Genomic DNA, 47,981 nt, shown 5'->3' on the forward strand with positions numbered 1-47,981 from the left:
AATATGCAGCAGATCGTCGCATCCCAGCACGCCATTCTTCTCTTCCCAGTATTCCCGGCCAAACTCGGCGACAAACGGGGCGTTGAGCGTCGTCGCCAGCGCGCGGGAAAGCGTGCTTTTTCCTGTCGATTCGCCCCCTAATAAACAAATCCGAAAGACAAAGCTACGGTAGACCTCCGGGGACATCATCGTGCGGTAGCGATGGACGTCAGAACGTATCAGGGTTCCCGAGGGCGCATCAGGCCCCTTCGGACGCTGGAGGCGGACATGCGTAACCTGCTTGCCAAAACGCTGGCTTAACACCGCCGCAAATCCGTCGCCGTAGTCTTCGGCGGTAAATACGGCCTGTGGCTGGCAGTGAAGTATTTTTTCACACAGCGTTGCCACGTAATGCCGGTGAAGATCGGCATCCGCATCATTATGCGGAAGTGGTTCAAGCGCATGGGTCGCGATGACCTCCGGCGTCAGCACAAGGTGATGACATTGCGGGAAGCGCGCGCTTAACCAGTGAAGGCGCTTGTCGGGGTCATAACCCGGGATTTCCGGACGCGAATAACTGATGATATAGACCGTCTCACACTGGGCCAGCGCAGCATTTATCAGCGCTTCATGCCCCACGTGTAATGGCGCGAATTTGCCCACAACAAGACCGTCGCGATAAGGCTTCACTGGGCGCGAATCTCCTTACGCCACTGATATAAACCGTGCCAGGCATTAAACCAAAACACCAGATATAAACCCGCGGTCAAATGCAGATCTCTCATCGCATATAACGGGACCGCCAGCGTGTTTACAGCCAGCCAGACGTACCAGTTCTCCAGGCGTCGCCCCATTAACATAAACTGTGCAAGCACGCTAAATGTCAAAATAACGGAGTCCACCCAGGGGGCCCAGGCGTTAGTGTAGCGATGCAAGATCAGGCCATAACCCGCGGCCACCAGCAGGGCGCAGGCGAGCAGGATGAAGAAATGTCTGGGCGGGGTACGCCGAACGGGCAATACCTCCCCGCGATGACCTTTGAGCCAGTGCACCCAGCCGGTGATGCTGGTGATGATGAAAAAGAGCTGCAGGGTAACGTCAGCGTAAAGCTGAACCGAATAAAAGACCCAGCCATAAAGCCCACTGCCGATGATGCCTATCCACCACGTGTGAATACTGTTTCTGGCAGCCAGCCAGACCGAGAGGGCATAAGCCAGACAAGCGGCCATTTCGGATGGTGACATTACCCCTCCCTGGAAAGGTCTGTTAGTCGATGTACTTCATCGCAACCCTTGATGTCAGGCGCGTGATAAGTTCGTAAGCACTCACTTTTGTGATTTCAGCGATGCGTTCAACAGGCAAACCCTCACCCCACATCACCACGTCATCACCCGGTTTATCCTGCGCATCTGGCCCGAGGTCAATACAGATCATGTCCATCGCCACGCGGCCCACGATGTTCGCTTCACGGCCATTGACCAGTACCGGCGTGCCGGACGGCGCCGCACGGGGATAACCGTCGCCATAGCCCATCGCCACCACGCCAAGGCGTGTGTCGCGCTCGCTGATCCAGGTTCCGCCGTAGCCCACGGGTTCACCCGCTTTGTGATCGCGCACGGCAATCAGGTTAGACACAAGGGACATTACCGGCTGGAAACCAAAATCCGGCCCCCAGGGTCTGTTCTCCAGCGGGGAGACGCCGTAAAGAATAATGCCTGGACGCGCCCAGTCGAAGTGCGACTGCGGCCACAGCAAAATACCGCCAGACGCGGCAATGGAGCGCATTCCTGGCTTGCCTTCGCAGAAAGTATTAAAAATATCCAGCTGCTGCTCGGTCGCGCCACACTCGGGTTCATCGGCACGGGCAAAGTGGCTCACGATATTCACCGGCTGACGGACGTTTTTGCACTGACAGAGACGCTGATAAAACGCGTCCGCCTTTTCCGGGCGCACGCCCAGACGGTGCATGCCGGTATCGAGCTTCATCCAGACGGTGACCGGCTCATTCAGCTCGGCGGTTTCCAGCGCCGCGAGTTGTTCTTCGTTATGTACCGCGGTGTGCAGATGCTGGTCAGCAATGGTCGGCAGATCTGCCGCTTCAAAAAAGCCTTCCAGCAGCAAAATCGGTTGAGTGATCCCACCCGCGCGCAGGCGGATGGCTTCTTCAAGACGGGCGACGCCAAAGGCGTCGGCATCGGGGAGCGTTCGCGCGGTCTCAATAAGACCGTGTCCGTAAGCGTTCGCTTTCACGACTGCAACGAGTTTACTGGCGGGAGCCAGTTCACGCAGACGTTGCAGGTTGTGTCGCAGAGCGCGGCGGTTAATGACTACAGTTGCCGCTTGCATTTGAATTCCTTAGAAATTACTCATCATCATATTGAGGACCGGCGTAGTTGTCGAAACGCGACCACTGTCCGTTAAAGGTCAGACGTACCGTACCGATAGGGCCGTTACGTTGTTTACCAATAATAATTTCGGCGATCCCTTTCAGGTCGCTGTTCTCGTGATAAACCTCATCACGGTAGATAAACATGATTAAGTCGGCATCCTGCTCGATGGAGCCCGATTCACGCAGGTCGGAGTTGACCGGGCGCTTATCAGCACGTTGTTCCAGGGAGCGGTTAAGCTGTGACAGCGCCACCACGGGCACATGCAACTCTTTGGCTAACGCCTTGAGCGAGCGGGAAATCTCCGCGATTTCCAGCGTACGGTTGTCGGACAGCGACGGCACGCGCATCAGCTGAAGGTAGTCAATCATGATAAGGCCAATGCCGCCATGTTCACGGGCGATACGGCGCGCACGGGAGCGCACTTCCGTCGGCGTCAGGCCGGAGGAGTCATCGATATAAATATTCCGTTTTTCCAGCAGGATACCCATGGTGCCGGAGATACGCGCCCAGTCCTCATCGTCGAGCTGGCCGGTACGGATACGGGTCTGATCCACGCGCGACAGCGACGCCAGAGAACGCATCATGATCTGTTCTGATGGCATCTCAAGACTGAAGATAAGAACCGGCTTGTCCTGCAACATCGCCGCATTTTCGACGAGGTTCATCGCAAATGTCGTTTTACCCATGGAGGGACGCGCCGCGACGATAATTAAATCCGACGGCTGTAAACCCGCGGTTTTCTTATTGAGATCGTCATAGCCGGTGTTCACGCCGGTGACACCGTCGTGCGGCTGCTGGAACAGTTGCTCAATACGCGCGACGGTGGCATCAAGCACATCAGCGATATTTTTCGGGCCTTCGTCTTTGTTTGCCCGGCTTTCCGCGATTTTAAAGACGCGGGACTCGGCCAGATCAAGCAGGTCTTCGCTGGTACGCCCCTGCGGATCAAAACCGGCTTCGGCGATCTCATTCGCCACCGAGATCATCTCACGAACAACAGCACGTTCGCGCACGATATCGGCGTAAGCGCTGATGTTCGCCGCACTTGGTGTGTTTTTTGACAGTTCCGCCAGGTAAGCAAACCCACCCACGCTGTCCAGTTGCCCCTGACGCTCCAGCGATTCCGCGAGCGTGATAAGGTCAATCGGGCTGCCCGACTCCTGCAGACGTGCCATTTCAGTAAAGATATGACGGTGCGGACGGGTATAGAAATCCTCGGACACCACGCGCTCGGCGACGTCGTCCCAGCGTTCGTTATCCAGCATTAAACCGCCCAACACCGACTGTTCCGCTTCAATCGAGTGCGGCGGGACTTTTAATCCTGCGACCTGAAAATCACGCTCGCGAGGTTCAGTCTGTTTGTTGAAGGGTTTGTTTCCTGCCATAGTGAATGGAGTTACCGAGATAAAGAGTGGGTCGAAAGATTACCATATTTTTCTGACGGAGGGAGCATGGCAACGCGCATTGAATTCCAGAAACATGGTGGGCCAGAAGTGTTAAACGCGGTGGAGTTTACCCCCGCAGCGCCTGGTGAAAACGAAGTACAGGTTGAAAACAAAGCCATCGGCATTAACTACATCGACACCTATATTCGCGGCGGTCTCTATCCGCCTCCCTCCATGCCAAGCGGACTGGGAACGGAAGCGGCAGGCGTCGTGCTCAAAGTGGGCAGCGCCGTTAAGCATATTAAAGAGGGCGATCGCGTGGTGTACGCGCAATCCGCGCTGGGTGCCTACAGCTCCGTGCACAACGTGCCGGCCGATAAAGCCGCCCTTCTGCCAAATGCCATCTCGTTTGAACAAGCGGCCGCCTCATTCCTGAAAGGGCTCACGGTCTATTATCTGCTGCGCAAAACCTATGAGATCAAACCTGACGAGCAGTTCCTGTTTCATGCCGCGGCGGGCGGCGTGGGGCTGATCGCCTGTCAGTGGGCCAAAGCGCTCGGTGCAAAACTTATCGGCACGGTGGGCAGTGCACAAAAAGCCCAGCGCGCGCTTCAGGCCGGCGCCTGGCAGGTGATTAACTACCGTGAAGAGAGCATTGCTGAGCGCCTCAAAGAGATAACCAACGGCAAAAAGGTGCGCGTGGTTTATGACTCGGTGGGTAAAGATACCTGGGAGGCGTCGCTGGATTGTCTGCAGCGTCGCGGGTTGATGGTGAGCTTCGGCAACGCCTCGGGCGCTGTGACCGGCATTAATCTTGGCATTCTCAACCAGAAAGGGTCGCTGTATGTGACTCGCCCTTCCCTGCAGGGGTATATCACTAACCGGGAAGAGCTGATCGAGGCCAGCAACGAGCTCTTTTCGCTGATCGCCAGCGGCGTGATTAAAGTGGATGTGGCGGAGGCGCAGAAATACGCGCTAACCGATGCCAGGCGTGCACATGAGGTGCTGGAGAGCAGAGCGACACAGGGTTCAAGTCTGTTAATTCCCTGACCCCTAAAAAGAAATTGGGCTTCCCGTAGGAAGCCCTTTCTTTTTTTAGTTCGGCTGTATGTAGGGTACAGCTCGATGAATTCTTTAGCGGCAGTCATAGTGACAGATTCGATAAGTAAATCCTATTCTGTTCTAAGCAATGCTGCCGGAAAAGTTGCAGGTATGTGACGAACACCTCAATACCTTAGTAACGAAAACGGTTATTGCGCTGATAAGTGGGCAGTTTTGGTGATTTAATCGCCCGTATTATCCACACCACGGCAATGGCCAGCAGCAGCCACGGCAGGAGCTTCAGCGTCAGGGCAAATAATCCCCCGATAAACATGACCACCGTCGCCACGACGATAGCCGCCAGAATCCCGAGCAGGGAAATCCCCGTCATCAACAGCATGACAAAAAAGCCAATCACAAAAAGTAGTTCTAACATGGTGCTCTCCCACGCGTTCCCGAATGATACCGCGATCATTACAAGAATCATGCCAACCATAACCCGCTGTTCTTAAAGCAAAACGCCCCGCACGGGTGTGCGAGGCGTGGTGAATTTGACGATCTTTTAGCGAAAATTATCGTTTATCAGCGACCAGACGTAGCGCGTGTTCCAGCACCTCGATATCTGCACCGGCTTTATGCGCGTTCTCGCTAAGGTAGCGACGCCACTGGCGTGCTCCCGGGATCCCCTGGAACAGGCCCAGCATATGACGGGTGATATGACCAAGGTACGTCCCGTTACTCAGCTCACGCTCAATGTAGGGATACATGGCGCGTACCACGGCCACCGGGTCGGTATCTGCGCCTTCAACGCCAAAGATTTCCCTGTCGACCGTCGCCAGAATGCCTGGATTTTGATACGCCTCGCGCCCGACCATTACGCCATCCATATGCTCCAGGTGTGTTTTGGCCTCTTCCAGCGATTTAATGCCGCCGTTGATCGACATCGTGAGCTGCGGGAAGTCACGTTTTAGCTGGTACACGCGCGGGTAGTCCAGCGGCGGGATTTCTCGGTTCTCTTTCGGGCTAAGTCCAGAGAGCCAGGCTTTACGCGCATGGATGATAAACATCTCGCACTCGCCTTTCCCGGAGACCGTATTGATAAAATCGCAGAGAAATTCGTAGCTGTCCTGGTCGTCAATGCCGATACGGGTCTTGACCGTCACCGGAATGGAAACCACATCGCGCATCGCCTTGATGCAGTCTGCCACCAGCGATGCATTACCCATCAGACACGCGCCGAACATGCCGTTCTGCACACGATCGGACGGACAGCCAACGTTAAGGTTAATCTCGTCATAGCCGCGCGCTTCTGCAAGCTTCGCACACTGCGCCAGCGCAGCGGGATCGCTACCGCCAAGCTGCAGCGCAACCGGATGCTCTTCTTCGCTGTAGGCCAGATAGTCGCCCTTTCCGTGAATAATTGCTCCGGTGGTCACCATTTCGGTGTACAGCAACGTATGGCGGGAGAGCTGACGCAGGAAGTAGCGACAGTGTCTGTCCGTCCAGTCGAGCATCGGCGCAATGGAGAAACGGTGTGCAGGGAAAGCAGTCTGTAATTCTGACGACATGGCGAAGTTTTAAGCATCTGGTGAAAAGGGGGCGCTACTATAGCACAAAGAAAAGCCGGAGGCGCAGCGCCTCCGGTGCACTTTAGAAGGTCATGCTCAGCTGGGCGCCTGCGCCCCAGGTCTCGTCTTCACCGTACAGGCCCATCAGGTCGACATGGACCGTGTTAAACGGTGCAAAACCGACACCGCCAGTAAAGACATTGCTGTCGTTACCTTTCATGTCAGCACGGAAACCCGCACGCACCGCCAGCCAGTTCAGCGGCGTCACTTCGGCGCCTACGCCAACATACTGAGAAGTGTCTTCGCTTTTGAAGCCTTTGGTTTCCGTCAGATCGCCATCGGCGGTTAACGTCACCAGATCGTTATGCCAGGCGGCACCCGCGGTAACCAGAGGGCGGATCTGGTAGGTGTCTTTATAGCTCACCACCTCACCCGTGCGCCCGTTGCGGATACGAATGTCTTTGGTGTCGATATCGCGTGACATCAGGTTTTGCCCGCTCACGCCGACCGTCCAGTGCTCACCAAAATCGGCCGCGATACCGGCATCAACGTTAAAACCGGTGTCGTCAGTACGGTAGCGGCTGTCGTTCCACTTGTTGCTGTCATAATCGTAAATGGAGGTGGTGTAGTTATAGACCCAGGTCTTTTGCAGTTTTGGAGTCACGCCAACAGACACCGGAACACCGCCAAGCTCGAACTGACGCGCCACCGCGATACCATAGTCGGAGACAATTGCCGCCCGGCCAGACGCCGTTGAGTTGAGGTTTTTCGTGATTTGATCGGTGCCGTTCAGCGCAGCGTCCAGTGCAACGCCGGCAGCCACCGCATCACTGCGTTGAATACCGCGCAGGTAATCAATATCTTGCTGATCAATAGAAGAACTGACGCGTCCGTGGGCATAGCCTTTAGCCATAAAGGCCACGGAAAGGACATCGTTAGGAATACTGACGGCTATCCCCGCACCCGCCGTGGCGCGTGCCGTTTTGCCCTTAAGATAATCCAGCTCATCGGCGAGATCTTTCGCCGCGCCCTGGAACTGGTTGATGGAACCTAACGGGTTGGTAATGATCTCAATCGGTGTAAGGTTATCAACCACGTCTTTGTAATGGTTGATTTTATCATTGATGGTATCAATCTCATCCTGAAGATTGTCTTCATCAGTCACCTGCACGCCAGCAGACGGTAAAATGACCGTCACATCGTCGTCCGGTTTCGCCTTCGCCAGTAGCGCAGGGTTGATTAACGCCCCGCTGCCATAGTTTCCGGCCGCGACACCCGTGCCCCCCATGGCGTCGCTACGTGATTCTGTCCAGGTATTGGCTGCTCCCGCCTGATTTGCCATAAACAAGGAGACAGCGATGCTAACCACCGAAAATTTAAAATGTTTTTTCACAGTATGCTCGTCTTATAGTCTGTTATTAAATAACCCCTGTCTGTTATCTCCCAAACAGGAACGAACTATTGCTGTGAATAAGTGCAAAAAGACCCGCTATTTCCTTAAGTTAAATTCCCGCCAGGCCTGTAGTTATTTGTGACGGCCCTCAATATTTATAGAAGAGGAAATTATTTTTTCCCAGGTTTTCCATCGTGCGGTCCAAAAAACTGAGGAGGGTGGTCTACCCAGCGATCGTCGCGCGTGGCGGCGTACTCCGGATTAAGCGGGTAATAGATACGGTTATGCTTCTTGTTGGCCTCACCCACCACCAGGAGCCGTACCTCCTCGTCGGTGTTGTTGATGAAGGTATGACAGACCCCGGTTCCGGCGGGAAAGCCCACGCTGTCGCCAGGTTCAAGTTTCCATAAATATCCGTTAATCCAGGCTTCAGGGTAGCCTTCAAGCACGTAGATAAACTCTTCTTCGTCGCTTTCAGCATGAGGATAAGAGGTCCGTCGGCCTGGCGGTAAGCGCTCATGGTGTATACCAATGCGTCCAAGGCCGAGCTTACGCGCCAGCGGTGCGCCAATGGAAAAACGTTCACTACTGTCGGGATAGGTTGAGTCATCTGCGCCTTCTACGTCGCGCCAGTGTCGAATACAGTCAGGTCTTTTCATCGTTTATTCCCCGGATTGCGTTGCGTCAGGTATAGCACAGCCTGGCGGATCTCGGTGTTTTTAGCAGAACATGATAAAGTGGGGGTTTTCCAGCCTATAACATCCGGGGTGCTAAATGGATAAGTCCACAAAAGAGCTGTTAGCGCAGGCAGAAAAGCTGTGCGTGCAACGCAATGTGCGCCTGACTCCGCAGCGCCTTGAAGTATTACGTTTGATGAGCCTGCAGCAGGGCGCGATCAGCGCGTACGATCTGCTTGATCTGCTGCGCGAAAGCGAGCCACAGGCTAAACCGCCAACGGTGTACCGTGCGCTGGATTTCCTGCTGGAACAGGGCTTTGTGCATAAGGTTGAATCGACAAATAGCTATGTGCTGTGCCATCTGTTCGATCAGCCAACCCATACGTCGGCCATGTTTATCTGCGATCGCTGCGGCAGCGTGAAGGAAGAAGGTGCGGAAGGTGTTGAAGATATTATGCATACGCTGGCAGCCAAAATGGGCTTTGCGTTGCGTCATAACGTGATTGAAGCGCACGGCCTGTGCTCAGCCTGCGTAGAGGTAGAAGCCTGTCGTCACCAGGATGAGTGCCAGCACGACCATTCGGTACTGGTGAAGAAAAAGCCGCGTTAACGGCAAAAGAAAAGGCGGCCCGAAGCCGCCCTCAGGGGGAGTAAAGGATTACCAGCGATAATCGTTACGGGTTTCCCAGTCTTTCACTTCGTTTTCAGCACGATCTTTCTCGTAGCCGTAACGTTCCTGAATTTTACCCACCAGCTGATCGCGTTTACCTTCGATGATGGTCATATCATCATCCGTCAGCTTACCCCACTGTTCTTTCGCTTTACCTTTGAACTGCTTCCAGTTGCCGCCGATTTCGTCTTTATTCATAATCGTGTCCTCGTGTTAAGCGTCTGTAAGTTTCGTCCGCTTCGTTCTTTTCTGCTGGACGTGATTATTATTGTAGTTAAGGATCCGGCAGTTGTTTTTATATTCGGAATCTTTAACCGTCACGATATATCGTGGCGGGAAGGCAGCCAGGTGTTATTTCGCCAGTGACGATGCCAGATAAAGGCCAGCGACAGACCACGTAACGCGAGGAAAACCGCCAGAGCCAGCCACAAACCGTGGTTGCCCAGATACGGCAGCGTCAGCAACGTCAGACCAAATCCCGCCGCAGCGACCGCCATGCTATTGCGCATCTCCGCACCTCGCGTCGCGCCAATAAACATGCCGTCCAGCAGATAACACCACACGCCCACCACCGGTAAGATTGCCTGCCAGAAGAGATAGTGACTCGCCAGTTCGCGCAGCGATGGGAGGGAGGTGAGTAAAGCAACGATCTGTTCACCCAGACAGGCGTAAATGAGTGCAAACGCCAGCGCCACCAGGCCTGACTGACGACAGGCGGCACGCCACACCTCGCGGAGCTGACCGCTTTCGCGTGCGCCATACGCTTGCCCGGAATGGGCTTCAACGGCATAGGCAAAGCCATCCAGCGCATACGCGGTAAAGGTCAGCAGCGTCATCAGGACCGCATTAACCGCGACGATCTCCGGCCCAAGTCGCGCCCCGAAGACCGTCAGCGCGCCAAAGCAGAGCTGAAGCAGTAACGAGCGCAGCATAATGTCGCGGTTAAGCGCCAGCAGCGTGCGGATATTACCGCGCCACGCGGTTTTGAGCATCGCAAGCGAGATACCGCGCAGGGCCAGCACGCGCCAGACCATCCACAGGCCGATGAAAAAGGTACCGTATTCTGCAATTGCCGTCGCCAGCGCGGCGCCCTGCACGTTCATATGCAGACCCATCACCAGCCAGACATCAAGCACGATGTTGAGAAGATTGCCTGCCACCAGCAGAATGACTGGCGCACGGGCATACTGCACGCCGAGTAACCAGCCAAGCAGGACCAGGTTCGCCAGTGATGCGGGTGCGCTGAGCCAGCGAATTTCAAGGAAGCGTCGCGCCTGCTCAAGTACCGCCTCGCTCCCGCCAACGACATGCAGCGCCAGATCAATCAGTGGCGTGCGCAACACCACGATCAGCGCACCCGCGCCCAGGGCAAGGATCAAGGGTTGTACCAGCGCACGCGCCAGACGCAACGGATCTTTTGCGCCATACGCCTGAGCCGTAAGCCCGGTGGTACTCATGCGCAAAAAGAGCAGCAGCATAAAAAGGAAGCTGGTTGCCGTCGCGCCGATCGCGACGCCGCCCAGATAAACGGGGGAATCCAGATGACCAATAACAGCCGTGTCTACCAGTCCCAGCAGAGGGACGGTGATATTGGAAAAAATCATTGGCAGTGCAAGACGCCACAATGCCTTATCTGATGTCGTCAGCAGTGACATGAAAAATACCGGCAGTGGAGATTGAATCAGGCTACGGCAGGTCCGTAGCCTGTTATGACATGATTACAGCCATTCACCGTTGCGGATAACCCCAACAGCCAGCCCTTCAATAGAGAAGTTATGTTCGCGGAGATCCACCACAATCGGGGAGAACTCGTTGTTTTCAGGCAGTAACTGGACGGTGTTACCCTGCTTTTTCAGACGCTTAACGGTAACTTCATCGTCAATACGCGCGACCACAACTTGCCCGTTGCGCACGTCCTGGGTTTTATGAACTGCGAGCAGATCGCCGTCCAGAATACCGATATCTTTCATCGACATGCCGCTGACGCGCAGCAGGAAATCTGCGCTCGGTTTAAACATGCCCGGGTCAACCTGGTAGTGACCTTCAATATGCTGTTGTGCCAGCAAAGGTTCACCTGCCGCGACACGGCCCACCAGCGGAATGCCTGTCTCTTCTTCCACCAGCAGACGGATGCCACGTGAAGCGCCCGATACAATCTCAATGACGCCTTTACGCGCCAGCGCTTTCAGGTGTTCTTCGGCAGCATTCGGAGAACGGAAACCCAGACGCTGAGCGATCTCCGCACGCGTGGGTGGCATACCCGTCTGGCCGATATGATCCCGGATGAGATCAAACACCTCTTGCTGCCTGGTCGTTAACGCTTTCATTCCGCCCCCTGGGTGTATATACAGTTATGCTGTGAGTATATACAGTCAAAGGCGATTTTGGAACCAAAAACTGCACAAAAAACCAGGGACTTAATTATTTCTCGAGGCTTATCGGAAATGTGACCAAAGCAGCGTGACCCAGGTGATGACCGCAGTGATAATCGCCAGCAATACGGCAGCAGACCCCATGTCTTTCGCCCGGCCGGAGAGCTCATGGAAATCAGAACCGATACGGTCCACCACGGCCTCAATAGCGCTATTGAGAATTTCCACTATCATCACCAACAGCACGGAGCCGATCAACAAAACGCGGGTAATCGCATCAACATCAAGGAAACAGGCGATAATCACCGCGATGATAGCGGCGACGCCCTCCTGGCGAAACGCGGCTTCATTGACCCACGCGGCACGGAAACCTTTCCATGAATAGCCGGCGGCTTTGATGATTCGGGTTAACCCAGTGGTATTATTGGCCATTAAAAGAACCTTTTAATTAAAATAGCGTCAGTAACAGTAGGCGCAGCGTGTTTCGCTGCTGCCTGAAGTATGACGGGTAACAACAGAAATTTTGCGCGCTTTCTGTTATCCTTGCGCCGCAATTGCATTATTAACCAGAGGCTTTACATCGTTTATGTCCGGCTGGCCACGAATTTACTACAAATTACTTAATTTACCATTAAGCGTCCTGGTAAAAAGCAAGTCTATCCCAGCGGAACCCGCGCTGGAATTGGGGCTCGATACGTCACGCCCAATTATGTACGTTTTGCCTTATAACTCGAAGGCAGACCTACTGACGCTTCGCGCCCAGTGTCTGGCGCATGATTTACCTGACCCGCTTGAACCCCTCGAAGTCGACGGCACTCTGCTGCCGCGCTATGTGTTCATTCACGGCGGGCCGCGCGTGTTTACCTATTACACGCCAAAGGAAGAGTCCATCAAGCTTTTCCACGACTATCTCGACCTGCACCGCAGCAATCCGGGTCTGGATGTGCAGATGGTGCCGGTATCGGTGATGTTTGGTCGCCGCCCGGGCAGAGAGAAAGGTGAAGAGAACCCACCGCTGCGTATGCTTAACGGCATTCAGAAATTCTTCGCGGTCTCCTGGCTGGGACGTGACAGCTTCGTGCGTTTCTCCCCGTCCGTTTCGCTGCGCCGTATGGCGGACGAACACGGCACCGACAAGATTATCGCGCAGAAACTGGCGCGCGTGGCGCGTATGCACTTCGCCCGTCAGCGTCTGGCTGCCGTCGGTCCGCGTCTTCCTGCACGTCAGGACCTGTTCAACAAGCTGCTGGCCTCCAAAGCGATTGCCAGGGCCGTTGAAGACGAAGCGCGCAGCAAAAAGATTTCCCATGAGAAAGCACAGCAGAACGCTATTGCACTGATGGAAGAGATTGCCGCGAACTTCTCTTACGAGATGATTCGTCTTTCCGATCGTATTCTGGGCTTTACGTGGAACCGCCTCTATCAGGGCATCAACGTTCATAACGCCGAGCGCGTACGCCAGCTGGCCCATGATGGCCATGAGATTGTCTATGTCCCCTGCCACCGCAGCCACATGGACTATCTGCTCCTCTCCTATGTGCTCTATCACCAGGGTCTGGTACCGCCGCACATCGCTGCCGGCATTAACCTGAACTTCTGGCCAGCCGGCCCGATTTTCCGCCGCCTGGGGGCGTTCTTTATCCGTCGTACCTTTAAGGGCAACAAGCTCTACTCCACCGTATTCCGTGAATATCTTGGCGAGCTGTTCAGCCGCGGTTATTCCGTTGAATACTTCGTGGAAGGTGGTCGCTCCCGTACCGGTCGTCTGCTCGATCCTAAAACCGGCACGCTGTCGATGACCATTCAGGCGATGCTGCGCGGGGGAACCCGCCCGATCACCCTGGTACCCATCTACATTGGCTACGAACACGTGATGGAAGTGGGCACTTACGCCAAAGAGCTGCGCGGTGCGACCAAAGAGAAAGAGAGCCTGCCGCAGATGCTGCGCGGCCTGAGCAAGTTACGCAACCTTGGCCAGGGCTACGTCAACTTTGGCGAGCCGATGCCGCTGATGACCTACCTGAACAACCATGTTCCGGAGTGGCGCGAGTCTATCGATCCTATCGAAGCGATTCGCCCGGCCTGGCTGACGCCTACGGTCAACAGCATCGCCTCTGAACTGATGGTGCGTATTAACAACGCCGGTGCGGCAAACGCCATGAACCTGTGCTGTACGGCGCTTCTGGCCTCTCGTCAGCGTTCACTGACCCGTGAACAGCTTACGGAGCAGTTGGATTGCTATCTCGACATGATGCGCAACGTGCCGTACTCGGTAGATTCGACCGTACCGGTAAGCACGGCAAGCGAGCTTATCGAGCATGCCCTGCAGATGAACAAGTTTGAAGTCGAAAAGGACACCATCGGCGACATCATCATTCTCCCGCGCGAGCAGGCGGTGCTGATGACTTACTATCGCAACAACATCGCGCATATGCTGATGCTGCCCTCGCTCATGGCGGCCATCATCACTCAGCATCGTCGCATCTCGCGTCAGGAGCTGTTGCGTCATGTTGAAACGCTCTATCCAATGCTGAAAGCGGAGCTGTTCCTGCGCTGGGACAAGGACGAACTGGCAACTGAGCTGGATAAACTGACCGAAGAGCTGCGTCGTCAGGGGCTGATTACCGTCACGAATGACGAACTGCATATCAATCCGTCACGGTCCCGTACCCTGCAACTGCTGGCGGCGGGCGCGCGTGAAACGCTGCAGCGCTACGCCATTACCTTCTGGTTGCTGAGCGCGAATCCGTCCATTAACCGCGGTACGCTCGAGAAAGAGAGCCGGACGCTGGCACAGCGCCTGTCTGTTCTGCACGGGATTAACGCCCCGGAATTCTTCGACAAAGCGGTCTTCAGCTCTCTGGTGCTGACGCTGCGTGATGAAGGGTTTATCAGTGATACGGGCGATGCCGAGCCGGAAGAGACGCTGAAGGTGTACCAGATGCTGGCCGAACTGATCACGTCTGATGTGCGTTTAACGATTGAAAGTGCGACGCAAGGCGAATGAAGCGTGCAGCGGTCTGATGACCTGCGATGAAAACAAAAACGGCAGCCTTCTGGCTGCCGTTTTTTTACGAAAAGTAGCTCATCGCCAGACCTAAAAACAGCACCAGACCGACATAGTTGTTATTCATAAATGCCTTGAAGCAGGCTTCACGCTCCCGTTTCGCAATCAGCTTCTGCTGGTAGACAAACAGCATTCCCGCCACCAGCACGGCCCAGTAAAACGCCCAGTGGAGCCCGTTCAGGTAACCCATCGTCACCATTAACGCCAGCACCGCAACCTGCAGGATACCGATGATCAGCTTGTCATGACGTCCGAAGAGGATCGCCGTCGATTTAATGCCAATCTTCAGGTCATCGTCGCGGTCTACCATCGCGTATTGCGTGTCGTATGCCACGGCCCAGAGAATGTTCGCCAGGAACATCAGCCAGCAGCTTAACGGGACGGACTCACTCACCGCCGCAAACGCCATCGGGATCGACCAGCCAAACGCCGCGCCCAGCACCACCTGAGGCAGGTGGGTGTAGCGCTTCATGAACGGATAAACCCAGGCCAGAGCCAGGGCCGCAACTGAAAGCAGAATGGTCATGGTGTTCAGGGTCAACACCAGCAGGAAAGAGAGCAGCACCAGTACGATAAACAGCGTACGGGCCTCTTTCTCGGTCACTTGCCCGCTGGGCAACGGACGATGGGCCGTACGTTTTACGTGCCCGTCGAATTTACGATCCGCATAGTCATTGACCACGCAGCCCGCCGCACGCATCAGCCAGACGCCTGCAATGAACACCCCCAGGATCCACAGCGGCGGTACCCCTGGTGTTGCTACCCATAGCGCCCAAAGGGTCGGCCACAGCAACAGCAGCGCGCCGATGGGTTTATCTGTACGCATCAAGCGGTGATAAGCCAACAGCTTATTCTGCGTCAGGCTCCACTCCATTTTTTCTTCCTCTTAGTACAACGGCGATGCCGGTAAAAAAAGCTCCGTCAGTATTAACGGCTTACCGCTCAGGCGAAGGCGGGAACGACGCCCCCACAGTTCGGCATCGCGACCAATCTCAATAAAATCCCGGGTAAGCTCGGACGACGTGAAAAGATAACGCCCCAGCGGCGTATTCCCCAGCCGTTGTAGCGCCAGCTCTGGCCCGGAAAGGGTGGACTCGGGAACGACCGTTCGTCCGGCAAGCCATGGCTCACCGTCTGCACAGAGTAAAATTTCGCGCAGCCAGTAGCGTTCTTCCTGCGGCAACAGGGGCAGCTCAGAGGCGATCTCAGCGCAAGAGACAAACCCTTCCTGAACCAGGGTCACCGTAACGGTTTTGCCCTGCTGCTCGAAACGTTTAGTCATGGAATCTTCCAGCAGCAGCCAGTCCAGTTGCTCCGGGTCAAGCGCAGGTATTTGGTCGAAATAGCGCAGCGCACGCAGTTGCGTTAGCGCGGGGTGTGACATGCCAGACTCTCCGATACATAACGTAATGGCATTGTATCGCAGAAAAGCGGATTGAGGGGGGCCAAACGTTATTTAACGATCACGATCGCAACAAGAGCGCAACAGCCCGTGTGACACCAAAAAAAGTGCGCCCACTCAGGCGCACTAAACTACTAACAAATCAGCACTGTGGGGAAACGGTTACCCCTTGCCTTTTACACTGCTGATAAAGGTGGAACGGGCAGTGGTTGAACCTAAACGTTCGGCTTCATCAAGCAGTTTCAGCGCTTTGTCGACATCGCCGCGCTTCACCGCCTGCTTAATGGCGTTATTGAAGTATTCTTCGGTGTCGTTCAGTACCGGCTCGGCTTTCTTCGCCGGAGCTGGGGCTGCGGTTGCAGCCGGAGCCGCCGCCGTAGCAACGGGTGCGGCATACACAGGCGCAGCAGTGTTCCCCACCGTGACCGGGCCTGTACCGGATGAACCAAACAGAGGGCCAACCAGTACGCTGGAAGCACTGTTTGTTGAGACTTTCAGCTTCAGCAACCCGTCGGTGACATGACGCGCTAACGGATCCGGGATATCCGGAACAGAGTTACCGGTTCCTTTGGCATAGGCTTTTGCCGGGTCGGTGAGCTTAGTGGTCTGCTGCAAATCTTTGTCCGTGGTGAAGACCAGGACATAAATCTTCTGCTGTCCCAGAGCAGGCGTCAGGCGCATTTTGCCTTCGAGGCGGTCAGCACTCATGACACCAGGTTCCTGGTAGCTAAAATAGTCACTCGGGAAGAAGGCAGATGGCGTCAGGTTTTGATCCAGAATCAGGACGTTAGGCGCAAATACGCTGGTCTGCTTGCTTACTTCGCTGGTCAGCGTCAGGGTCAGCTCACCAATATTGGCCGGGACGCTGAAAGCGGCAACCGGACCGGCAATTCCCGGCACGTTAAGCTGTTGGCCTGCCGCAGAAAGTTGGGTTGACTGGGTTTTGGATTGGTCAACCGGCGTCCAGGTCAGTTGCTGGAGCGCCGCCGCCGGGATGGCAGGCGCAGCGCTGGTATTTTGTGGCACGAAATTGACATCTGCGAAGGTGATCGCCGGAACACAGGCCAGCAGCCCCGCAGAGAGGCACAGCGCGACGAGACTTTTCTTCATTTTCATTGTTATTACCTCTGATAGCGTGAGCACTGCGGTGGCCAGGCAATAGCGCGCAGCACCCTAAGGATAGAGGGGCTTGCGCCCCTCTTTTTAGGTCATTACGTCAGGTCTACCGAATTACCACCAGATTTCCATCTGGGCACCGAAGGTCCACTCGTCGGAGTCGCCACGGCTGAAGGTTTTCGCGGAAGTGTCGCTATACGCTACGCCAGAGGTGTAACCTGCGCCTGAGTCGTTGTTCGCATAGCCCCATTTCTCATCCCACTTCGCGTAGGTTGCGAAGACACGGATAGCCGGGCGAGACCAGATGCTGTCGCCTGCCTGCCATTGCTGTGCCAGGGTGATTTTGTATTGGCTGTTTTTCTCGTCAGTTTTCTGAGACTTAACGTTGTCGTAGCCCACTTCAAGCAGGGTGCTCATGATTGGCGTCCATTTGAACATTGGACGCACGCCGACAGTCCACCACTCTGTACCATTGTTGTTGTCACGATCGATATTCTGGTACATACCGACGTACATCAGGTCCCAACGGTCTGCCAGGGTGATTGCACCGTGGTCCAGCACACGCCACATGGAACCGTCGTTATCAATGCTACCGCCCTGCGGAATACCTTTGCCGTTAGAGGTCATGGAGTCCGTACCGTACTGCAGCACGAACTTGTTGAAGCCTTTCAACATGCTCTGGGTGTGTTCAGCGGTGAACAGCCAGCCATCTTTAGAGGCGCCAGGCTGCAGATAGTAATCGTCAGGAATGTTGGTGTGACCATAGTCAACACCCAGTTCCAGTGTACCACCCGGGTTGGTTTCCAGGCCGGCCAGACGGACGTCGAAGACATCGTTTGGTACTACGTTGTCATAAATACGGTCGCCGTTTGCATCACGATCGGCGAAGGTTGCAGAACCGCCGGACTCAGAAGAACGGGTCGCGGCCAGAGACAGTTTACCGAAGCCCAGATCGATGTTTTCGATACCCGCACCAGGACCAGAGATATCCCAGTAGTAGAAGTCGATCATGTGGACGTCATGACGCTGATAGAAACGCTTACCGGCCCAGATGGTGGAGCCTGGCAGCCATTCAATCAGGTTTTTACCCTGCACGTTTGCTTCACGGAAGGCCGGGCTGGTGGATTCCCAGTCATTCTGCTGAGAAACGGAATACGCAACGTTAGTGTCGAAATAGAAGCTCTTATCGCCCTCTTTCCACACTTCCTGACCCAGTTTCAGTTCGGCGTAGGTTTCACATTCGTTACCGAGACGGTATTTACTTTGTGCACCGGTTGCCTGGAAACATTGTTGTTCACCGCCACTCCCGGTCCAGCCAATGCCAGAACGAGCATAACCTTTAAAGTCCACGGCACCCGCGTGTGCAGACAAAATGCCTGCCGTCACGGCGATTGCCAGAGGAAGTTTGCGCAGAGTAATCATCATTCTATCTCCTGAGATCATTGCTTTTCTTTGTAATTGGAATGCTTAAACGCCTGGCTCTTTGTGCAACCGACGACATGCGGTGCCATCCTCACGGAACAGATGGCAACGCTCTGGCGGCAAACCGATAGCGAATGTGGCACCCTCTTCTACCAACACCACGTCATTCTGGCGGTAGACCAGGTTCTGACGGATGGCGGGGATCTGGATATGAATCTGTGTTTCGTGACCAAGTTGTTCGACGACCTGAACGTCACCTTCCAGCGTCACATCGGCGATGTGGCTCGGCAGTAAATGCTCAGGACGAATACCGAGGGACATATTGGCCCCCACCTGTACGTTGGCGCTGTCGACCGGCAGCCACACTTGCTGACGGTTTGGCAGCTCCACCTGTACCTGTTCAATGGCTGTCGCGGTCACTTTGACGGGCAGGAAGTTCATCTTTGGCGAGCCAATAAAGCCCGCAACAAAGCGGTCTGCCGGGTAGTGATAAAGCTCCAGCGGTTTACCCACCTGCGCCACGCGACCGGCGTCCAGCACCACAATTTTGTCGGCCAGCGTCATCGCTTCGACCTGATCGTGGGTGACGTAAATCATCGTGCGGCCAAGACGTTTGTGCAGACGGGAGATTTCGATACGCATCTGGACGCGCAGGGCGGCATCCAGGTTAGAAAGCGGTTCATCGAGCAGGAACACACGCGGTTCGGCGACCAGCGTACGGCCAATTGCCACACGCTGACGCTGACCACCAGAAAGGGCTTTTGGTTTACGCTCAAGCAGGTGTGCCAGCTGTAACACTTCCGCCACCTGCGTGACGCGCTGGTTAATCACCTCTTTTTTCGCGCCCGCCAGCTTCAGACCGAAGGACATGTTCTCGGCTACGGAAAGGTGGGGATAGAGTGCATAAGACTGGAAAACCATGCCGACGCCACGTTCGGCAGGCGGAATGTCATTCATTCGGGTATCACCAATCAGCAAATCGCCGCTGGTGATGGTTTCAAGACCGGCAATCATACGCAGCAGAGTTGATTTACCGCAGCCAGATGGGCCGACAAATACCACGAATTCACCTTCGTGGATGTCCAGATTGATGTCTTTCGACACCACAACGTCACCCCAGGCTTTCGTTACATTACGCAGCTGTACGCTCGCCATGCCCTTCTCCCTTCGTTACAACCTGTCACCGACAGAAACATTCAAGATAAGTTCACTATGGGGTATCCATTACTTTCGTGAATCCTCCACCCCCCGGCTTTTTTATGGGGGAGGAGGCGGGAGGATGAGAGAGCAGGCTCTGCGACCGCTGCTGGAGGGCTGAGGCGAAATTCGTGAAGCCACCTGCAAAATTCACTGTGTTTTTATGTGCGCCAGCACTCATAACTTAAATTTATGTAACGGAGATCACACAAACGGGGGGTGGGGCGTAGGGGTTGGGAGGATGGAAAGAGGATGTCAAATAAGGAGACTGAGTCACGTTGAACCACCTCAGTGTATCCACGAGCACATCACCAAAAAAGGATGGCAGATATGAAGATCAAGACTGGCGCACGCGTTTTCGCATTGTCCGCCCTTGCAGCAATGATGATTTCCGCACCGGCTCTCGCCAAAATTGAAGAAGGTAAGCTGGTTATCTGGATTAACGGCGATAAAGGCTATAACGGCCTGGCCGAAGTGGGCAAGAAATTCGAGAAAGACACCGGTATCAAAGTTACCATTGAACACCCGGACAAACTGGAAGAGAAATTCCCGCAGGTTGCTGCAACGGGTGACGGTCCGGACATCATCTTCTGGGCACATGACCGTTTCGGTGGCTACGCGCAGTCGGGTCTGCTGGCTGAAGTGACGCCAGACAAAGCTTTCCAGGACAAACTGTACCCGTTCACCTGGGATGCCGTTCGCTATAACGGCAAGATCATCGCTTACCCAATCGCGGTAGAAGCGCTGTCTCTGATTTACAACAAAGACCTGGTACCCAACCCACCGAAAACCTGGGAAGAGATCCCGAAACTGGATAAAGAGCTGAAGGCGAAAGGTAAGAGCGCGCTGATGTTCAACCTGCAGGAACCGTACTTCACCTGGCCGCTGATTGCTGCCGACGGCGGTTACGCGTTCAAATTTGAAAACGGCAAATATGACGTGAAAGACGTGGGCGTGGACAACGCTGGCGCGAAAGCAGGCCTGACCTTCCTGGTTGACCTCATCAAGAACAAACACATGAACGCGGATACCGACTACTCCATCGCAGAAGCGGCGTTCAACAAAGGCGAAACCGCGATGACCATCAACGGTCCGTGGGCCTGGACCAACATCGACAAGAGCAAAATCAACTACGGCGTAACCCTGCTGCCAACCTTTAAAGGCAAGCCGTCTAAACCGTTTGTTGGCGTGCTGAGCGCAGGTATTAACGCTGCCAGCCCGAACAAAGAGCTGGCGAAAGAGTTCCTGGAAAACTACCTGCTGACCGATCAGGGTCTGGATGAAGTGAACAAGGACAAACCGCTGGGCGCGGTTGCGCTGAAATCCTTCCAGGATCAGCTGGCGAAAGACCCACGTATCGCGGCAACCATGGATAACGCCCAGAAAGGCGAAATCATGCCGAACATCCCACAAATGGCAGCGTTCTGGTACGCCACCCGTACCGCCGTCATCAACGCAGCAAGCGGTCGTCAGACGGTTGATGCTGCGCTGAAAGATGCTCAGGGCCGTATCACGAAGTAAGGCTTTTATCCCCTCTCTCCCCTGCGGAGAGAGGGAGAACAAAATGTGTTGTAGAGGAAGAACCCCATGGATGTCATTAAAAAGAAACACTGGTGGCAAAGCTCTGCCCTGAAGTGGTCTGTAATGGGTCTGCTGTGTCTGCTGGTGGGTTACCTTGTTGTTTTAATGTACGTACAAGGGGAATATCTGTTCGCCATCATGACGCTGATTTTAAGCTCTGCTGGCCTGTATATTTTCGCCAACCGTAAAGCCTATGCCTGGCGATATGTTTACCCGGGTGTGGCCGGGATGGGTCTGTTTGTCCTGTTCCCGCTGATTTGTACCATTGCTATCGCGTTCACCAACTACAGCAGCACCAACCAGCTTGCGCAGGAACGCGCCCAACAGGTGCTGATGGACCGCTCTTATCAGGCGGGCAAAACCTTTAACTTCGGCCTGTATCCTGCGGGCAGCGAGTGGAAGTTAGCACTCACTGACGAAGAAACCGGCAAACATTATGTCTCCGACGCTTTCAAATTTGGCGGCGAGCAGAAGCTGGCCTTAAAAGAGGCTGCGGCCCTGCCGGAAGGCGAACGCGCTAACCTGCGCATCATTACGCAGAACCGTCAGGCACTGACGCAGCTTACCGCCCAACTGCCGGACGAAAGCAAAGTGACCATGAGTTCACTGCGCCAGTTCTCCGGGACACAACCGCTCTATACGCTGGCGGACGACGGCACGCTGACCAACAACCAGAGCGGCGTGAAGTACCGTCCAAACAACGACATTGGTTTCTACCAGTCCATTACGGCTGATGGCAAATGGGGTGATGACAAGCTCAGCCCGGGCTACACCGTGACGATAGGCTGGGACAACTTCACCCGCGTCTTCACCGATGAAGGGATCCAGAAACCGTTCTTCGCCATCTTTGTCTGGACCGTGGTGTTCTCCATACTGACGGTGATCCTGACCGTTGCCGTGGGCATGGTGCTGGCGTGTCTGGTGCAGTGGGAATCTCTGAAAGGGAAAGCCATTTACCGCGTGCTGCTTATTCTGCCGTATGCCGTCCCGTCGTTTATCTCGATTCTGATTTTCAAAGGGCTGTTTAACCAGAGCTTCGGTGAAATCAACATGATGCTGAGCGCGCTGTTCGGCATCAAACCGGCCTGGTTCAGCGACCCCATCACCGCCCGCTCGATGATTATCATCGTGAACACCTGGCTCGGTTATCCGTACATGATGATCCTGTGCATGGGCCTGCTGAAGGCGATTCCGGACGATTTGTACGAAGCCTCGGCAATGGATGGCGCGGGTCCGTTCCAGAATTTCTTTAAGATTACGCTGCCGCTGCTCATTAAGCCGCTGACGCCGCTGATGATTGCCAGCTTTGCCTTCAACTTTAACAACTTCGTGCTGATTCAGCTGTTGACCAACGGTGGGCCTGACCGTCTTGGCACCACCACGCCGGCAGGCTATACCGACCTGCTCGTCAGCTACACCTACCGTATCGCCTTCGAAGGCGGCGGCGGTCAGGACTTCGGTCTGGCGGCAGCGATTGCCACCCTGATCTTCCTGCTGGTTGGCGCTCTGGCGATTGTGAACCTGAAAGCAACACGCATGAAATTCGACTAAGGAGGGCACTGAATATGTCTATGGTCCAACCCAAATCTCAGAAACTGCGCCTCTTCGCGACGCATTTAGGGCTGCTGCTTTTTATCGCGGCAATCATGTTCCCGCTGCTGATGGTCATCGCCATCTCCCTGCGTGCCGGTAACTTCGCGACCGGGAGCCTGATCCCGGATGAAATCTCCTGGGAGCACTGGAAGTTAGCGCTGGGCTTCAGCGTTGAACACGCGGATGGCCGCGTCACGCCACCGCCGTTCCCGGTGCTGTTATGGCTGTGGAACTCGGTGAAAATTGCCGGGATTACCGCGATTGGTATTGTCGCACTCTCCACGACCTGTGCTTACGCCTTTGCCCGTATGCGTTTCCCGGGTAAGGCCACGCTGCTGAAAGGGATGCTGATTTTCCAGATGTTCCCGGCAGTACTGTCACTGGTGGCGTTGTATGCCTTGTTTGACCGACTGGGCCAGTACGTGCCGTTTATCGGCCTGAACACCCACGGTGGCGTCATCTTCGCCTATCTTGGCGGTATCGCGCTGCATGTGTGGACCATCAAAGGGTATTTCGAAACCATCGACGGCTCGCTGGAAGAAGCGGCGGCGCTGGATGGCGCGACCCCGTGGCAGGCATTCCGTCTGGTGCTTCTGCCGCTGTCGGTGCCGATCCTGGCGGTGGTCTTTATCCTGTCGTTTATCGCAGCCATCACCGAAGTGCCGGTCGCTTCCCTGTTACTGCGTGATGTAAACAGCTATACGCTGGCCGTCGGTATGCAGCAATACCTCAATCCGCAGAACTATTTGTGGGGCGACTTTGCTGCGGCGGCTGTACTCTCCGCCATCCCTATCACCGTCGTGTTCCTGCTGGCGCAGCGCTGGCTGGTGAATGGCCTGACGGCGGGCGGTGTGAAAGGTTAAGTTTCATTTGTTATGCCACTGCAACCCTCAACTTTAGACGTATTGTATTGACCCAACTTGTGACTGTTGTTAGGCGGCCTCCGGGCCGCCATTTTTTTATTCCCGTTTCAGCCGTTTCGAATTGCACAGCCAGAGCGTGATCACCAGCAGCAGGATCGCCGCCGAATAGATCAGTACGTCGAGCGGGGAGGTATGATCCACGATGATCAGCCGCACAATCGCGGTGATCCCGATGTAAACAAAATAGCGTAGCGGGAAGTGAAAGCCCGACTGGAAATACTTCACAATCAGCGCGATAAACTCAAAGTAGAGAAAGTAGACCACCAGGCCTTCCACCAGCTCATATTTGCTGGTTTGTTCAGGGGCGAACAGCACATCCGCCAGATGCACCGTCTCTTTTCCCAAAAAGACGACCAGTATCAGGCCAAGGCTCAGCAGACCGAGGTTCAGCACGGTCTGGAGGATTGTTGAGATAAACTCAACGCGCGGGCGAGTCAGGGATGTCATAGAGCACCTCATTCTCCAGGGCGAGGTTCCTGTATAACGCAAAAATGTGACGGTGATCTATATTTTTTGTTTATATTATGTTCAGCGCTGTGGCATGTTGCATTGTGACACGCTTATTTCGACGAAGGGATGATGAAATTAACCATTCAACGCGCCACCCTGGATGATGCAAAACAGCTGAGTGAAATGGGGTATGCCAGCTACCGGCATCACTTTGGGCATCTATGGGAAAGCCAGACAGAGCTTGCCGCCTTTCTTAAGCAGGAATACGCGCCGCAGGCGATAGCAGACAGCCTGATGCAGCCGGGCACTTACTGGCTCATTGCCAGCGCACAAATGCCAGTCGGATTCGCAAAATTCTCAACCCAGCAGACCATCGAGCCCGAGGGGCTGTCGGGTACGCTCCTGCATAAACTCTATTTATTGCCGGATGCCACGGGACACCGCTACGGCGAACAACTCCTTGCGGAAGTGATTCGCCAGGCAAAAGCCTGTTCGGAAAATCTGCTGTGGCTGGAAGTCCTCGAAAAGAACCCTCGCGCACGCCGGTTTTACGAAGCGCAGGGGCTGAAACATGTCAAAGACACCCTCTTCGTCACTGCGGCGCAAACCAGCACCCTCCATATTATGTCGATGCCAGTCTAAGGAGATGTATGCCAGAGCAACGCCAGACGGCTATTCGTCATGTTGTCTGCGGCGAAAACGTCGTCATTTACGAACCCGCGAATCTTTATGAATGTTCGCTGGGCGATAACGTCTTTATCGGCCCGTTTGTTGAAATCCAGGCTAACTCGCACATCGGTGCTGACAGCAAAATTCAGTCCCATACCTTCATCTGCGAGTACGTCACCATCGGCGAGCGCTGTTTCATTGGCCATGGGGTGATGTTCGCCAACGATATGTTCCGCGACGGTAAACCCAATGCCGACCGGCGCAGCTGGGGACACATTCGCGTGGGCAACGACGTTTCAATCGGCAGCGGGGCAACCATTCTGGCTGTCTCAATTTGCGATGGGACGGTGATTGGGGCGGGAAGCGTGGTGACAAAGTCCATCACCGAGAAAGGGGTTTACGCCGGCAACCCGGCGAGGCTGTTGCGGCGTTTGTAATGTGCCCGGCAGGCGTAACGCTACCGGGCACTCACGCATCACCTGAAGTTAATGTTCTTATCGCTGGTCATGTCGTACAGCTGGAATTTACGTCCCAGCTGCTGACCACCGTCACGCGTCAGTGGCGTCCAGCCAATTGCCGCACGGCTGCGGGTTGGGCCTGACGAGAACAGATCCAGCGGAATGGAAACGTACACGCCTTTGGTGAAGTCCCCTTCCCCGTACTCGTCCGGCGAGACGTTAGTGATCGTGGCATAGCCACCGACCACCACACCGCTGTCGAAGTGTTTAGAGATATCCAGCGTGCCGCCTTTATCCCCCGCCAGATACTGGCCAACGCTGGCTTTCACCAGTACGTCCGGGGCAAACGACGGCGTCCAGTAGGCCGTCAGGTGGCCGGTTTTAACGCTGTAGTCTGTGAACTTCATCATGTCCTGCGCGCTGCGCCAGTCACGCTGTTTCACGTAGTTGGCATCAAGACCAAACGCCCAGTTGCTGTCTACCGGACGGTAGAGCACTTCAGCCCCCGCGCCGCCAAACATCGTTTCCAGATAACCGCCGTAAACCTGGCCGTAGAAACCGTTACCAAAGTACTGGAAGTAGTTGGCCTGCAGGTTGTTTACGTAAGCGTCGTTCTGCACATATTCACGTACGCGAGTACGCACGCGCGGCAGCTTCGAGTCGTTCGGCGGGTTGGTATAGTTGAACTTGTCGTAGTTGTTGGCAAGGTTACCGAACAGGCTGCCGGTGGTCAGCAGGTGGTCGGTGACCCACAGATCCGCCGTCGCCATGACGCCCAGCTGATACATATAGAAGTTTTCTGGCCCACCAACAGACTGGTTCAGTACCGGATCGATATGGAAATCAAAGCGCGACTTATCGATATACCAGCCCTGCTCGGTGGTGTCTGGCACCACTGGCTCAACGCGTTTTTGCACCAGCTCGGTTTCATGCCCAAGCGGTTCGCCTTCCAGATGGCGCTTAAGGCTGGCGACATCCGTTTCCGTCGTGACCTGCGGCATGTTCAGACGGTTTTCGGTCACGCGGATCGTGCTGATCCCGTCCGGCAGATCGTTCATGATGATCCGGTTGGCGCGTTCGATCCCTTCCCGCGAGTCGCGGTATTTCACCTGCTCGCCGGTCACGTACAGCGTATCGCCTTTCACCTGAATCTTCGGATCCGCCAGACCGGCGTTGTATTTCAGCAGGGTCAGCTGGTTCGCCACGACGGAGTGCTGCAGAATGGCATCCTGCGGCTCCGGCTGGTAGGCAGGGCGCGCGTTGTCGTTGTAGTGTGGCCGCATATCGTTAAAGTTGGTACGCAGCGTCACGCCAAACATCACGGTATTGCCACGCTCATAGCTGAGGTTAACGTCAGCCCAGTCAGCCACACGGTAAATGGCACCGACGTTAAATTTGCTCTTCTGCTCAATCTTGCCGGCGAAATCCTGTGAATAGTCATTCCCTTCGTATTCCAGCTTCAGGCGCAGCGGCTGCCAGGGCGTCTGGTACTCTACGCCACCAAACAGCGAGGCCGGGCCGTGGAACATCTGGTCGCCGTTGATGGAGCCCGCTTTCTGATAGCTGTTATCGCGATAGCAATATTTGTCGCTGTAGGAGCAGAACGGGTTTTTCACGTTGCCGCTGGTGCCCAGATACCCCCAACCGAGACCGAGTGAGAAATCAAACGGTCCCCAGGCTTTGCTGGCCACCACGTATTCCGCATCAAACAGACCGGTACCGCCGATATCCCGCGCGCCAACAGAGACCTGCGGCATCCAGTAACTCTCTTCCCACAGACGCAGCTTCACGTCGAACGCTTTATCTTTGTAGGTCTGATCGCCGGAGAAGGACTCGACGCTGCTGTACCGTTTGGTGCGCACGTCAGTGTAGCGTAGTGTGGTTTCGAGCCACGGAAACAGCTGTACAGCGGCGGAGTAGTAGCGGTACTGATCGTTATCACGGTAGTTGAGGCTGATTTCCCCTTCCCGCGCCATGCGCGCGGTAGGCGTTTGCAGTAAACCGACGCCGCCGAAGTCTGACTGAGACGGGCCAATGGGTGCCGGATACGTTTCTGCATGGCAGGCGGCACTCACGCACAACGCCAGCATGCTATAGAGATAGGTTCTTTTCATTATTCCGGTATCCGCTGTTTCAGGGAGTGAAGGATATCGGCGTTCAGTCCGTCATATGCCTTCGTCCAGAAATGGTCGGCAAAACCGACAAAAATGACGCTGCCTGGCATCGGTTCGATATGGCGTTTATTCCAGTAGGCTACCGGTGCTTTTTGCGTTTGGCCGTCCGGGTACACCACCCATGCGTAGCTCTTATCAGCACCGCTCAACAGATGTTGTTCATCGAGATAGCTCGCCACATCGCGACCCGGCATAAACGGCTTGTCACCCGGACTGCTGACAAGCCCGAACACGGTAATGGTAGAAGGCTGAACAGGTAGCCAGAGCGTGTACTCGCCTTCCAGTGACGGGTTAGCCGTTTCCGCGACGCGAACGTGGTCCGGATCGAGATTGACCGGCAACCGTCCGGTGACCTTCAGCGCCTTAAGCTGCTGGCGAAGGCTGTTAATGGCCGCCGCGTCGTCACCCTCTTCCTGCTCCGCCAGCCCTGTTAGCCTGGCGAGCAGCGCGTTATGTTGTTGCTCCGCCACCACCGTCGCCTGTCGTTCACTGATGACCGCACCCGGCCACCAGCTGTTCGCCAGCCTTGGCTGGCCGACGAGATCGATTAAGTGTCCGGCGTTGGTCAATGTTTTAGGCTTCGTATTGTCCTGCGTATAGACTTTCACCGTCCCGGCAGACCATGCGAGCGGCGTAGCAAAGCTTGCGATCAGCGCAACGCGAATAAGTGTTTTCATGATTCCGCGGCCTTGATCAGCGTGGTTTTGACCGGGAAGAATCCGGCACCAAGATACTGTAACGACTGGCGTATCTGGCCGTCATCGTCCACCCAGAAGCGGTTATGCCAGGTTGCCTGATCGGTAGTGACCTCTTCATCCAGCACGCGAACCCGGGTTTCGTCGCTGCCCACGTTGACGCTGTCCGTGCCATCCCAGCGGAAGGTGGAGCGGGCGGTGGCATAGCGAACCTGCTTGTGTTCGGTCCAGCCCATCGTGCGGGTCCAGCTTGCCCCGTCGGTTATCTGGTTCGGCTTGTTCAGCGGATCGGCGGCGAGATTGTTGACTTCAAGCAGGTTGTCTCCCCCGAGCAGGGTTTTCACGATACGGCTATGCTGCGTTACGATGGTGGCCTGATCCTGCGTCACCCATTTCTGCTGCCCGTTTTCATCGAAAGCGAGCACCACAAACAGCTGTGGGCCATCGTTGAGCTGCATGTACTGACTGGCATAGGGCATGTTCTGAAGTTCGTCATCGGTCAGATGCACGCCCGGCGTACCGAACATGCTTTCCCACAGTGAATGGCCCAGCCCTTTGGTGGTGGCCGAGCATGCCTGCAAAAGCAGACAAATCAGGATGATCCCAGGTCGCTTCACGACTCTTCTCCGCATTATTGCCGGGTGATGCTGCGCTTACCCGGTCTACAGGTCCCGAAGGCTACTGAAAAGCCAGAATAACCACACCGAAGTGTGGTTATGATTAAAACACCCGTTATTACTGGGTGCTGGTGGTCGTGGTGGTCGTGGTTCCGGTATTGGAGCCATCACCGCCACCGGTTGCCGCCAGGGCGACACCCACGGCTGAACTTACGGTGCTGGCGCTGGACGCGGTAGAAATCCCCGCAGACGCAGACGTCGCAGCCGAACCTGCCGCTTCTCCGACCTGAACCGGAGCCGCATTAACAGATGTCGCCGCAAGCGCAGATATGGCGAAAATGCCATACAGTACTTTCTTCATAAGAATTTCCCTTCATTTAATGAATGGAGATTTGCCCAAAAAGAATTTCAGGCGGATTCGAGTATACACAACTAAAGGTGAGGGTTTGCCGTAGGGGTAAATAGAAGAAGGGTTTTCGGACAATTGGATAAAATGGAAACAAAAGGACGATTAGATAATAATATAACTTATATAAATCAATGAAATAGAATTAGATCCCGTGACGGTAATTATCCGTATTTTCCTAAAATAAACCGCAGCAATTAACAGGTTAACGGCTATTTTCAGATTAAACTCACTGCCGGAATTTGAGTTTAATAACAGACATCAGGAATTATCCGATAAAAAAATGCCGGCATTTCGCCGGCACTTTTTCATGACACTTTAATTACGCGCGCCATGCTTTATAACGGTTGATCAGACCATTTGTGGAGCTGTCGTGGCTGTTAATCGCGTTATCGTCACCCAGTTCAGGCAGGATACGGTTTGCCAGCTGTTTACCCAGCTCAACGCCCCACTGGTCAAAGGTGAAGATGTTCAGGATAGCGCCCTGAGTGAAGATCTTATGCTCGTACAGGGCAATCAGCGCACCCAGGCTGAACGGCGTAATTTCGCGCAGCAGGATGGAGTTGGTTGGACGGTTGCCTTCGAACACTTTGAACGGCACAACGTGGTCCAGCGTGGCCGGATCTTTACCCTGGTCGCGGTATTCCTGCTCAACCACGTCACGAGACTTACCGAACGCCAGCGCTTCAGTCTGTGCGAAGAAGTTAGACAGCAGCTTCGGATGGTGGTCTGACAGCGGGTTATGGGTAATGGCCGGGGCGATGAAATCGCACGGAACCATTTTGGTGCCCTGGTGGATCAGCTGATAGAACGCATGCTGGCCGTTAGTGCCTGGCTCGCCCCAGATGATTGGGCCAGTCTGGTAATCCACGGCGTTACCGTTACGGTCAACGTATTTACCGTTGGATTCCATGTTGCCCTGCTGGAAGTAGGCCGCAAAACGGTGCATGTACTGGTCGTATGGCAGAATCGCTTCGGTTTCAGCCCCGAAGAAGTTGTTGTACCAGATACCAATCAGCGCCAGCAGCACAGGCAGATTTTTCTCAGGTGCGGTGGTGGAGAAGTGTTTATCCATCGCATGCGCGCCGGAGAGCAGCTCAACGAAGTTGTCGAAGCCGACGGAGAGGATGATCGACAGGCCGATAGCGGACCACAGAGAGTAACGCCCCCCCACCCAGTCCCAGAACTCGAACATGTTCGCGGTGTCGATACCGAACTCGCTAACGGCTTTCCCGTTGGTCGACAGCGCGGCGAAGTGTTTCGCCACGTGCTTGTTGTCGCCTGCGGTTTTCAGGAACCAGTCGCGCGCGCTGTGGGCGTTGGTCATGGTTTCCTGAGTGGTGAAGGTTTTAGACGCGACCAGGAACAGGGTCGTTTCCGGATTCACGTTCTTCAGCACCTCGGCGATGTGGGTACCATCGACGTTAGAAACAAAGTGCATGTTGAGGTGGTTTTTGTATGGGCGCAGCGCTTCGGTGACCATGAATGGGCCGAGGTCAGACCCGCCGATACCGATGTTAACGACATCCGTAATCGGTTTGCCGGTGTAGCCTTTCCAGCTTCCGGAGATGATCGCTTCAGAGAAAGCTTTCATCTTTTCCAGCACCGCGTTCACTTCCGGCATCACATCTTTGCCGTCAACGATAATCGGAGTATTGCTACGGTTACGCAGCGCCACGTGCAGCACGGCACGGTCTTCGGTGCGGTTGATCTTCTCACCGGAGAACATGGATTTGATGGCGTCGGCCAGCTCAGTCTCTTTCGCCAGATCCTGCAGCTTCGCCAGCGTTTCTTCGGTAATGCGGTTTTTGGAGAAATCCACCAGCATCAGGTCATCGAAGGTTGCGGAGAACTTATTGAAACGATCGGCATCTTTCGCGAACAGGTCCGCGATGGTGACGTCTTTCATTTCATCATAATGTTTCTGTAGTGCCTGCCAGGCAGCGGTCTGCGTTGGGTTGATGTTTTTCATTAGCAATACTCTTCTGATTTGAGAATTGTGACTGCGGTCGATTGTAGCGCCTGCAAATAAAAATTGTGATGGTTTTTATGCCATTGCCCTGGCCTGCATCAAACACAGGTGAAAAGACCCGAAAAGTATAGCTGCTGAAACGCCCTTCAGGGGCGGCGAAATGTCGGTCAAAAGGCGGTAAAAAGGAGCATAAAATATGGCCCTGTTATAAGTCCTGTTACTGAGGGGTACCCCCCCATAAAAAATCCGCATAATCCCAGCATTGACAGGACCTCCCCCACATTTTATTTATAGGGCCGTATTTTGCGCCTGCACCTGTTCTCGTTTCATTCTTGTGCCAAGGTCGCTTTATTCATTCCCTGACACGAGGTTGTTATGACGAGTTTTGTGGTCGCCAAATTTGGCGGCACCAGTGTGGCCGATTACGATGCCATGAACCGCAGCGCCGATGTGGTGCTGGCCGATCCGAATACCCGCCTGGTGGTGCTTTCCGCCTCTGCTGGCGTGACGAACCTGCTGGTTTCTCTGTCTGAAGGACTGGAAGCAACCGAACGTTTCGTTAAGCTGGACGCACTGCGCAAAATTCAGTTCAACATCCTTGAACGTCTGCAGAATCCGAACGTGATCCGTGAGGAAGTGGAACGCCTGCTGGAAAATATCACTACCCTGGCTGAAGCCGCCTCTCTGGCGACCTCCACCGCGCTGACCGATGAACTGGTCAGCCACGGCGAGCTGATGTCCACGCTGCTGTTCGTGGAGATCCTCCGCGAGCGTAACGTCCATGCCCAATGGTTTGACGTGCGTAAAGTCATGCGCACCAGCGATCGCTTTGGCCGTGCCGAGCCGGATGTTGAAATGCTGGCCGAGCTGACCCAGCAGCAGCTGGCCCCGCGCCTGGCAGAAGGGATGGTGATCACTCAGGGCTTTATCGGTAGCGAAGCCAAAGGCCGTACAACAACGCTTGGCCGCGGCGGCAGTGACTATACGGCAGCCCTGCTCGGCGAAGCGCTGCATGCCACCCGTGTGGATATCTGGACTGACGTGCCGGGTATTTACACCACCGACCCGCGCGTGGTCTCTGCGGCGAAACGCATTGATGTGATCGCGTTTGAAGAGGCGGCAGAAATGGCCACCTTCGGCGCGAAAGTATTGCACCCGGCGACGCTGTTGCCGGCCGTGCGCAGCGATATCCCGGTCTTCGTTGGCTCCAGTAAGGATCCCAAAGCAGGCGGTACGCTGGTGTGCAAGAAAACCGAAAACCCGCCATTGTTCCGAGCGCTGGCCCTGCGCCGCCGCCAGACGCTGGTGACGCTGCACAGCCACAATATGCTGCATTCTCGCGGTTTCCTGGCGGAAGTGTTTGGCATCCTCGCGCGCCATAATATCTCCGTGGATTTGATCACCACATCCGAAGTGAGCATCGCGCTGACGCTGGACACCACTGGCTCCACGTCAACCGGCGACACCCTGCTGACGCAGTCGTTACTGATCGAACTCTCTGAGTTGTGCCGCGTAGAAGTGGAAGAAGATCTGGCGCTGGTTGCCATCATCGGCAACAAGCTGTCGCGTGCCTGCGGCGTGGGCAAAGAGGTCTTCGGCGTACTCGACCCGTTCAGCATTCGTATGATTTGCTACGGCGCCTCCAGCTACAACCTCTGCTTCCTGGTGCCAGCCGATCAGGCCGAGCAGGTCGTGCAAAAACTTCATCAGAATTTGTTTGAATAAAATTCGTTAGCACGATAAACAATACCTATAAGCCGGGCACAGACCCGGCTTTTTTATAACTAAACAACACGACAATACTGCAAGGACTATCTATGTTATCCGCCATCACCCGGCTGTTCCCGTTGTGGGCACTGCTGCTTTCCGTACTCGCGTATTACACTCCCACCCACTTTACGGGCATTGGCCCGTGGGTCACGACGCTGCTGATGCTGATTATGCTCGGCATGGGCGTACACCTGAAAATTGACGACTTCAAACGCGTCCTGTCGCGCCCGGCCCCCGTAGCGGCAGGGATTTTCCTGCACTATCTGGTCATGCCGCTTGCGGCGTGGCTGCTGGCCATGGCCTTTAAAATGCCGCCAGATTTATCCGCCGGTATGGTGCTGGTCGGCAGCGTGGCCAGCGGCACGGCATCCAATGTGATGATTTACCTGGCAAAAGGTGATGTGGCGCTCTCGGTGACCATCTCTTCCGTTTCAACGCTGGTGGGCGTGATTGCCACGCCGCTGTTAACGCGTCTGTATGTGGATGCGCAGATTCAGGTAGACGTCATGGGGATGCTGCTCAGTATTCTGCAGATTGTGGTGATCCCGATTGCGCTGGGCCTGGTGATTCACCATCTGTTCCCGCGCGTGGTCAAAGCCGTTGAACCGTACCTGCCTGCCTTCTCGATGGTCTGTATTCTGGCCATCATCAGCGCCGTGGTTGCCGGCTCTGCATCGCACATTGCCTCAGTGGGCTTTGTGGTGATCATCGCGGTGGTGTTGCATAACACCCTTGGTCTTTTGGGCGGTTACTGGGGCGGGAAGCTGTTTGGTTTCGACGAATCTACCTGTCGTACGCTGGCAATCGAAGTGGGGATGCAAAACTCGGGGCTGGCCGCAGCTCTGGGCAAGATCTACTTCTCGCCGCTAGCGGCCTTGCCGGGTGCGCTGTTCTCCGTCTGGCATAATCTGTCCGGCTCGCTGCTGGCAGGCTACTGGTCAGGCAAACCCATTAATGAGCCCGCGAAAAAAGATGCAGTGAAACAGGGTTAATTTCCTTCGCTTGCTTTACACTGGAGCCTCCCCTTCAGGAGGCTTCAGCAATGGCTACACCACGTTTGACCCAGAAAGACATGACGGAAGCTGAGCAGCGCGAACTGAAAACGCTCCTCGACCGCGCTCGTATCGCCCATGGCCGCACGCTGACTAACGCCGAAACTAATCAGGTTAAAAAAGAGTACATCGATAAATTGATGGCTCAGCGTGAAACTGAGGCGAAACAAGCCCGCAAGCTGAAAAAAGAGCAGGCTTATAAACCCGATAAAGAAGCGACCTTTTCCTGGTCAGCCAATACCTCACCCCGTGGAAGGCGCTAATTAGCGCCCTTTCTTTTTACGGCCCGGCTGGACGAAGCGTTTGCCCGCAGGCTTGCCGCGGCTTTTCTCTTCTGATGGCGGCGCTTTCACCACCGGGCGCTTAATGGCCTGGGTTTTCGGTTTGGCTTTCGTTTTTGGCTTCGCTTCAGACGATGAATTCTCGATGAGCCTGAACAGCTCAATCAGTTCGTCATCCGTTAAATCACGCCACTCGCCCAGTGGAATACCGGACAGACTCACGTTCATAATGCGCGTACGTTCGAGCTTCACCACGTCATAACCGAAGTGCTCGCACATCCGGCGGATCTGACGGTTTAAGCCCTGCACAAGGGTAATGCGGAAAGCAAACGGCGCCTCTTTCCTCACCTTGCACTTCTTCGTGACGGTCCCCAGAATCGGCACACCTGCGCCCATACCGCGGATAAAGTCGTCCGTGATCGGCTTATTGACCGTGACGATGTACTCTTTCTCGTGGTCGTTACCGGCACGCAGAATTTTGTTCACCAGATCGCCGTGGTTGGTCAGGAAAATCAGCCCCTGTGAGTCTTTATCAAGGCGGCCAATCGGGAAGATACGGCTGCTGTGGTTAACGAAATCAACAATGTTGTCCCGCTCGCCGTCTTCCGTGGTACTGACGATGCCAACCGGCTTATTCAACGCGATAAATACCAGGTCTTCCGCATCACGCGGTTCAATGAGCTGACCATTCACTTTGACCACGTCACCGGGGACGACCTGGTCACCGATGGTGGCGCGTTTGCCGTTGAGGAACACGTTACCCTGTTCAATGTAACGGTCCGCCTCGCGACGTGAGCAGATCCCGCTCTCGCTAATGTATTTGTTTAATCGTGTTGATTGAGTTGGCAGCATAGTTTCTCCTGTAAAGGCGAAATATACCTTAGGTTTGGGCTGGTAAAAAGATTAGCCGACGGTTACCGGGCATCATGCCCGGCGTAAACCTGCTGGTTTTGTGGTTAACCACCTTATCAAGGCGCTTTCAGAGATTAATATTCATCTCGATCGTCGTCTTCATCCGGCTGCTCCATGACGCTATAAGCGACCGCGCAGAATAACGAGTTGAGACGCTTCATGTCCCCCAGCAACCCCAGGTGCAGGGAGCTGGTTTCAATGCTCTGGACGTTCTGCTGGTGCAGTCGTTCAACGTGGGCGTGCGAGTAGCGCCGGTTGAGGATACGGAAGCGATGTTTGTTACGACGCAAGCGGCGTGCGCTCGGTACGTCGCTGGAGAAGAAGACCAGCATCGCCAGCTTCAGGTTGCTCAGCAACTGCTCGTGCAGCGCCTCCAGCTCCTTCAGGCCTTCAACCGAGAAGGCGCGGCGCGCGGCAAGGGATTTGTCAGCAATTTCACTTCCCATACGCTCAACGATATCCGAGGCCTGCTCGAGGTTAAGCGACATTTCGATGATTTCCGCCCAGCGGCGGGACTCTTCCTCTGCCAGTTCATCCTGCGGAATACGCGCCAGGTAGAGCTTGATGGCGGTATAGAGCACGTTGATATCGTCCGCCAGCCTGCGCAGCTCTTTCTCTTCTCGCGGCTCTCCGTGCATGACCTTTTGCAGCCCTTCAAGCATGGTTTCCATGGCATCGCCCATGCGCAGCGTCTCACGCGCGGCATTAGCCAGCGCCAGTGCCGGGGTATCCAGCGCGGAGGTGTCCAGATGCTTAGGTTTCAGACGCGCATCCAGCTCCGGTTCATCCCGGATAAGCCGTTCGCAGAAGCGGGCCATGGGTTCAGCAAAAGGCACCATCGCCAGGCAACGCACCAGGTTGTAAAACACGTGGAAATAGATAACCAGCTCAGCCTTCGGTAACGGGAGATTGTCCATCAGGTTAGCCAGCGGATATACAAACGGCAGAATAATCAGGCTGCCCACCAGCTTAAACAGCAGGCTTCCAAGCGCCACGCGCCGGGCAGCAGCGTTTGCGGCGCTGTTATTGAGCATCGCCAGCAGGCCAGATCCAAGGTTGGCCCCGATCACCAGACACAGCGCGACCGGGAAAGAGATCGCCCCCGCGGCGGTTAACGTCGCCGTCAGCAGCACAGCGGCCAGGCTGGAGTAACTGACGATGGCAAATACCGCGCCGATCAACGCATCCAGCATGATGTCCCCGGTCAGCGAGGCAAAGATGACCTGAACGCCGTTGGCCTCGGTGATGGGGGTCACCGCCTGCACAATCAGCTCCAGCGCCAGCAGGATCAACCCAAGGCCAATCCCCACGCGGCCAAGCTGTCCGGCACGCGTCTGCTTACGGCCAAGGAAGAAGATGACACCGATAAAAATCAGCAGCGGCGACAGCCAGGAGAGATCGAAGGTCAGGATACGCGCCATCAGCGCGGTACCCACGTCAGCGCCCAGCACAATGACCAGCGCGGGTGCCAGCGCCACCAGATCCTGCGCCACAAACGAGGTCACGAGCAGGGTCGTCGCATTACTGCTCTGCACCAGTGCCGTCACGCCGATGCCCGCGCAGAAGGCGAGCGGCTTCTTCTCAACGCTGCTGCTGAGAACGGTGCGTAAGCGCGCGCCAAAGACGCGCATAACGCCGGTACGGACAATATGCGTGCCCCATACCAGCAGTGCTATTGCGGAAAGCAAGTGTAACAGGGTCAGCACGGAAGGTTCTCCTCCTTATCGTTCTACGTTTTTATGATTCAGTATAAGGGTTTAAACGTAAGAAAGAGACAGGGCGCCCAATGAGCGCCCTGTTTGTTGTAAGGAAAAGTGACGTTAGTCAGCGTCGTAGCCTAAATTGGGAGCCAGCCAGCGTTCAACCTCTGAGACACTCATGCCTTTGCGCAGGGCGTAATCTTCAATCTGATCGCGCTGCAGCTGCGCGACGGCGAAGTATTTGCTGTCGGGATGGCTGAAATACCAGCCGGACACCGATGCCCCAGGCCACATGGCGAAAGACTCGGTGAGCTTCATGCCGGTATGGGCTTCTACATCCAGCAATGTCCAGATAGTGCCCTTTTCGGTGTGTTCCGGGCAGGCTGGATAGCCCGGAGCCGGACGAATCCCCTGGTAGTTTTCGCGGATCAGCTCCTCGTTGCTGAGGTTCTCATTGGCCGCGTAGCCCCAGTGTACCTTGCGCACGCGCTCGTGGAGATACTCAGCGAAGGCTTCCGCCAGACGATCGGCAATCGCTTTCACCATGATTTTATTGTAATCATCGTGCTGCGCGTCGAACGCCTCCGCCAGCGCATCTTCCTCAAGACCCCCGGTCACGGCAAACGCCCCGATATAATCCGCTTTCCCGGAAAGCTTCGGTGCAACGAAATCGGCCAGGCAGTAGTTAGCAAAGCCCACTTTCTCGGTTTGCTGGCGCAGATGGCGACTTACTGCCAGCACGTGCGTGCGGGTCTCGTCGCGATAAATTTCGATGTCGTCGCCCACACGGTTCGCCGGGAACAGGCCCACCACGCCGCGCGGGTTGAGGCTTTTATGCGCACTCAACTGGTCAAGCATTTCGTTGGCGTCGTTGAACAGGCGTTTGGCTTCTTCCCCGACCACCTCATCTTCAAGGATGCGGGGATATTTGCCCGCCAGTGACCAGGTCATGAAGAACGGTGTCCAGTCGATGTAGTTACGCAGCGTCTCGATGCTGGCAGTGACGTCCTGAACGCCCAGACGATGCGCCACAGGGGGCGTATAGCTGGCCCAGTCAAACGCCAGATCGTTATCGCGTGCGGCCTGGAGTGTCACCGGCGGCGTCCGCGGTTTCTTACGGCCATGCTGAATACGCACGGTCTCGTACTCTTTGCGGGTACGCGCGACAAAATCATCACGCTGGGTGGCAGACAACAATGCCGACACGACGCCCACGGTACGCGAGGCGTTTTGCACATAAACCGTCGGGCCACTGTAGTTCTGCTCGATTTTCACCGCCGTGTGCGCTTTGGACGTTGTCGCCCCGCCAATCAGCAATGGAATGGTAAAGCCCTGACGCTCCATCTCTTTCGCCACGTTGACCATCTCGTCCAGCGACGGGGTAATCAGCCCGGAAAGTCCAATCAGGTCAGCATTCACTTCGCGCGCGGTTTTGAGGATTTTATCCGCCGGCACCATCACGCCAAGATCGATAATCTCGTAGTTATTACACTGCAGTACGACGCCCACAATGTTCTTACCGATGTCATGCACGTCGCCCTTCACGGTGGCGATCACCATTTTACCGTTGCTGGAGCCTTTCTCTTTGCTGGCTTCGATAAAGGGTTCGAGATAGGCCACCGCCTGCTTCATGACGCGTGCGGATTTCACCACCTGCGGCAGGAACATTTTGCCTTCGCCAAACAGATCGCCGACCACGTTCATGCCGTCCATCAACGGCCCTTCGATCACTTCAATCGGGCGCGTCGATTGCTGACGTGCTTCTTCGGTGTCCTGTTCAATAAACTCGGTAATTCCTTTTACGAGTGAGTATTCCAGACGTTTTTTCACGTCCCAGGCACGCCACTCCGCCTGCTGAATGTTTACCGATGCATCGGATTTACTGCCGCGGTATTTCTCGGCCAGATCCAGCATGCGCTCGGTGGCATCATCTCGCCGGTTGAGGATCACGTCTTCTACGGCGTCGCGCAGTTCCGCCGGCAGGTCGTCGTAAATGGCCAGCTGTCCGGCGTTAACGATCCCCATGTCCATACCGTTACGGATAGCGTAATAGAGGAACACGGCGTGGATAGCTTCACGCACCGGATCGTTACCGCGGAAGGAGAATGACACGTTCGATACGCCGCCGGAGATCAGCGCATGCGGCAGCTCGCGTTTGATGTCTTCACACGCGCCAATAAAGTCCTGCGCGTAGTTATTGTGCTCTTCAATACCGGTGGCAACCGCGAAAATGTTCGGATCGAAGATGATGTCTTCCGGCGGGAAACCCACCTCTTCGGTCAGAATTTTGTATGCGCGGCGACAAATCTCAATTTTGCGCGCACGGGTATCGGCCTGGCCCATTTCATCGAAGGCCATCACCACCACGGCGGCACCATAACGGCGCACCATCTTCGCGTGGTGGATAAAGGTATCAACGCCTTCTTTCATCGAGATGGAGTTAACAATGCCTTTACCCTGAATACACTTCAGCCCTTTCTCGATGACTTCCCACTTAGAGGAGTCAATCATGATCGGCACCCGGGCAATGTCCGGCTCACCAGCAATCAGGTTGAGGAAGCGCACCATCGCCGCTTCGGCGTCGAGCATTCCCTCATCCATATTGATGTCGATGATCTGGGCGCCGCTCTCAACCTGCTGGCGGGCCACGTCCAGCGCTTCACTGTACTTCTCTTCTTTAATCAGCCGTTTGAATTTCGCCGAACCGGTCACGTTGGTACGCTCCCCGACGTTCACAAACAGGCTGTCGTCACCGATGGTCAACGGCTCAAGGCCGGCCAAACGGCAGGCAACCGGCAGCGTAGGCAGTTGACGCGGCGGCAGACCCGCCACCGCATTGCTCATCGCGGCAATATGCTCTGGCGTGGTACCGCAGCAACCACCGACGATATTCAGAAAACCGGATTCGGCCCACTCGCGGATTTGCGCCGCCATGGTGTCTGCATCCAGATCGTATTCACCAAAGGCGTTCGGCAGGCCGGCGTTCGGGTGTGCGGTGACATAGCATTCAGCGATGCGCGAAAGTTCCTGCACATACTGGCGCAGCTCATCAGGACCCAGCGCGCAGTTCAGGCCGAAAGAGAGCGCTTCAGCGTGACGGAGGGAGTTGTAAAAAGCTTCTGTGGTCTGGCCGGAGAGGGTACGACCAGAGGCGTCGGTGATGGTACCGGAAATCATGATCGGCAGGTCGACGCCCAGCGCCTCGAACTCCTCTTTCACCGCGTAAATCGCGGCTTTGGCATTGAGGGTGTCGAATACCGTTTCAATCAGGATCAGATCGGAACCGCCTTCCACCAGCGCTTTGGCCGATTCACGATACGCCGCCACCAGCTGATCAAAGCTGATGTTACGAAAGGCCGGGTCGTTCACATCGGGTGAAATCGACGCGGTGCGGTTGGTCGGGCCAAGCACCCCGGCCACGTAGCGCGGTTTGTCCGGCGTACGGGCTGTCCATTCATCAGCGCAGGCGCGGGCCAGCTTTGCCGCGGCAAGGTTTATCTCCGCCGACAGGGATTCCATCTGGTAATCCGCCATGGCGATGGTTGTCGAGTTAAAGGTGTTGGTTTCGACGATATCCGCACCCGCCTCGAAATACGCGTTGTGGATCGCCGAAATGACCTGTGGTTTGCTGAGCACCAGAAGGTCGTTGTTACCTTTGAGGTCGCATGGCCAGTCGGCGAAACGCTCGCCGCGGAAATCGTCTTCACTCAGACGATAGCTCTGGATCATGGTACCCATGCCGCCGTCCAGCACCAGAATTCGTTTATTTAACTGCGCACGCAGTTGCTCTACTTTGCTGCTCACACTTGCTCCCGACAACGCTCAACCAGGCCAAAAGGCCAGCAGTCCATACTGGCACAATCTCGCAGGGTGTAAAAGTCACACAGCGGTAACATGAGACATGTTCACTATCACTCATCCGATCAGTCAGGATAACGGTTGCAAAATCACCAAATAAAACGAAAATGATTTCCACGATACAGAAAAAGGAGTTCGTCATGGTCACAACCGTTCCCGCTAAACGCGGCAGAAAACCTGCTGCCACCACCGCCGCCTCTCAGGGCGGACAGGTTCAATCGCTCACGCGCGGTTTGAAGCTGCTGGAATGGATAGCCGAGTCACACAGCAGCGTGGCCCTGACAGAGCTGGCACAGCAGGCTGGCCTGCCAAACTCAACGACCCATCGACTGTTGACCACGATGCAGCAGCTGGGCTTTGTGCGCCAGGTGGGCGAGCTGGGACACTGGGCGGTGGGCGCACATGCGTTTATCGTCGGCAGCAGCTTCCTGCAGAGCCGCAACCTGCTGGCGATTGTGCACCCTATTCTGCGTAAGCTGATGGAAGATTCCGGCGAGACGGTAAACCTGGCCGTGCTCGACCAGAGCGACCATCAGGCCATTATCATCGACCAGGTACAGTGCACCCAGCTGATGCGTATGTCGGCACCAATTGGCGGCAAGCTGCCGATGCATGCCTCCGGGGCGGGGAAAGCGTTTCTGTCGCAGCTCAGCGAAGAGCAGGTCACCGGGCTGCTGCACCGGAAAGGGCTGCACGCCTACACCCACGCCACGCTGGTCTCACCGGTACATCTGAAAGAAGATCTGGCCCTGACCCGCAAGCGCGGCTATTCGTTTGATGACGAGGAGCATGCGTTAGGCCTGCGCTGTATTGCAGCCTGCATCTTTGACGAGCACCGCGAGCCGTTTGCCGCCATTTCGATCTCCGGACCGATTTCCCGTATGACCGATGACCGCGTCACGGAGTTAGGTGCGCTGGTAATTAAGGCGGCGAAAGAGGTCACGCTGGCGTATGGCGGGATTCGATAACATCGGGTGCACCTGAATCCCTCTCCCGTCGGGAGAGGGGGCATTACACCGCATACCGGATACAAAACCGTTGTTTGCGGCGATAGGCATACACATCTTCCACATGCCCATTCTTGATGCGCGTCTGCAGACCCCGCCAGTAGCTGGCACGAAACAGGTCATCATGCATCTCTTCAAACAGTGGCCTGATGCGCGGGTCAGCGCATAGCCAGTGGCGAAACTCCTCAGGAAAGACATCTCCCGGTGAGATGCTATACCACGGCTCGCCGGACAGTTCATCTTCCGGATAGCGGGGCTGCGGTATATCGCGGAAATTCACCTCAGTCATATAGCAAATTTCATCGTAATCGTAGAACACCACCCGCCCGTGACGGGTGACCCCGAAGTTTTTAAACAGCATGTCACCCGGGAAGATATTCGCGGCGGCAAGCTGACGGATAGCGTTGCCGTATTCTTCAATGGCATCACGCAGTGCCTGACCTTCGGACTGCTCCAGCCAGATATTGAGTGGGATCATGCGGCGTTCGATATAGAGATGGCTGATGGCAATTTTGTCACCCAGGTCGGTGATTTTCGCCGGCGCTTCCTGCAGTAATAACGCCATTAATGCCGGATCGATCTGCTGCTTATCCAGCACAAAGTTCTCGAACTCCTGGGTGTCCGCCATTCGCCCGACGCGATCGTGCTCTTTAACCAGCTGGTAGCAGGCGCGGACGTGAGCAGCGGTCATCTCCTTCTGCGGCGCGAACGTATCTTTGATGACCTTAAACACCCGATCAAAACCCGGCAGGGTAAAGACCAGCATCACCATGCCGCGAATACCGGGGGCTTCGATAAATTGCTCATCTGCCGTGGTGACATAGCGCAGATATTCCCGATAGCTTTCCGTCTTGGCGTGTTTCTGACAGCCAATGGCCATGTACAGCTCGGCGGTGGTTTTCCCCGGCAGGATCTCGCGCAACCACTCCACCAGAGCAGCAGGCAGCGAGGCATACACCATAAAGTAGGAGCGGGCGAAACCAAAGACAATGCTGGCCTCGGCGCTGGTCGTCAGGCAGGCATCAACAAACAGTTCACCGTCATCGGTACGATGGATGGGTAACAGAAACGGCACAATGGCCGACGGTGTCATCAGTTTACCGACCAGCCAGGCAGCCTTATTACGGTAAAAAAGCTCATTGGCAACCTGCAAATGGCTTTGCCCGAGCACCTCTTCGCCGAAGGTCTCCTTGAGATGCGCAGAGATATAGCCGATATCACGGGTTTTATTCTCCCAGGGCAAACGCAGCGGCAAATCCGTTAATACGCGATGCAGGAGTTTTTCCCAGCCACGATCGGGAAAGAAATCCTTCGCCAGCGGACGCGGAATAGTGCGAAAGCGGCGCTCCGGCTGGGAGCTGAAGATAAATAACCGCTCAGGAGATAATGAGCGGTGGTCAAATAACCGGCAATAGACGGAGTTGAAAAAGCTCTCCGCAATCTCGAAGCGCGGGTAATCAGGTAACAGATGGGTGTAATGCTCCTTCACGCGCAGTAAAAACTCCGCGTCAGGGATTTTGCCGTCGGTAATGCAGCGCAACTGCTCCACCACCAGACCCACATGGTGGTCGTAAAGGTGGATTCGCTGCTTCATGGCCTGCTGAACCGCATGCCAGTCGGCGTGCTCAAAACGCTGCTGCGCGCCGGATGTGACTTCCAGGAAACGTCCGTACTGGGCATCGAAGCCCTGCAGAATAGTTTGGGCAATCAGTAATTCCAGACCACGCGACATTGTTCATGCTCCCTCACCCCGGCCCCCTCCCGACGGGAGAGGGAGTATGTTCACAGGCCCGGTAGCGTGCCACCGGGCGTTACACGGCTCAGAACTGGGCTTCTTCCGTCGATCCCGTTAAGGCGGTGACGGAGGAGGTGCCCCCCTGGATGATAGTGGTCACGTTATCGAAGTAACCGGTCCCGACCTCCTGCTGATGCGAAACGAAGGTATAGCCCTCTTTACCGGCAGCAAATTCCGGCTGCTGCACCTTCTCAACGTAATGCTTCATGCCTTCACCCTGCGCGTAGGCATGCGCCAGGTCGAACATGTTGAACCACATGCTGTGAATGCCAGCCAGCGTGATGAACTGATATTTGTAGCCCATGTCGGACAGCTGCTGCTGGAAGCTGGCGATGGTTTTATCGTCCAGTTTCTTCTGCCAGTTGAAGGACGGCGAGCAGTTATAGGCCAGCAGTTTGCCCGGATATTTGGCGTGGATAGCATCGGCAAAGCGTTTTGCCAGCGCCAGGTCCGGCGTGGAGGTTTCGCACCAGACCAGGTCCGCATACGGTGCATATGCCAGCCCACGGCTGATCGCCTGTTCAATGCCAGCATGGGTACGATAGAACCCTTCGCTGGTGCGTTCACCGGTAATGAACTCGCTGTCGTAAGGATCGCAGTCAGAGGTGATCAGGTCAGCCGCATCCGCATCGGTACGGGCAATCACCAGCGTGGGTACGCCGAGCACGTCAGCCGCCAGACGCGCCGCAACCAGCTTCTGAATCGCTTCCTGGGTTGGGACAAGGACTTTCCCGCCCATGTGTCCGCATTTCTTCACTGACGCCAGCTGGTCTTCGAAGTGAACGGCCGCTGCACCGGCCTCAATCATCGATTTCATCAGCTCAAAGGCGTTCAGCACGCCGCCGAATCCCGCTTCCGCATCCGCGACGATCGGCAGGAAATAGTCAATAAAACGCGGATCGTTTGGCTCAATGCCTGCCGCCCACTGGATCTGATCCGCACGGCGGAAGGTGTTGTTGATCCGATCCACCACGGTTGGTACCGAGTTTGCCGGATAGAGCGACTGATCCGGATACATGCTGGAGGCCAGGTTGGCGTCCGCCGCAACCTGCCAGCCGGAAAGATAGATGGCTTCGATGCCGGCTTTCGCCTGCTGCAGGGCCTGGCCGCCAGTCAGCGCGCCGAGGCTATTGATGTAACCTTTTTTGGCACCGCCGTGCAGCAGCTCCCACATTTTCGCCGCGCCGCGCTGCGCCAGGGTACATTCCGGATTGACCGAGCCACGCAATTTCACCACCTCTTCCGCGCTATACGGGCGGCGGATGCCTTCCCAGCGAGGTTGGGTCCACTCTTTCTTCAATTCTTCGATTTGTTGGGTACGGGTTTTCATGTGCAGATGCTCCATATTGTTGTGGGGTGAATTACGCCAGGAAGCGGTAGCCCGGCAGGGTCAGGAAGTCGATTAAGTCATCGGATGTGGTGATTTGCTCCATCAGGCGTGCGGCGTCATCAAAACGTCCGCTGCTGAAGCGGTGTTCACCCAGTTCGTCCTGGATCACCCGCATCTCTTCGGCCAGCATCTGACGGAACAGTGATTTGGTCACCGGCTTGCCGTTGCTGAGCGTTTTTTGATGGTGGATCCACTGCCAGATTGAGGTGCGAGAGATCTCGGCGGTAGCGGCATCTTCCATCAGGCCGTAGATCGGCACGCAGCCGTTACCGGAGATCCACGCTTCAATGTACTGGACGGCTACGCGGATATTGGCGCGCATGCCTTCTTCCGTACGCTCGCCCGCACACGGTGCCAGCAGGTGTTCTTCAGCCGTTGGGGCATCCTCATCACGCGTCACAAACAGCTGGTTTTTGTTCTCACCGAGTACGCGGTTGAAGACGTCCATTGCCGTATCCGCCAGACCCGGATGCGCGATCCACGTTCCGTCATGGCCATTTCGTGCTTCGAGCTCTTTATCGGCTTTCACCTTGTTGAGCACCTGATTGTTACGTTCAGCATCTTTGCTTGGGATAAATGCCGCCATTCCACCCATCGCAAAGGCCCCGCGCTTGTGGCAGGTTTTAATCAACAGGCGTGAGTAGGCACTCAGGAACGGTTTATCCATGGTGACAACCTGGCGATCCGGTAGTACACGATCGGGATGATTTTTCAGGGTCTTGATGTAGCTGAAGATGTAATCCCAGCGTCCACAGTTCAGCCCAACAATATGGTCGCGCAGCGCATGCAGAATTTCGTTCATCTGGAACACGGCAGGCAGCGTTTCAATCAGCAGGGTGGCTTTAATGGTGCCGCGCGGCAGGTTGAAACGATCTTCCGTGAAGCTAAACACTTCACTCCACCAGGCCGCTTCCTGCCAGGCCTGTGTTTTCGGCAGATAGAAATAGGGACCGCTGCCTTTTGCCAGCAGATTCTTGTGGTTGTGGAAGAAATAGAGGGCAAAGTCAAACAGACTGCCCGGAATGGCTTCGCCACGCCAGGTGACATGCTTTTCAGGCAGATGCAGTCCACGTACGCGACAGATCAGAACCGCCGGATTGGGTTTCAGTTGATAGATTTTGCCGGCTTCGTTGGTATAGCTGATGGTGCCATTCACGGCATCGCGCAGATTGATTTGCCCGTCGATAACCTTATGCCAGTCCGGCGCCAGTGAGTCCTCAAAATCTGCCATAAAGACTTTTACGTTCGCGTTCATGGCGTTGATCACCATTTTGCGCTCCACCGGGCCGGTGATTTCGACGCGCCGATCCTGTAAATCATCCGGAATGCCGCGGATTTTCCACTCACCACGGCGAATGGAAGCGGTTTCCGAAATAAACCCAGGCAACTTGCCATCATCAATTTCCTGCTGCTGATGAATGCGTGCCGCCAGCAGCTTATTGCGCGTTGGCGTAAAGCGGGTCACCAGTTCGGTCAGGAATTCGACAGCGTCTGCTGTCAAAATTTGCTGTTCTTGCTCGCCATGCGGCTGGGTAAAGGCCAGTTCATCGACCGTCGTTGCCTGTTGAGTCATTACTCTGCTCCTCATCAAAGATCCAAAATCACGCCCCCGATGCGAACGAAAGATCGTTGTGTAGTTTTCGCTCAGCAGAATTAAGACTATCTATATTTTTTCCAAAATCAAAAACAATTTCCATTTTAATTATTAAATGAACTTAACACATTGATTAATATGAAATTAAAGTTTTATTGTTTGTTGAGTGATATTTCGGAAATGAAAAAGGCACCCGAAGGTGCCTGATGTGAATAGCTGAAACGCTTTAGGATCGTTTAGTACAGAAGATTACTCCAGCGTTGGATTCATGTGACGCAGATCGTATGGTGTGATCTGGTAGACGTAATAGTTGAGCCAGTTCGTAAACAGCAAATTCCCGTGGCTACGCCAGGTGGCTCTCGGTTTGTTCTGTGGATCGTTTTTGGGGAAATAGTTGTACGGAACGTCCGGATTCAGACCGGCTTCAACGTCACGGAAATACTCCGACGCGAGGGTGTTCGGATCGTACTCAGGATGGCCGGTAACAAAGGCAATGCGCTTGTCTTTACTGGCAAACAGGTAAGCATCCCCGTCTTCGGTTTCGGCCAGGATATCGAGATCGGTGTAATCACGAATCAGCTGCGCCGGGAAATCGGCGTAGCGCGAGTGTGGGGCCAGGAAGGAGTCATCGAACCCGCGCGTCAACAGGGCGTGAGGTTGGACAAGGTGGTGCTCGTAAACACCTGAAAGCTTCTCAGTGCGGGTTTGTTTGGGGATCCCATAGAGGATATTCAGGGCGGCTTGCACCGCCCAACAAACAAACAGCGTGGACGTGACGTGATCTTTAGCCCACTCCAGTACCTGTTTGATCTGCGGCCAGTAGGCAACATCATTAAATTCGACCAGGCCCAGCGGTGCACCGGTCACAATCAGTCCGTCGAAGTTTTCGTCGCGAATGTCGTCGAAGTTACAGTAAAAATTATTCAGATGCTCAGAAGGCGTATTTCGCGACTCACGGGCATCGATTCGCAGCAGCTGGATATCAACCTGCAGCGGCGAGTTCGAAAGCAAACGCAGGAACTGGTTCTCTGTTTCGATCTTTTTCGGCATCAGATTGAGAATAAGCACCTTCAGTGGGCGAATTTCCTGACCTGTAGCGCGTGAAGTCGTCATCACAAAGACGTTTTCATCACGTAAGAAATTGACGGCTGGTAGCTCGTCCTGCACCCGAATCGGCATAACCTCATATCCTCACAGCATACGTATAAACGTTTAGACATCCAGACAGCTAACGATACCCAGAAACAGGCTGAATGTCGAGTCTGCAAGCGGAAGGTGAGAAAGTTTCAAGGAGGAAGTAAGAAGCCCAAAAAGCAAAAAACCCCGCACCATACGGTACGGGGTTCTTTTAATTGATGCCTGGCAGTTCCCTACTCTCGCATGGGGAGACCCCACACTACCATCG

42 protein-coding genes (1 of these 42 only partly in view) are annotated in these 47,981 nt (G+C 55.3%); 12 read left to right on the forward strand and 30 right to left on the reverse strand.

Features of this window, described 5'->3' with window-relative positions:
• The 4 genes in view from BJ887_RS00280 to dnaB are tightly spaced (at most 22 nt apart) and all read right to left on the reverse strand, a layout consistent with a single transcriptional unit that may run on beyond the window.
• Positions 1-669, reverse strand: the 5' portion of a protein-coding gene (locus tag BJ887_RS00280; RefSeq protein WP_025206390.1) for an AAA family ATPase. It extends 342 nt beyond the left edge of the window; only the first 669 of its 1,011 coding nucleotides appear in the window; the start codon lies at positions 667-669; its stop codon lies beyond the left edge, outside the window.
• On the reverse strand, positions 666-1,223 hold the full coding sequence (pnuC, locus tag BJ887_RS00285; protein ID WP_014168213.1) for a nicotinamide riboside transporter PnuC: 558 nt from the start codon (positions 1,221-1,223) through the stop codon (positions 666-668). The genes BJ887_RS00280 and pnuC overlap by 4 nt, the downstream gene beginning before the upstream one ends.
• A gap of 22 nt (positions 1,224-1,245) precedes the next feature.
• Complete coding sequence (gene alr / locus BJ887_RS00290) at positions 1,246-2,325, reverse strand: alanine racemase (RefSeq protein ID WP_121339022.1); 1,080 nt, start codon at positions 2,323-2,325, stop codon at positions 1,246-1,248.
• Between the two features lie 16 nt (positions 2,326-2,341).
• Entirely contained in the window at positions 2,342-3,754 is a 1,413-nt protein-coding gene (gene dnaB, locus BJ887_RS00295) for a replicative DNA helicase (RefSeq protein ID WP_008503375.1), read from the reverse strand.
• Positions 3,755-3,820: 66 nt separating this feature from the next.
• On the opposite strand from dnaB, the gene BJ887_RS00300 reads away from it, so the two are divergent.
• Positions 3,821-4,804, forward strand: coding sequence for a quinone oxidoreductase (locus BJ887_RS00300; RefSeq protein WP_014168211.1), 984 nt, complete (start codon positions 3,821-3,823; stop codon positions 4,802-4,804).
• A 184-nt stretch (positions 4,805-4,988) separates the two neighbouring features.
• On the opposite strand, the gene pspG is transcribed toward BJ887_RS00300, so the two are convergent.
• The 4 genes from pspG to BJ887_RS00320 form a co-directional block, all read right to left on the reverse strand.
• Positions 4,989-5,231, reverse strand: coding sequence for an envelope stress response protein PspG (pspG, locus tag BJ887_RS00305; RefSeq protein WP_121339033.1), 243 nt, complete (start codon positions 5,229-5,231; stop codon positions 4,989-4,991).
• A gap of 136 nt (positions 5,232-5,367) precedes the next feature.
• Positions 5,368-6,363 carry a tRNA dihydrouridine(20/20a) synthase DusA gene (gene dusA / locus BJ887_RS00310; RefSeq protein WP_014168209.1) on the reverse strand — a complete coding sequence of 332 codons (996 nt, stop codon included), beginning with the start codon at positions 6,361-6,363 and terminating at the stop codon, positions 5,368-5,370.
• 82 nt (positions 6,364-6,445) lie between these two features.
• Complete coding sequence (traF, locus tag BJ887_RS00315; RefSeq protein ID WP_153853120.1) at positions 6,446-7,705, reverse strand: conjugal transfer protein TraF; 1,260 nt, start codon at positions 7,703-7,705, stop codon at positions 6,446-6,448.
• A 221-nt stretch (positions 7,706-7,926) separates the two neighbouring features.
• Positions 7,927-8,415 (reverse strand): cupin domain-containing protein, encoded by a 489-nt coding sequence (locus tag BJ887_RS00320; protein ID WP_032679386.1) that lies wholly within the window; start codon positions 8,413-8,415, stop codon positions 7,927-7,929.
• Between the two features lie 115 nt (positions 8,416-8,530).
• Here BJ887_RS00320 and zur point away from each other — a divergent pair, with 115 nt between their 5' ends.
• Positions 8,531-9,043 (forward strand): zinc uptake transcriptional repressor Zur, encoded by a 513-nt coding sequence (gene zur, locus BJ887_RS00325; RefSeq protein WP_014168206.1) that lies wholly within the window; start codon positions 8,531-8,533, stop codon positions 9,041-9,043.
• Positions 9,044-9,091: 48 nt separating this feature from the next.
• Here zur and BJ887_RS00330 read toward each other — a convergent pair whose 3' ends face one another.
• The 4 genes from BJ887_RS00330 to BJ887_RS00345 all read right to left on the reverse strand — a co-directional run bounded on the left by BJ887_RS00330 (position 9,092) and on the right by BJ887_RS00345 (position 11,907).
• Entirely contained in the window at positions 9,092-9,301 is a 210-nt protein-coding gene (locus BJ887_RS00330) for a CsbD family protein (RefSeq protein WP_014168205.1), read from the reverse strand.
• A 119-nt stretch (positions 9,302-9,420) separates the two neighbouring features.
• Positions 9,421-10,758 carry an MATE family efflux transporter DinF gene (gene dinF, locus BJ887_RS00335; RefSeq protein WP_014168204.1) on the reverse strand — a complete coding sequence of 446 codons (1,338 nt, stop codon included), beginning with the start codon at positions 10,756-10,758 and terminating at the stop codon, positions 9,421-9,423.
• A gap of 63 nt (positions 10,759-10,821) precedes the next feature.
• Positions 10,822-11,430, reverse strand: coding sequence for a transcriptional repressor LexA (gene lexA, locus BJ887_RS00340; RefSeq protein WP_014168203.1), 609 nt, complete (start codon positions 11,428-11,430; stop codon positions 10,822-10,824).
• Positions 11,431-11,538: 108 nt separating this feature from the next.
• Positions 11,539-11,907, reverse strand: coding sequence for a diacylglycerol kinase (locus tag BJ887_RS00345; protein WP_014168202.1), 369 nt, complete (start codon positions 11,905-11,907; stop codon positions 11,539-11,541).
• Positions 11,908-12,061: 154 nt separating this feature from the next.
• On the opposite strand from BJ887_RS00345, the gene plsB reads away from it, so the two are divergent.
• Positions 12,062-14,482 (forward strand): glycerol-3-phosphate 1-O-acyltransferase PlsB, encoded by a 2,421-nt coding sequence (gene plsB / locus BJ887_RS00350; protein WP_020882845.1) that lies wholly within the window; start codon positions 12,062-12,064, stop codon positions 14,480-14,482.
• A 64-nt stretch (positions 14,483-14,546) separates the two neighbouring features.
• Here the strand turns inward: plsB and ubiA are convergent, their stop codons facing one another.
• From ubiA to malK, 5 genes are all read right to left on the reverse strand, one after another.
• Positions 14,547-15,416 carry a 4-hydroxybenzoate octaprenyltransferase gene (ubiA, locus tag BJ887_RS00355; protein WP_121339024.1) on the reverse strand — a complete coding sequence of 290 codons (870 nt, stop codon included), beginning with the start codon at positions 15,414-15,416 and terminating at the stop codon, positions 14,547-14,549.
• 12 nt (positions 15,417-15,428) lie between these two features.
• Complete coding sequence (ubiC, locus tag BJ887_RS00360; RefSeq protein WP_014168199.1) at positions 15,429-15,926, reverse strand: chorismate lyase; 498 nt, start codon at positions 15,924-15,926, stop codon at positions 15,429-15,431.
• A gap of 180 nt (positions 15,927-16,106) precedes the next feature.
• Complete coding sequence (gene malM / locus BJ887_RS00365) at positions 16,107-17,060, reverse strand: maltose operon protein MalM (protein ID WP_086462944.1); 954 nt, start codon at positions 17,058-17,060, stop codon at positions 16,107-16,109.
• Between the two features lie 114 nt (positions 17,061-17,174).
• A complete protein-coding gene (locus BJ887_RS00370; RefSeq protein ID WP_020882848.1) occupies positions 17,175-18,485 on the reverse strand; it encodes a maltoporin in 1,311 nt (436 codons plus the stop codon).
• Positions 18,486-18,527: 42 nt separating this feature from the next.
• Positions 18,528-19,637 (reverse strand): maltose/maltodextrin ABC transporter ATP-binding protein MalK, encoded by a 1,110-nt coding sequence (gene malK, locus BJ887_RS00375; RefSeq protein WP_014168196.1) that lies wholly within the window; start codon positions 19,635-19,637, stop codon positions 18,528-18,530.
• A gap of 372 nt (positions 19,638-20,009) precedes the next feature.
• Here malK and malE point away from each other — a divergent pair, with 372 nt between their 5' ends.
• The 3 genes from malE (at position 20,010) to malG (ending at position 23,716) form a co-directional block, all read left to right on the forward strand.
• Positions 20,010-21,200 carry a maltose/maltodextrin ABC transporter substrate-binding protein MalE gene (malE, locus tag BJ887_RS00380; protein ID WP_020882849.1) on the forward strand — a complete coding sequence of 397 codons (1,191 nt, stop codon included), beginning with the start codon at positions 20,010-20,012 and terminating at the stop codon, positions 21,198-21,200.
• 66 nt (positions 21,201-21,266) lie between these two features.
• On the forward strand, positions 21,267-22,811 hold the full coding sequence (gene malF, locus BJ887_RS00385) for a maltose ABC transporter permease MalF (protein ID WP_047954914.1): 1,545 nt from the start codon (positions 21,267-21,269) through the stop codon (positions 22,809-22,811).
• Between the two features lie 14 nt (positions 22,812-22,825).
• Positions 22,826-23,716 carry a maltose ABC transporter permease MalG gene (gene malG, locus BJ887_RS00390; RefSeq protein ID WP_047355915.1) on the forward strand — a complete coding sequence of 297 codons (891 nt, stop codon included), beginning with the start codon at positions 22,826-22,828 and terminating at the stop codon, positions 23,714-23,716.
• A gap of 96 nt (positions 23,717-23,812) precedes the next feature.
• Here malG and psiE read toward each other — a convergent pair whose 3' ends face one another.
• The gene (gene psiE, locus BJ887_RS00395) at positions 23,813-24,223 is read right to left on the reverse strand and encodes a phosphate-starvation-inducible protein PsiE (RefSeq protein WP_020882851.1); all 411 of its coding nucleotides are present in this window, start codon (positions 24,221-24,223) and stop codon (positions 23,813-23,815) included.
• A 129-nt stretch (positions 24,224-24,352) separates the two neighbouring features.
• Here psiE and BJ887_RS00400 point away from each other — a divergent pair, with 129 nt between their 5' ends.
• Together BJ887_RS00400 and BJ887_RS00405 are read left to right on the forward strand one after the other, a co-directional pair.
• Positions 24,353-24,868 carry a GNAT family N-acetyltransferase gene (locus tag BJ887_RS00400; protein WP_049022161.1) on the forward strand — a complete coding sequence of 172 codons (516 nt, stop codon included), beginning with the start codon at positions 24,353-24,355 and terminating at the stop codon, positions 24,866-24,868.
• Between the two features lie 8 nt (positions 24,869-24,876).
• Positions 24,877-25,332, forward strand: a complete 456-nt coding sequence (locus BJ887_RS00405; protein ID WP_121339026.1) for an acyltransferase — start codon at positions 24,877-24,879, stop codon at positions 25,330-25,332.
• A gap of 38 nt (positions 25,333-25,370) precedes the next feature.
• Here the strand turns inward: BJ887_RS00405 and BJ887_RS00410 are convergent, their stop codons facing one another.
• The 5 genes from BJ887_RS00410 to pgi all read right to left on the reverse strand — a co-directional run bounded on the left by BJ887_RS00410 (position 25,371) and on the right by pgi (position 31,217).
• Entirely contained in the window at positions 25,371-27,467 is a 2,097-nt protein-coding gene (locus BJ887_RS00410) for a YjbH domain-containing protein (RefSeq protein ID WP_014168189.1), read from the reverse strand.
• Complete coding sequence (locus BJ887_RS00415; protein ID WP_047954910.1) at positions 27,467-28,204, reverse strand: capsule biosynthesis GfcC D2 domain-containing protein; 738 nt, start codon at positions 28,202-28,204, stop codon at positions 27,467-27,469. The genes BJ887_RS00410 and BJ887_RS00415 overlap by 1 nt, the downstream gene beginning before the upstream one ends.
• Positions 28,201-28,839: a YjbF family lipoprotein gene (locus tag BJ887_RS00420; protein ID WP_121339028.1), complete on the reverse strand. Its 639-nt coding sequence runs from the start codon at positions 28,837-28,839 to the stop codon at positions 28,201-28,203. The genes BJ887_RS00415 and BJ887_RS00420 overlap by 4 nt, the downstream gene beginning before the upstream one ends.
• Before the next feature lie 118 nt (positions 28,840-28,957).
• Positions 28,958-29,200, reverse strand: coding sequence for an exopolysaccharide production protein YjbE (gene yjbE / locus BJ887_RS00425; protein WP_014168186.1), 243 nt, complete (start codon positions 29,198-29,200; stop codon positions 28,958-28,960).
• Between the two features lie 367 nt (positions 29,201-29,567).
• Positions 29,568-31,217, reverse strand: a complete 1,650-nt coding sequence (gene pgi / locus BJ887_RS00430; protein WP_020882856.1) for a glucose-6-phosphate isomerase — start codon at positions 31,215-31,217, stop codon at positions 29,568-29,570.
• Between the two features lie 375 nt (positions 31,218-31,592).
• Between pgi and lysC the strand changes: the two genes are divergently transcribed.
• The 3 genes from lysC (at position 31,593) to BJ887_RS00445 (ending at position 34,302) form a co-directional block, all read left to right on the forward strand.
• Entirely contained in the window at positions 31,593-32,942 is a 1,350-nt protein-coding gene (gene lysC, locus BJ887_RS00435; protein ID WP_014168184.1) for a lysine-sensitive aspartokinase 3, read from the forward strand.
• A 92-nt stretch (positions 32,943-33,034) separates the two neighbouring features.
• Positions 33,035-33,979 carry a ketopantoate/pantoate/pantothenate transporter PanS gene (gene panS, locus BJ887_RS00440; RefSeq protein WP_014168183.1) on the forward strand — a complete coding sequence of 315 codons (945 nt, stop codon included), beginning with the start codon at positions 33,035-33,037 and terminating at the stop codon, positions 33,977-33,979.
• Positions 33,980-34,029: 50 nt separating this feature from the next.
• Positions 34,030-34,302, forward strand: a complete 273-nt coding sequence (locus BJ887_RS00445; RefSeq protein WP_014168182.1) for a DUF3811 domain-containing protein — start codon at positions 34,030-34,032, stop codon at positions 34,300-34,302.
• Here BJ887_RS00445 and rluF read toward each other — a convergent pair whose 3' ends face one another.
• From rluF to metH, 3 genes are all read right to left on the reverse strand, one after another.
• Positions 34,303-35,172, reverse strand: a complete 870-nt coding sequence (rluF, locus tag BJ887_RS00450; RefSeq protein WP_121339030.1) for a 23S rRNA pseudouridine(2604) synthase RluF — start codon at positions 35,170-35,172, stop codon at positions 34,303-34,305. It abuts the gene before it with no gap.
• 134 nt (positions 35,173-35,306) lie between these two features.
• Positions 35,307-36,938, reverse strand: a complete 1,632-nt coding sequence (locus tag BJ887_RS00455) for a Na/Pi cotransporter family protein (protein ID WP_014168180.1) — start codon at positions 36,936-36,938, stop codon at positions 35,307-35,309.
• A 114-nt stretch (positions 36,939-37,052) separates the two neighbouring features.
• The gene (gene metH / locus BJ887_RS00460) at positions 37,053-40,736 is read right to left on the reverse strand and encodes a methionine synthase (protein WP_121339031.1); all 3,684 of its coding nucleotides are present in this window, start codon (positions 40,734-40,736) and stop codon (positions 37,053-37,055) included.
• Between the two features lie 194 nt (positions 40,737-40,930).
• Between metH and iclR the strand changes: the two genes are divergently transcribed.
• A complete protein-coding gene (gene iclR, locus BJ887_RS00465) occupies positions 40,931-41,758 on the forward strand; it encodes a glyoxylate bypass operon transcriptional repressor IclR (protein ID WP_020882862.1) in 828 nt (275 codons plus the stop codon).
• A 43-nt stretch (positions 41,759-41,801) separates the two neighbouring features.
• Here the strand turns inward: iclR and aceK are convergent, their stop codons facing one another.
• The 4 genes from aceK to metA all read right to left on the reverse strand — a co-directional run bounded on the left by aceK (position 41,802) and on the right by metA (position 47,755).
• On the reverse strand, positions 41,802-43,529 hold the full coding sequence (gene aceK / locus BJ887_RS00470) for a bifunctional isocitrate dehydrogenase kinase/phosphatase (protein ID WP_063157175.1): 1,728 nt from the start codon (positions 43,527-43,529) through the stop codon (positions 41,802-41,804).
• 88 nt (positions 43,530-43,617) lie between these two features.
• On the reverse strand, positions 43,618-44,922 hold the full coding sequence (gene aceA / locus BJ887_RS00475) for an isocitrate lyase (protein WP_040018675.1): 1,305 nt from the start codon (positions 44,920-44,922) through the stop codon (positions 43,618-43,620).
• Between the two features lie 31 nt (positions 44,923-44,953).
• Positions 44,954-46,555, reverse strand: coding sequence for a malate synthase A (gene aceB / locus BJ887_RS00480; protein ID WP_032681929.1), 1,602 nt, complete (start codon positions 46,553-46,555; stop codon positions 44,954-44,956).
• 270 nt (positions 46,556-46,825) lie between these two features.
• On the reverse strand, positions 46,826-47,755 hold the full coding sequence (gene metA / locus BJ887_RS00485; protein WP_014168174.1) for a homoserine O-succinyltransferase: 930 nt from the start codon (positions 47,753-47,755) through the stop codon (positions 46,826-46,828).
• Positions 47,756-47,981 lie beyond the last annotated feature (226 nt).

Origin of the sequence: Enterobacter sp. WPR_3_1 (assembly GCF_003635055.1) — a bacterium.
GTDB lineage: Bacteria > Pseudomonadota > Gammaproteobacteria > Enterobacterales > Enterobacteriaceae > Enterobacter > Enterobacter ludwigii.

Excerpts from the sequence above, each read along its gene's own strand:
- BJ887_RS00405 (WP_121339026.1), top strand. The coding sequence starts at position 24,877 with ATGCCAGAGCAACGCCAGACGGCTATTCGTCATGTTGTCTGCGGCGAA.
- aceB (WP_032681929.1), bottom strand. The coding sequence starts at position 46,555 with ATGACTCAACAGGCAACGACGGTCGATGAACTGGCCTTTACCCAGCCG.
- zur (WP_014168206.1), top strand. The coding sequence starts at position 8,531 with ATGGATAAGTCCACAAAAGAGCTGTTAGCGCAGGCAGAAAAGCTGTGC.
- traF (WP_153853120.1), bottom strand. The coding sequence starts at position 7,705 with ATGGCAAATCAGGCGGGAGCAGCCAATACCTGGACAGAATCACGTAGC.
- yjbE (WP_014168186.1), bottom strand. The coding sequence starts at position 29,200 with ATGAAGAAAGTACTGTATGGCATTTTCGCCATATCTGCGCTTGCGGCG.
- malF (WP_047954914.1), top strand. The coding sequence starts at position 21,267 with ATGGATGTCATTAAAAAGAAACACTGGTGGCAAAGCTCTGCCCTGAAG.
- psiE (WP_020882851.1), bottom strand. The coding sequence starts at position 24,223 with ATGACATCCCTGACTCGCCCGCGCGTTGAGTTTATCTCAACAATCCTC.
- metA (WP_014168174.1), bottom strand. The coding sequence starts at position 47,755 with ATGCCGATTCGGGTGCAGGACGAGCTACCAGCCGTCAATTTCTTACGT.
- alr (WP_121339022.1), bottom strand. The coding sequence starts at position 2,325 with ATGCAAGCGGCAACTGTAGTCATTAACCGCCGCGCTCTGCGACACAAC.
- dusA (WP_014168209.1), bottom strand. The coding sequence starts at position 6,363 with ATGTCGTCAGAATTACAGACTGCTTTCCCTGCACACCGTTTCTCCATT.
- BJ887_RS00400 (WP_049022161.1), top strand. The coding sequence starts at position 24,353 with ATGATGAAATTAACCATTCAACGCGCCACCCTGGATGATGCAAAACAG.
- plsB (WP_020882845.1), top strand. The coding sequence starts at position 12,062 with ATGTCCGGCTGGCCACGAATTTACTACAAATTACTTAATTTACCATTA.
- rluF (WP_121339030.1), bottom strand. The coding sequence starts at position 35,172 with ATGCTGCCAACTCAATCAACACGATTAAACAAATACATTAGCGAGAGC.
- malK (WP_014168196.1), bottom strand. The coding sequence starts at position 19,637 with ATGGCGAGCGTACAGCTGCGTAATGTAACGAAAGCCTGGGGTGACGTT.
- pgi (WP_020882856.1), bottom strand. The coding sequence starts at position 31,217 with ATGAAAAACATCAACCCAACGCAGACCGCTGCCTGGCAGGCACTACAG.
- pspG (WP_121339033.1), bottom strand. The coding sequence starts at position 5,231 with ATGTTAGAACTACTTTTTGTGATTGGCTTTTTTGTCATGCTGTTGATG.
- aceA (WP_040018675.1), bottom strand. The coding sequence starts at position 44,922 with ATGAAAACCCGTACCCAACAAATCGAAGAATTGAAGAAAGAGTGGACC.
- pnuC (WP_014168213.1), bottom strand. The coding sequence starts at position 1,223 with ATGTCACCATCCGAAATGGCCGCTTGTCTGGCTTATGCCCTCTCGGTC.
- BJ887_RS00445 (WP_014168182.1), top strand. The coding sequence starts at position 34,030 with ATGGCTACACCACGTTTGACCCAGAAAGACATGACGGAAGCTGAGCAG.
- BJ887_RS00320 (WP_032679386.1), bottom strand. The coding sequence starts at position 8,415 with ATGAAAAGACCTGACTGTATTCGACACTGGCGCGACGTAGAAGGCGCA.
- dinF (WP_014168204.1), bottom strand. The coding sequence starts at position 10,758 with ATGTCACTGCTGACGACATCAGATAAGGCATTGTGGCGTCTTGCACTG.
- BJ887_RS00330 (WP_014168205.1), bottom strand. The coding sequence starts at position 9,301 with ATGAATAAAGACGAAATCGGCGGCAACTGGAAGCAGTTCAAAGGTAAA.
- BJ887_RS00415 (WP_047954910.1), bottom strand. The coding sequence starts at position 28,204 with ATGAAAACACTTATTCGCGTTGCGCTGATCGCAAGCTTTGCTACGCCG.
- lexA (WP_014168203.1), bottom strand. The coding sequence starts at position 11,430 with ATGAAAGCGTTAACGACCAGGCAGCAAGAGGTGTTTGATCTCATCCGG.
- malG (WP_047355915.1), top strand. The coding sequence starts at position 22,826 with ATGTCTATGGTCCAACCCAAATCTCAGAAACTGCGCCTCTTCGCGACG.
- panS (WP_014168183.1), top strand. The coding sequence starts at position 33,035 with ATGTTATCCGCCATCACCCGGCTGTTCCCGTTGTGGGCACTGCTGCTT.
- ubiA (WP_121339024.1), bottom strand. The coding sequence starts at position 15,416 with ATGGAGTGGAGCCTGACGCAGAATAAGCTGTTGGCTTATCACCGCTTG.
- iclR (WP_020882862.1), top strand. The coding sequence starts at position 40,931 with ATGGTCACAACCGTTCCCGCTAAACGCGGCAGAAAACCTGCTGCCACC.
- ubiC (WP_014168199.1), bottom strand. The coding sequence starts at position 15,926 with ATGTCACACCCCGCGCTAACGCAACTGCGTGCGCTGCGCTATTTCGAC.
- lysC (WP_014168184.1), top strand. The coding sequence starts at position 31,593 with ATGACGAGTTTTGTGGTCGCCAAATTTGGCGGCACCAGTGTGGCCGAT.
- BJ887_RS00300 (WP_014168211.1), top strand. The coding sequence starts at position 3,821 with ATGGCAACGCGCATTGAATTCCAGAAACATGGTGGGCCAGAAGTGTTA.
- aceK (WP_063157175.1), bottom strand. The coding sequence starts at position 43,529 with ATGTCGCGTGGTCTGGAATTACTGATTGCCCAAACTATTCTGCAGGGC.
- malE (WP_020882849.1), top strand. The coding sequence starts at position 20,010 with ATGAAGATCAAGACTGGCGCACGCGTTTTCGCATTGTCCGCCCTTGCA.
- BJ887_RS00410 (WP_014168189.1), bottom strand. The coding sequence starts at position 27,467 with ATGAAAAGAACCTATCTCTATAGCATGCTGGCGTTGTGCGTGAGTGCC.
- BJ887_RS00345 (WP_014168202.1), bottom strand. The coding sequence starts at position 11,907 with ATGGCCAATAATACCACTGGGTTAACCCGAATCATCAAAGCCGCCGGC.
- malM (WP_086462944.1), bottom strand. The coding sequence starts at position 17,060 with ATGAAAATGAAGAAAAGTCTCGTCGCGCTGTGCCTCTCTGCGGGGCTG.
- BJ887_RS00370 (WP_020882848.1), bottom strand. The coding sequence starts at position 18,485 with ATGATGATTACTCTGCGCAAACTTCCTCTGGCAATCGCCGTGACGGCA.
- dnaB (WP_008503375.1), bottom strand. The coding sequence starts at position 3,754 with ATGGCAGGAAACAAACCCTTCAACAAACAGACTGAACCTCGCGAGCGT.